General features: G+C 64.8%; 37 protein-coding genes, 1 tRNA gene and 1 pseudogene. 11 read left to right on the top strand and 28 right to left on the bottom strand.

What is annotated here, in order from left to right; translation table 11 throughout:
- Positions 1–156: 156 nt before the first annotated feature.
- The 5 genes from VF992_02110 to VF992_02090 all read right to left on the bottom strand — a co-directional run bounded on the left by VF992_02110 (position 157) and on the right by VF992_02090 (position 5,098).
- Positions 157–1,080: a transcription elongation factor Spt5 gene (locus tag VF992_02110; protein HEX9339952.1), complete on the bottom strand. Its 924-nt coding sequence runs from the start codon at positions 1,078–1,080 to the stop codon at positions 157–159.
- 1 nt (position 1,081) lies between these two features.
- Entirely contained in the window at positions 1,082–1,330 is a 249-nt protein-coding gene (locus VF992_02105; protein ID HEX9339951.1) for a protein translocase SEC61 complex subunit gamma, read from the bottom strand.
- 5 nt (positions 1,331–1,335) lie between these two features.
- Positions 1,336–2,445 carry a cell division protein FtsZ gene (gene ftsZ / locus VF992_02100; protein ID HEX9339950.1) on the bottom strand — a complete coding sequence of 370 codons (1,110 nt, stop codon included), beginning with the start codon at positions 2,443–2,445 and terminating at the stop codon, positions 1,336–1,338.
- A gap of 133 nt (positions 2,446–2,578) precedes the next feature.
- Positions 2,579–3,673, bottom strand: coding sequence for a cell division protein FtsZ (gene ftsZ, locus VF992_02095; protein ID HEX9339949.1), 1,095 nt, complete (start codon positions 3,671–3,673; stop codon positions 2,579–2,581).
- 132 nt (positions 3,674–3,805) lie between these two features.
- Entirely contained in the window at positions 3,806–5,098 is a 1,293-nt protein-coding gene (locus tag VF992_02090) for an HD domain-containing protein (protein HEX9339948.1), read from the bottom strand.
- Between the two features lie 259 nt (positions 5,099–5,357).
- Between VF992_02090 and VF992_02085 the strand changes: the two genes are divergently transcribed.
- From VF992_02085 to VF992_02075, 3 genes are all read left to right on the top strand, one after another.
- A tRNA-Cys gene (locus tag VF992_02085) sits at positions 5,358–5,430 on the top strand.
- Between the two features lie 118 nt (positions 5,431–5,548).
- Positions 5,549–6,919, top strand: coding sequence for a cystathionine beta-synthase (locus VF992_02080; protein ID HEX9339947.1), 1,371 nt, complete (start codon positions 5,549–5,551; stop codon positions 6,917–6,919).
- 44 nt (positions 6,920–6,963) lie between these two features.
- The gene (locus VF992_02075; protein HEX9339946.1) at positions 6,964–8,088 is read left to right on the top strand and encodes a PLP-dependent aspartate aminotransferase family protein; all 1,125 of its coding nucleotides are present in this window, start codon (positions 6,964–6,966) and stop codon (positions 8,086–8,088) included.
- A 6-nt stretch (positions 8,089–8,094) separates the two neighbouring features.
- Here VF992_02075 and VF992_02070 read toward each other — a convergent pair whose 3' ends face one another.
- The gene (locus VF992_02070; GenBank protein ID HEX9339945.1) at positions 8,095–8,817 is read right to left on the bottom strand and encodes a hypothetical protein; all 723 of its coding nucleotides are present in this window, start codon (positions 8,815–8,817) and stop codon (positions 8,095–8,097) included.
- Positions 8,818–8,948: 131 nt separating this feature from the next.
- Here VF992_02070 and cysS point away from each other — a divergent pair, with 131 nt between their 5' ends.
- From cysS to gyrA, 4 genes and pseudogenes are all read left to right on the top strand, one after another.
- Positions 8,949–10,358: a cysteine--tRNA ligase gene (cysS, locus tag VF992_02065; GenBank protein ID HEX9339944.1), complete on the top strand. Its 1,410-nt coding sequence runs from the start codon at positions 8,949–8,951 to the stop codon at positions 10,356–10,358.
- Positions 10,359–10,602: 244 nt separating this feature from the next.
- Complete coding sequence (gene gyrB / locus VF992_02060; protein ID HEX9339943.1) at positions 10,603–12,501, top strand: DNA topoisomerase (ATP-hydrolyzing) subunit B; 1,899 nt, start codon at positions 10,603–10,605, stop codon at positions 12,499–12,501.
- Between the two features lie 7 nt (positions 12,502–12,508).
- Positions 12,509–12,739, top strand: a pseudogene (locus VF992_02055) (DNA gyrase subunit A).
- Entirely contained in the window at positions 12,728–16,426 is a 3,699-nt protein-coding gene (gyrA, locus tag VF992_02050; GenBank protein HEX9339942.1) for a DNA gyrase subunit A, read from the top strand. Before VF992_02055 ends, gyrA begins: the two are co-directional and overlap by 12 nt.
- A 7-nt stretch (positions 16,427–16,433) precedes the next feature.
- Here gyrA and VF992_02045 read toward each other — a convergent pair whose 3' ends face one another.
- The 4 genes from VF992_02045 to VF992_02030 all read right to left on the bottom strand — a co-directional run bounded on the left by VF992_02045 (position 16,434) and on the right by VF992_02030 (position 19,739).
- A complete protein-coding gene (locus VF992_02045) occupies positions 16,434–17,486 on the bottom strand; it encodes a dipeptide epimerase (protein HEX9339941.1) in 1,053 nt (350 codons plus the stop codon).
- Positions 17,487–17,573: 87 nt separating this feature from the next.
- The gene (locus VF992_02040; protein ID HEX9339940.1) at positions 17,574–17,747 is read right to left on the bottom strand and encodes a hypothetical protein; all 174 of its coding nucleotides are present in this window, start codon (positions 17,745–17,747) and stop codon (positions 17,574–17,576) included.
- Positions 17,747–18,478 carry an endonuclease III gene (nth, locus tag VF992_02035; GenBank protein ID HEX9339939.1) on the bottom strand — a complete coding sequence of 244 codons (732 nt, stop codon included), beginning with the start codon at positions 18,476–18,478 and terminating at the stop codon, positions 17,747–17,749. Before nth ends, VF992_02040 begins: the two co-directional genes overlap by 1 nt.
- Complete coding sequence (locus VF992_02030) at positions 18,453–19,739, bottom strand: folylpolyglutamate synthase/dihydrofolate synthase family protein (GenBank protein ID HEX9339938.1); 1,287 nt, start codon at positions 19,737–19,739, stop codon at positions 18,453–18,455. The genes nth and VF992_02030 overlap by 26 nt, the downstream gene beginning before the upstream one ends.
- Positions 19,740–19,857: 118 nt before the next feature.
- Here VF992_02030 and coaBC point away from each other — a divergent pair, with 118 nt between their 5' ends.
- Both coaBC and VF992_02020 read left to right on the top strand, forming a co-directional pair.
- Positions 19,858–21,063: a bifunctional phosphopantothenoylcysteine decarboxylase/phosphopantothenate--cysteine ligase CoaBC gene (gene coaBC / locus VF992_02025; GenBank protein ID HEX9339937.1), complete on the top strand. Its 1,206-nt coding sequence runs from the start codon at positions 19,858–19,860 to the stop codon at positions 21,061–21,063.
- Positions 21,047–21,919, top strand: coding sequence for a hypothetical protein (locus tag VF992_02020; protein ID HEX9339936.1), 873 nt, complete (start codon positions 21,047–21,049; stop codon positions 21,917–21,919). The genes coaBC and VF992_02020 overlap by 17 nt, the downstream gene beginning before the upstream one ends.
- Here the strand turns inward: VF992_02020 and VF992_02015 are convergent, their stop codons facing one another.
- The 6 genes from VF992_02015 to VF992_01990 form a co-directional block, all read right to left on the bottom strand.
- The gene (locus VF992_02015; GenBank protein ID HEX9339935.1) at positions 21,920–22,204 is read right to left on the bottom strand and encodes a DUF357 domain-containing protein; all 285 of its coding nucleotides are present in this window, start codon (positions 22,202–22,204) and stop codon (positions 21,920–21,922) included.
- Positions 22,205–22,303: 99 nt separating this feature from the next.
- Complete coding sequence (locus VF992_02010; GenBank protein HEX9339934.1) at positions 22,304–23,563, bottom strand: hypothetical protein; 1,260 nt, start codon at positions 23,561–23,563, stop codon at positions 22,304–22,306.
- Between the two features lie 633 nt (positions 23,564–24,196).
- Positions 24,197–26,320 carry an ABC transporter ATP-binding protein gene (locus VF992_02005; protein ID HEX9339933.1) on the bottom strand — a complete coding sequence of 708 codons (2,124 nt, stop codon included), beginning with the start codon at positions 26,318–26,320 and terminating at the stop codon, positions 24,197–24,199.
- A gap of 14 nt (positions 26,321–26,334) precedes the next feature.
- Positions 26,335–27,384 (bottom strand): sugar phosphate nucleotidyltransferase, encoded by a 1,050-nt coding sequence (locus VF992_02000; protein ID HEX9339932.1) that lies wholly within the window; start codon positions 27,382–27,384, stop codon positions 26,335–26,337.
- Between the two features lie 93 nt (positions 27,385–27,477).
- Positions 27,478–28,581, bottom strand: a complete 1,104-nt coding sequence (locus VF992_01995; GenBank protein ID HEX9339931.1) for a phosphotransferase — start codon at positions 28,579–28,581, stop codon at positions 27,478–27,480.
- Position 28,582: 1 nt separating this feature from the next.
- Complete coding sequence (locus tag VF992_01990; GenBank protein HEX9339930.1) at positions 28,583–29,500, bottom strand: phosphotransferase; 918 nt, start codon at positions 29,498–29,500, stop codon at positions 28,583–28,585.
- Between VF992_01990 and VF992_01985 the strand changes: the two genes are divergently transcribed.
- Positions 29,420–29,608, top strand: a complete 189-nt coding sequence (locus tag VF992_01985; protein ID HEX9339929.1) for a hypothetical protein — start codon at positions 29,420–29,422, stop codon at positions 29,606–29,608. The two genes, VF992_01990 and VF992_01985, sit on opposite strands and share 81 nt — an antisense overlap.
- 132 nt (positions 29,609–29,740) lie before the next feature.
- Here the strand turns inward: VF992_01985 and VF992_01980 are convergent, their stop codons facing one another.
- The 4 genes from VF992_01980 to VF992_01965 form a co-directional block, all read right to left on the bottom strand.
- The gene (locus tag VF992_01980; protein ID HEX9339928.1) at positions 29,741–32,212 is read right to left on the bottom strand and encodes an aminoglycoside phosphotransferase family protein; all 2,472 of its coding nucleotides are present in this window, start codon (positions 32,210–32,212) and stop codon (positions 29,741–29,743) included.
- Positions 32,209–33,525, bottom strand: coding sequence for a glycosyltransferase (locus VF992_01975; GenBank protein ID HEX9339927.1), 1,317 nt, complete (start codon positions 33,523–33,525; stop codon positions 32,209–32,211). Before VF992_01975 ends, VF992_01980 begins: the two co-directional genes overlap by 4 nt.
- Complete coding sequence (locus tag VF992_01970) at positions 33,522–34,706, bottom strand: glycosyltransferase (GenBank protein HEX9339926.1); 1,185 nt, start codon at positions 34,704–34,706, stop codon at positions 33,522–33,524. The genes VF992_01975 and VF992_01970 overlap by 4 nt, the downstream gene beginning before the upstream one ends.
- Positions 34,707–35,018: 312 nt before the next feature.
- Positions 35,019–36,509, bottom strand: coding sequence for an ATP-binding protein (locus VF992_01965; protein HEX9339925.1), 1,491 nt, complete (start codon positions 36,507–36,509; stop codon positions 35,019–35,021).
- A 620-nt stretch (positions 36,510–37,129) separates the two neighbouring features.
- On the opposite strand from VF992_01965, the gene VF992_01960 reads away from it, so the two are divergent.
- A complete protein-coding gene (locus VF992_01960; protein ID HEX9339924.1) occupies positions 37,130–37,297 on the top strand; it encodes a hypothetical protein in 168 nt (55 codons plus the stop codon).
- On the opposite strand, the gene tmk is transcribed toward VF992_01960, so the two are convergent.
- The 8 genes from tmk to VF992_01920 all read right to left on the bottom strand — a co-directional run bounded on the left by tmk (position 37,260) and on the right by VF992_01920 (position 45,125).
- Entirely contained in the window at positions 37,260–37,889 is a 630-nt protein-coding gene (tmk, locus tag VF992_01955; GenBank protein HEX9339923.1) for a dTMP kinase, read from the bottom strand. The genes VF992_01960 and tmk overlap by 38 nt on opposite strands.
- 292 nt (positions 37,890–38,181) lie before the next feature.
- A complete protein-coding gene (locus VF992_01950) occupies positions 38,182–38,652 on the bottom strand; it encodes a hypothetical protein (GenBank protein HEX9339922.1) in 471 nt (156 codons plus the stop codon).
- A 29-nt stretch (positions 38,653–38,681) separates the two neighbouring features.
- The gene (locus VF992_01945) at positions 38,682–39,332 is read right to left on the bottom strand and encodes a fumarylacetoacetate hydrolase family protein (GenBank protein ID HEX9339921.1); all 651 of its coding nucleotides are present in this window, start codon (positions 39,330–39,332) and stop codon (positions 38,682–38,684) included.
- 16 nt (positions 39,333–39,348) lie between these two features.
- Entirely contained in the window at positions 39,349–40,122 is a 774-nt protein-coding gene (locus VF992_01940) for a PrsW family intramembrane metalloprotease (protein ID HEX9339920.1), read from the bottom strand.
- Between the two features lie 15 nt (positions 40,123–40,137).
- A complete protein-coding gene (locus VF992_01935; protein HEX9339919.1) occupies positions 40,138–43,029 on the bottom strand; it encodes a pyruvate, phosphate dikinase in 2,892 nt (963 codons plus the stop codon).
- Between the two features lie 85 nt (positions 43,030–43,114).
- Positions 43,115–43,774: a hypothetical protein gene (locus VF992_01930; GenBank protein HEX9339918.1), complete on the bottom strand. Its 660-nt coding sequence runs from the start codon at positions 43,772–43,774 to the stop codon at positions 43,115–43,117.
- A 48-nt stretch (positions 43,775–43,822) separates the two neighbouring features.
- A complete protein-coding gene (locus VF992_01925; protein HEX9339917.1) occupies positions 43,823–44,359 on the bottom strand; it encodes a KH domain-containing protein in 537 nt (178 codons plus the stop codon).
- A 1-nt stretch (position 44,360) separates the two neighbouring features.
- Positions 44,361–45,125, bottom strand: a complete 765-nt coding sequence (locus VF992_01920) for a serine protein kinase RIO (protein HEX9339916.1) — start codon at positions 45,123–45,125, stop codon at positions 44,361–44,363.
- Between the last annotated feature and the right edge of the window lie 414 nt (positions 45,126–45,539).

Below are 45,539 nucleotides of genomic sequence, written 5' to 3'. Positions count from 1 at the left end.
TACCTCGCCGGGATCACCGTGGCCGCCGCGGTCGCGTTCCTCGCCACAAGCAACCGGCTGCTCGAGCACGTCGTCGTGTACGCCGCACTCGTGTGGCAGGCATGGACCGCGTGGAGGATCTACCGCTCCGTTCCCCCCGTGGCTTGAGAGGACGAGTCACTTCTCTTGTTCCTTTTGCAACACGCGGACGCTGTCGCCCCGCACGGTCACGGGGATCCGGACCATCGCCTCGAACAGTTCGACCGTGATCTCCTCTTTCGTCTCGTCGATTTTCATCACCCGAGCCTTCTCGCCCTTGAACGGACCGGCGACGAGTTCGACGATGTCGCCCTCCATAATCCCGCTGACGATCGGCTTCGGCGTCAGGTACGCCTCGATCTCCGAGAATCCGATGCCCGTCGATTCGCCTTCGCCCTTTACGACGCCGCGCGCGCGACGGAGGCCGCGGACGATCTCCTCGAGGCGGTCCGGGTTCATCGACTCGACGTAGACGTATCCGCGGAAGTTCGCGGGCACGAGGATCGAAAAGACGCCAAGGTCTTTCGCCTTCGCCCGGGCGTAAATCGCGTCCGCGACGGCCCGTTCATGGCCGATCGACGACTTGACGGCGAGGATCGCTTGGCGGGCGCTGAAGCTCAGCGTCTTTGCATCGAAGACGCCGGGATCCCCTTTCGAGATCGCGTTCACGACGACGTTCAGGCGGTCCCCGTACCGCGCGCCTTTCGGGCACGTGACCGTCAGGGTGATCTCCCGCTGCCCGTCCGCGATGAGCAGGAACTCTTTCTCCGTGATCTTCGTGTACGTGACGTCCCACACCTTCTCCTCGACGCCGAACAGCTTCGCGGTCCACTCGGGTGGGTCGGGCAGCTCCGAATTGTAGACCAAGTCGACCTTGATCCGGATCGTGTCGTCCTCCGTGCCGTTATTCGTCACGAGGACGTCGTACTCCCGCGTCTGACCGGCGGTCAGCGAGACTTTCTCCTCCTTCAGCTCGAGCCTCACGCCGTAGTGGCCCGCGACGGGCTCTGCCTTTGGCTCGGACTTTGGCTCCCGCTTCGAGAGGTCGTCGAGAAGACCCATGTCAGCCCACGATCCCGAAGAGCCGGCGAATCGCGTCCGGCCCGTAGCGCATGACGAGGTAGATCACGAACCCGAGCGCGCCGATCGCGACGATCCCGAGGCCGGTAATCAAGACGACCTTCGAGTACTCGTCCGACGTCGGCTTGCGGGCCATCTTGAGGACGCGGCCGAACCGGCCCTTCCCGAGCCGCTTCACCCGCTCCTCGATCCGCCGCTGGACTTCCCAGCTCCGGTCCACGATGTCCGCCACGGTCCTCACCTCACGATGTCGACGCCCGCGTGGGGCGCCCTCGGGTGTTCCCCGGGTCCGAGGATCTGCTTCGACCTCACTCCGGTCAGGATGAGCATGACGCGGATCTTGTGCTCGAGGCTCGGGTCGATCGCCGCACCCCAGATGATGCGGGCGTTCGGCGCGATGCGGCCCTGCACGATCTCGGAAACCTTCTCGGCCTCGGAGACGCTCATGTCGTTCCCGCCCGTCACGTTCACGAGGGCGCCGGTCGCGTGGCTGATGTCGACGTCGATCAGGGGCGAGTTAATCGCCTCTTCGATCGCCGCCTCCGCGCGGTCGTCGCGGTCATTCTCCCCGAGTCCGATCATCGCTACGCCGCCCCCTTTCATGATCGTCTTGATATCGTTGAAGTCCAGGTTCACGAGTCCGGGCTTCGTGATCACTTCGGTGATCCCCTTGATCGCCCGCATCAGGACGTCGTCGGCGACCTTGAATGCCGCATTCAACGCGAGACGCGGGACGAGTTCAAGCAGTTTGTCATTCGGGATCACGACGACCGTGTCGGCGAAGCTCCGGAGTTTCTCCAGGCCGAACTCCGCGTTCTCCGCGCGAATCGCGCCCTCGGCTCGGAAGGGGAACGTGCAGATCGCGATCGTCAGCGCGCCGGCCTCCTTCGCAAGCTGCGCGACGACCGGGGCACCGCCCGTGCCCGTGCCGCCCCCGAGGCCACACGTGATGAAAATCATGTCGGCGCCCTGCACGACGGAACGGATTTCGTCGGCCGCTTCCCGCGCGGACTCTTCGCCGACTTGCGGCAAAGCGCCCGCGCCGAGTCCACGGGTCACGCGCCGGCCCAACAAGAGCTTGTGCGGCGAGCGGATCGTCAACAGGTGTTGCGCGTCCGTGTTCGCGGCGTACAGCTCCGCGCCCACGATTCCGGCTTCGACGAGTCGGTCGATCGTGTTGCAGCCGCCGCCCCCAATCCCGAGGATCTTGATGTTCGTGCGGAGGCTCGCGAGGATCCGTTCGAGCTCGGCGTCCTCGGCACCGACGCCGAGGAACTGTGTGGGGGACTCGGGCACCCGAGGTTCTCCACCCGACCGGGTGACGACCTCCTTGACGATCGAATCCATGATCCGGGCCTCCGGGAATAGCCTCGCGGCTGGAGGAGTAATTTCGCTTCTCGCGTAAGAGCGTGCCGGTTATAAGGGTTGCGAACGGCGTCTTGGGCCGCACACGGTCGTCAGGGCAATCGGAACCTCGCGGCTAGCGAATCACGTCGATGCCGACCCGGGCCCGCTCTTCCGCCGGATCGCGGCGCCCGACGATCTGCTTCGACTTCACGCCCGTGGCGACGAGCATCACGCGGAGGGTGTGCTCCAGAGACGGGTCCACGGTCGCGCCCCAGATAATCCGCGCAGTCGGAGAGACCTTCGATTGGACGACCTCCGCGACGCGCTCCGCCTCGGAAATCGTCATGTCGTTGCCCCCGGTCACGTTGATCAGGACGCCGTGAGCCGTCGAGACGTCGACCTCGAGGAGGGGCGAGTTGATCGCTTCCTCGATCGCCTCGACCGCACGGTTGTCGCCGACCGCCTGACTCTCGCCCAGGCCGATCATCGCGACGCCGCCGCCCTTCATGATCGTCTTCACGTCGTTGAAGTCCAGGTTCACGAGGCCGGGCTTCGTGATGATCTCCGTGAGACCTTTGATCGAGCGCATCAGGACCTCGTCCGCGAACTTGAACGCGAGGTTCAAGCTCTGTCGCGGCACGAGATCGAGGAGCTTGTCGTTCGGGATCGTGATGACCGTGTCCGCGGCGTCCCGCAGTCGCTCTAATCCCCACTCGGCGCTCTCCATCCGCAACTTGCCTTCGCCTCGGAACGGAAGTGTGACGACCGCGATCGTGAGGGCGCCCATCTCCTTCGCGAGCCGAGCGACGTAGCCGCAACTGCCGGTCCCCGTGCCGCCGCCGAGGCCGCACGTCACGAACACGATGTCCGAGCCCTGGACGATTCCCCGGAGCTCCTCCTCGGCCTCGCGGGCGGCCTCTTCGCCGATCTGCGGCAGAGCGCCGGCCCCGAGCCCCTTGGTGATCCGCCGACCGAGGAGGACCTTCTTCGGGGAGGCGATGTGCAAGAGATGTTGCGCGTCCGTGTTGCAGGCGAACAGCTCCGCGCCGACAATGCCTTCGTTGTACACTCGAGAGATGGTGTTGCAGCCGCCACCGCCGAGTCCAATGATCTTGATGTTCGTCCGCATCTTGCTGAGCATCTCTTCGAGCTCGGCGTCGACGCGACTGTCTTCGAACGCGGGTGCGCTCCCTTCCCGGGCGAGCACGTCCTCTAGCATCGAGTTCATTCCGTCACCTGCAGCGCCTGCGAGTTCATCCCATCCCGCAAGATGGGCTCGTATCCGGGGAGACGCTATTTAAATGTTGTCCGACGAGCGTCTGCCGGATTGACAAACGCGATTGAATCCGCCGTTCGAGCATCACGCGAAGAGCGACGATGCGGCCGCCTTGCGGACGGCGGACGTCGTGGCGGCGGGCGCTGCGACCATCACGACCCAGTCGACGACTTGCCGGACCTGGAGCGCGCGACCGAGGGGACTCACCTTGGAAAACGCCTTGGCCGAGTCCCCGTCCAAGATTGGGACTTCCGTCTTCGCGATACGCGGCTCGCTCAGTAGCAGCTCCGGCAACGGGACGTCGATGATCACGTGACCCGGCTTGATTCCCGCGCGCCTCGCGATCCGATCCTCGACGCGGCGGCGCTCCGACGCATCCTTGAAGGACGACAGCGCGTCCCGCGCGGACTCCGTCAGCTCGTCCCGGTCGTACGAGACGACGCGCTTGTACAACTTCCGGTACTTCAGTCGAAGCGCGATCTCCCGCTGGAGCGGCCCCTGGTGCGTCAGCCAACCCAAGAGTTCGTGGTCGACCATCTTCTGGATCTCCCCGATCGGCGCGTCGGAGCGCTCGACCGCCCGCGCGAGCATCTGCTCCGCGATCCGGACCGTCTTGTGGAAGTACACCGAGGAGTACATGAGGCCGCGAGCGACGAGCATCCCCTCGAGCGCCGGCAGTCCCTTCCGGTCCAGGGCGATCTCGCCGTCGTGGCGACGGAGCGTCTGCAGAAGCCGGGAGAAGTCGATCATCCCGTGGGCGGCGCCGGTGTAGTGGGCATCCCTCATGAGGTAGTCGATCTGGTCCGCGTCCATCGGGCTGTGGATGATCTGCGCGAGGTACCGGGTGGGCTCGCGGCGGCTGCCGGGCACCAGCCGGGCATATCCTCGCTCCGCCGGGCCGCGGATCAAGGCGGCCACCGCGTCCGGATCGACGCCGTGCTTCGTGAGGACCTGATGGATCCGGAGGACATCGGGGAAGGCCTTCCGATCCTCGGGAGCGACGTTGTCGTCCTGGCCGGTGATGATCCGCTGCGTCAGGTGCATATGGTCCACGGCGAGCTCGCGGCTGAGGACATGCTCGAGCGTGTGCGAGAACGGGCCATGGCCGACGTCGTGCAACAGGCCGGCGGCTTGGACGAGCTTGCGCTCGTCGTCCGAGAGCTCGAGAGCCTTCGCCATCTCCCCCGCGACATGGCCAACACCGAGGCAGTGCTCGACGCGGGAGTGGTTCGCCCCGGGGAAGACGAGGTACGTGAGCCCGAGCTGGCGAATCGAGTTGAGACGCTGGAGCTCGAGCGTCTCGAGCAAATCGAGCGTCAGCGGTTCGAGCCGAATCGTGCCGTGCACGGTGTCGGTGATCGTCTTCAGTTCTGCCACTAGCGGTGCGACACCCGGGAGTGGATAAATAGCTTCGTCCCGACTGTATGATGAAACCCCCGTCGGTGCGCTCCGAACGCCTAGGCGCGACCGTTCCCGACGGCGAGGAGATCCCGCGCGCTGCACGGCATCGGTGTCGAAGAGAGGCCCGCCGGACTGAAGACCGTTAACGGTTGCCCGCTTCGATTGTGACCTCGGCCGTCCGCCTCGGGAGGACCGGCAAAGTTTCAATTACGTCACCCCGGATGTGCGGTCCTGCGCCGGGGTGACAGAGCGGCTAATGTGACCGACTGCAGATCGGTTTCCTGGGGGTTCGACTCCCTCCCCCGGCATGTCACGCGCGACCGGCCGCGCGCGGCCTGACCTCGACGGCCCCGATGGGAGGAATCCCGCCCATCCCGCGCGCACGTTCTTATAACGTCCCTCCTTTGGTGCCGGGGGACGCCCACCGTGCGGTACTTCAACACCATCCTCGAGACAATCGGCAACACCCCGCTCGTCAAGCTCCCCCGGATCATGGCCGACGTGCCGTGCCTCGCCCTCGCCAAACTCGAGATGATGAACCCGGGCGGGAGCGTGAAGGACCGGATCGGCGAGGCGATGATCGAGGACGCGGAGAAGAAAGGGCTCCTCAGGCCGGGGGGCACGATCATCGAGCCCACGAGCGGGAACACGGGCCTCGGGCTCGCCATGGTCGCGGCGATCCGGGGCTACCGCGCCGTCTTCACGATGCCGGACAAGATGAGCCGCGAGAAGATCGACCTCCTCAAGTCGCTCGGCGCCCGCGTCGTCGTCACGCCGACCGCGGTGCCGCCGGACCACCCGGAGTCCTACTACCGGGTCGCGGAGCGGATCCACCGCGAGACGCCGAACTCGATCCTGCCAAACCAGTACGCGAACCAGGCGAACCCGCGAGCGCATTATGCGACGACAGGACCCGAAATCTGGCGGGACACGGACGGCAAGGTAACGCACTTCGTGTGCGGCATGGGCACGGGTGGGACGATCAGCGGCGCCGGGAAATACCTCAAGGAGAAGGACCCCCGCGTCCGCGTGATCGGCGTCGACCCGCTCGGTTCGATCCTCAAGGATTATTTCTATAAGAAGGATATAATTAAACCTCATACATATAAAATCGAGGGTATCGGCGAGGACTTCGTCCCCGAGTCCACTTGGTTCGACGTCATCGATGACATCGTGAAGGTCGGCGACAAGGAGGCGTACCTCATGACCCGTCGGCTCGCACGGGAGGAAGGGATCCTCGCGGGCAGCTCGAGCGGTGCCGCCGTCGTCGCGGCACGGCGCATCGCGGAGACGCTCGGGAAAGGAGACGTCCTCGTCGTCCTGTTGCCGGACACCGGAGAGCGGTACCTGTCGAAGGCCCACAACGAGGAGTGGCTCAAGGAGCAGGGGTACCTCGAGGAACCCGTCGCGCCGCTCATGACGATTCTCCGCGCGAAGGAGCGGACGATCCCGGGCGTGATCACGATCGACGTCGCCGCGAAGGTCCGCGAGGCGGCGGACATGATGCGGCAGTACAACGTGTCGCAGCTCCCCGTGGTCGACACAGGGATCATGGTGGGGAGCCTGCGCGAGGAGGTCCTCATGAAGGCGCTCCTCGAGAATCCGAAGTTGTACGACGACTACGTTGCAAAAGTGATGGAGAAACCGTTCCCGATCGTCGGGCCAGGGGCCGACCTGGAGCAGGTGTACAAGCTCCTGATGCGCGGGAGCCCCGCGGTCGTCATCGGAAAGGAAAATCGGTTCGAGGGAATCATCACCCGCATCGACGTGATCGAGTACCTGGCCGGCCGCGCGTAGCAAGGTCTTTACCCTCGGGGTGCGACTCCGCCCACGGCGATCGAATGCGTTTTGCCACGAAAGCAATCCATGCGGGCCAAGAGCCGGATCCGCGGACCGGCGCGGTCACACCGCCAATCTATGCGACGTCGACGTACTCGCGCAAGGGCCAGGACGCGTACGCGTATGGGCGGAGCGCCAACCCGACGCGAGACGCCCTGCAGCAGAGCCTCGCCGCGCTGGAGAACGGGAAGCATGCCCTGGCGTTCTCGAGCGGCATGGGTGCGATTACCAACGTCCTCACGCTCCTGAAGAAGGGCGATCACGTCCTCGTCACCGACGACTGCTATGGCGGGGTGTATCGTATCTTCACGCGGATCATGAGTCAATACGGGATCGAGTCGACCTTCCTCGACCTTCGAGACCTCGTCGACGTGGAGGACGCGTTCCGACCGGAGACTCGGATCCTCTGGATAGAGTCTCCAACGAACCCGCTCATGAAAGTCGTCGACCTGAAGGAGCTTGCCTTCATCGCGAAAGCACACGAGGCCCTGAGCGTGTGCGACAGCACGTTCGCCTCGCCGGCGCTCCAGAATCCGCTCGCCCTGGGCGTCGACCTGGTCGTGCACAGCACGACGAAGTACCTCGGCGGTCACGCGGATCTCCTCGGAGGCGCCCTCGTGATGAACCGGGACGACATCCACGAGAAACTCAAATTCTCACAGAACGCGCTCGGCGCCGTCCCCAGCGCCTTCGACTGTTGGCTCACATTGCGTGGGATCAAGACGCTGCCGGTTCGTATGGAGCGCCACTGCGACAACGCAGAGACCCTCTCCAAATTCCTGAAGGACCACAAAGCGGTCGCGAAGGTCCACTATCCGGGCCTCCCCGACGACCCGGGCCACGGGATCGCGAAGAAGCAGATGCGGCGGTTCGGCGGGATGCTCAGCTTCGAGCTGCGCGACCCGACCCGCCTCGTCGAACGCCTGAAGCGGCTCGAGGTCATCCTCCTCGCGGAGAGCCTCGGCGGGGTCGAGTCCCTGATCGAGCATCCCGCCTCGATGACCCACACGAGCGTGCCCAAGGAGCAGCGGGAGAAGCAAGGCATCACGGACGGACTCGTCCGGTTCTCCGTCGGCCTCGAGGACGTGCAGGACCTGACCGAGGACCTCGGACGGGCACTCGGCTAACGGAGGTCAGCGGACCCGCTGCGGCGTCCACGACCGGATTCGGGGCCAGACCGTCGTCGCGTCGACCGTCAAGCCGATCGCGACGAGGCCGTACCCCGCGAGAGCCGCCGCCGGGAGAATGCCGCGGCCGACGCCCCAGGACCGGACGAACGCCGTGGCCCCGGGATTCTGCAAGATCACCGCCGTCGTCGCGGCCGCGACCGCGAAGAGGACGAGCGCTCCCGCGTCGATCAGGTAGCGGGATCGAGGATCGAGGTAGTTCGCGACGCGCCCGAACAGGATCGCATGGAGGGCGAGGACGGGGACGAAGGTCCATGCGAGGTACGGGAACGCGGTGACGTACACCGCGATGAGCCACGCGTCAGTCGACGCGATCGCGTGATACTGCAGCGGGAGCGCGACGACCGCGGCGAGGACCAATCCTAACGTCAGCAGGAAGGCCCGCCATGCGACGGTCGCGTCGCCTTCCTTCGGGTCGCGGGAGCGGAGGTGTCGCAGCCCGATCCAGAGGTCCGGCCACGCCGACACATGCAACACCACCGCGACCCAGGCGAGGATTAGGTCGACGTACGTCGGGCCGAAGGAGGGCACGACGACGATCCAGCGGCCGACCACGAACGAGATCCAGAATAGCACCGCGCCGGTGCCGAGCAGCAGGGACGCCCGCTGCAACTCTCGGGGCCATCCGGCCGTGCGCGAGGCACGCGGGTGGGGGAACGAGCCCGCCATGTCCGGACCGAGGATGCCGCCGCGCGGACGATAATGGTTCCGCGCCGAATCGTCTCGGGTTGACAAACGGCGGCGTGCCGGCGGCGAAGTCGCGAACCTTAATACGCGGCTTCCCAGATGCGCACCGCGCCATGTCGATCCGAGTGTATAACAGCCTCACGCGAAAGAAGGAGCCTTTCGCCCCGCTCCATGGCAACCGCGTCTCGATGTTCGTCTGCGGCTTGACGCCACAGGACGAGACCCACATGGGCCACGCGAAGACGTACGTCGCGTTCGATGTCGTCGCGCGCTACCTGCGCCACAAGGGGTTCCATGTGTTCTACTTGCAGAACGTCACGGACATCGAGGACCGGATCATCGAGAAGATGAAGTCGACCGGCCGGACGTGGACCGACATCGTCGGGCAGTATTTCGCGGAGTACCTCGGCGTCATGGCGCGACTGCAGTGCACGTCCGTCGACGTGTACGCGTTCGCGACGGACTACATCGACGAGATCGTCGAGCAAATCGAGGGGCTGATCGCGAAAGGGCACGCGTACCGCGCGGAGGACGGGAGCGTGTACTTCGATACGACGACGTTCTCGGGCTGGGGCAAGCTGAGCGGGCAGAAGGTCGAGGAACTCCGCCCGGGGGCGCGTGTCGCGATTGAGGAGCGGAAGCGCCATCCGGCGGACTTCGTCCTTTGGAGAGCGCAGAAGCCCGGGGAACCGGCGTGGGACAGCCCGTGGGGCAAAGGCCGACCCGGATGGCACATCGAGGACACCGCGATCACGATCCGCCACTTCGGGCCGCAGTACGACCTCCATGGCGGCGCGACGGAGCTCCTGTTCCCGCACCACGAGGCGGAGATCGCCCAGGCGGAGTCGTACACGGGCGTCACCCCGTTCGTGAGGTATTGGCTGCACACCGGGATGGTCATGGTGAGCGGCGTGGAGATGCACAAGTCTCTCGGCAACTTCTGGCCGGTCACGGCAGCACTCCGGCAATACGAGCCCGACGTGATCCGCTTCTTCCTCGTGAACATCCAGTATCGAGGCCCGATCGACTTCACCCCGGAGTTGCTCGACGAGGCGAAACGCTCGTACGAGCGGCTCCGCGAGACGGTCCGCACCGTGGACGCGGAGCGCCGACGGGCGCCGGAGTCGAGCAAGGCCGATCGCGAGCTCCGCGCCGCGACGAAGAAGGCCCTCGCGGACTTCGATGCGGCGATGTCGGACGACTTCAATACCCGCGAGGCGATTGCGGCCGTGTTCGAGTACGCGCGCGCCGTGAACAAGGCGGCCGAGACGGGGGCCGGACGAGCGGCGCTCGACGAGACCGCGGCGGCCTTCCGGACCTTCGGCGACATCCTCGGGCTGTTTCCGACGCCCACGGCCGGCGCCGATCTCGTGGAGGGGCTGATGGACCTGATCGTGGCGCTCCGAGAGGATGCTCGGAAACGCAAGGACTTTGCCGCGGCAGACCGGATCCGCGAGGCCCTGGGAGCCCTGGGCCTCGTCCTGGAAGACACGCGCGACGGTGTGCGTTGGAAGAGAAAATAGGGCCCGTCCGGGAGGCCGGTTCTTGCGGCGCCATCCGACGTTCTCAGGGACGAGAACGAGGGTCCAAAAAGACCGTGCTATCCTATATAAATCGACAATCCCAAAAATGACCCGTCGAAGAGGCCCGTTTTCTCCATAGAAACTGGCCTCCGAATGTTTATAAGACCCCGCCGCATACTGAGAGCATCCCCCGGGATGGGCTCCGAGAGGGCATCCGAACGAGCTCTGACAGGTTGCGAAATAGATGGTAGAAGAGGCCGCCTACGACGCCGGGCAAATCCAGGTCCTGGAAGGCCTGCAGGCGATCCGGAAGCGGCCCGCGATGTACATCGGCTCGATCGACAGCCGAGGCCTCCACCACCTCGTCCACGAGGTCGTCGACAACTCGATCGACGAGGCGATGGCGGGCTTCTGCAAGAACATCCAAGTCATCCTCAACGCCGACGGATCCGTGACCGTCGCGGACGACGGACGCGGAATCCCGGTGGACATCCATCCGAAATGGGGGGTGCCCGGCGTCGAGCTCGTCCTGTCGCGGATGCACAGCGGCGGTAAGTTCGAACGAAAGATGTACCGTGTGTCAGGCGGCTTGCACGGCGTCGGCTTGTCCGTCGTGAACGGCCTGAGCGAGTGGCTCGAGGTCCGCGTGCGGCGCGAGGGAAAGGAGAGCCGGATGCGGTTCGAGCGCGGGCAGAAGGCGTCGGGCCTCGAGGTCGTTGGGCCCGCAAAGGGCACGGGCACGACCATCACGTTCCGCCCCGATCCGCTGGTGTTCGAGACGATCGAGTTCGACTACGGGACGCTCGCGACGCGGCTGCGGGAGCTCGCGTTCCTGAACGCAGGCCTGCACATCGTCATCGCCGACGAGGTCCATGGCCGCGGGGACGAATTCCAGTACAACGGCGGAATCGCGGAGTATGTGAAGTGGATCAACCGCGCGAAGGCGCCCCTCCACCCCGACCCCATCACGTTCGCGAAGCAGTCGGACGGGACCCTGGTCGAGGTCGCGATGCAATACCACGACGGCTACAACGAATCGATCTTCACGTTCGTCAACAACATCGACACGATTGAGGGCGGCACGCACTTGATTGGATTCAAGGCAGGCCTCGCACGGGCGTGCATCAAGTACGCGAAGGACAACAAGTACCTCAAACAAGGAGAGAGCTTGGAGGGCGATGACGTCCGAGAAGGCCTCACCGCAATCCTGAGCCTCAAGCTCCCGGAGCCGCAATTCGAAGGCCAGACGAAGATGAAACTCGGGAACTCCGACGTGAAGGGGATCGTTGAGTCGATCGTCTACGAGAAGCTGACGGACTTCTTCAACGAGACGCCGAAGGTCGCGGAGATCTGCATCGGCAAAGCAGTCCTCGCGGCGCAGGCGCGGGAAGCGGCTCGGAAGGCACGGGAGCTGACGCGCCGCAAGGGGTTGCTCGAGGGATTCAACCTTCCAGGGAAACTCGCGGACTGCCAAGAACGGGACCCGGCGAAGTCAGAACTGTTCATCGTCGAGGGCCCGAGCGCGGGAGGGAGCGCGAAGCAAGCCCGAAGGCGGGAGTTCCAAGCCATTCTCCCGCTACGCGGCAAGATCCTGAATGTAGAAAAGGCCCGGCTGGACCAGATGCTCAAGAACGAGGAAATCCGTGTGCTCATCACGGCCATCGGAGCAAGCGTCGGAGACGAATTCAATGTCTCCAAGGTCCGGTATCACAAGTGCATCGGGCTCACGGACGCCGACGTCGACGGCCAGCACATCACGACGCTGCTCTTGACGTTGTTCTTCCGATACATGCGACCGCTCATCGATGCGGGGTTTGTCTACCTGGCCCAGCCTCCGCTCTACAAGATCAAGAAGGGCAAGGAGACCTACTACGCCTACTCGGAACGCCAGCGAGAGGAACTCGGGAGACAGCTCGGGGACAAAGGCGTCGTCTACCAGCGCTACAAAGGGCTCGGCGAGATGAACGCGGAGGAGCTCTGGGAGACGACGATGGACCCCGAACGGCGGGTTCTCAAGCAAGTCACGATCGAGGACGCCGCGACGGCCGACGCTCTGTTCTCCATTCTCATGGGTGAGGCCGTGGAACCTCGGCGCCTGTTCATCCAGGAGCACGCGAAAGAAGTCGTGAACTTGGATATCTAGGTGGACCATGCCGGAGGAAAACCAAGCGCAGCCCGTGCGGCGGATCGTCCCCCAGCCGATCGAGGACGAACTTCAACGCTCCTACATCGATTACGCGATGTCAGTCATCGTCGGACGCGCCCTGCCTGATGCGCGGGATGGATTGAAGCCCGTCCAGCGGCGAATCCTCCACTCGATGAACGAGGCCGGGATGAGTTCAGGGTCCCAGTACAAGAAAGCCGCGCGCGTGGTCGGCGAGTGCTTTGTCCATGGCACCCTCGTCGTGACGGAACGGGGCCTTCTTCCAATCCAAGATATTCGCCGCGGCGACGTCGTCTACACTGAAACCGGACAAGGAGCAGTCACAGAGCTATACACGATGCCGCCGCGCCCTCTCGTTCGAATTACCCTCGACAACGAACTACACAATACGGCGACGGAATCCCAAGAATTCCGGATCGTAAACCCCGACCTCTCCTTTGCCTGGCGGAAGGCAAAGGACCTCCGACCGGGCGAATGGGTAGTGCTTCGTTCCGAATTTCCCACCTTCCTGACTGAGCTAGTGAGACTGCCCGAGTGGGACGGGAAACAGATGCGCCTCGACCGCGATTTCGCCTACCTCCTCGGGGTCCTGATGTCCGACGGCTTTGCCTCCCACGAAGGCAAGCGAGTCCGCGTTGGATTCGTCTCGTCCGACAAAAAGGTTGTGGCGAGAGTCCAAACGGTCCTCGCGCGGGTGTTCGGATATCGCCCATCCGTGGAAACGAAGAAACCGGCGAACTCGGGCTACCGGACATTGTATGTACTGCGTGTGAGCCGGGATGCCGTGAACGCTTATTTGGTCGGGACATTTCGGCTTCACGGACTCAAGGCCTCGACCAAGACGATCCCAGGTGAGATCCTCCGTTCCCCGCGTGCTGTCGCCTTCGGATTCTTGAGCGGACTCGTTGACGGGGACGGTTCCATCGCTGGACGCCGTCGCGTCGTCCATTATGGATCTGTCTCGAGCGAGCTCATTGATCGACTTCAAGTTCTCCTGCACCACCTTGGTTTCCACGCAAAGAGATATTATACGCGTCCCAGCGGGCGAAGGGCGAGCTGGGTCAACGGACGAAAGGTCCGCGCTCGCCAGGGCTTCCATTACCTGGAAATCACCGGAGATGAGGCTGGAGCGTTCGTCGAAGAGCTAGACTTGGCGAAGGAGAGTCGACGCATACGAGCGGCGAAGTTACCGCGTCCTGTTCGTCGCCTGCCACAATCCTCAGACATCCTTCCCTATGGATCCGACGTGCTCTTCGGCGAGCTTAGCCGTGCGCACCTGGGATCTGGGTGGTATCTCGACATTTCTGGGAGAAAATTCCGACAGGGGATCGCCTGGCCAGGCGGGACCAAGATCCGGTACTCGTCGACCCTAGATCTGATGCCGCTGCACCTCCGTCAGGTCACCGAATGGGGGGTGCGTTCGAAACTCTTGAACATCGGCTCACCTCTCGCCGACAAGCTTTTTTTCATTGATGTCGCACAACTTCGGTTCGCAAGAGTTCGGTCCGTGCGACGAGCGCCATCCGAGCCTACTTACGACCTCTCGATCAGCGGAGACCACAACTTCGTGGCAAACGGGATGGTCGTCCACAATTGCCTTGGTAAGTTCCACCCCCACGGCGACCTCGCCGTCTACGACGCGCTCGCCCGGATGGTCCAAGACTTCTCCCTTCACTACCCCCTGATCGACGGCCAAGGAAACTGGGGCAGCACAGAGGACGAGCCCGCCGCGATGCGGTACACGGAGTGCCGTCTCGCGAAGACCGCCGAGGCGATGCTCGAGGACATCGAGAAGGACACCGTCGAGTGGATGGACAACTTTGACGGGACGCTGAAGGAACCGCTCGTCCTGCCGTCGAAGTTCCCGAACCTGCTCGTCAACGGCTCGAGCGGGATTGCGGTCGGGATGGCGACGAACATGCCGCCTCACAACCTGAATGAGGTCGTCGACGCCTTGATCGTCCTGATCGGAAACCCGCAGGCCGACCTCGTGGACCTGTACAATCCCGAGACGGGTCCCATCCGCGGACCCGATTTCCCGACGGGTGGGATCCTCTACGGGGTCGGCGGGGTCACGGACGCATACACCAGCGGCCGCGGGCTCATCTCGATCCGGGCGAAGGCGCACTTCGAGGAAGCGGGCCGCGACAAGGCCCGAATCGTGATTACCGAGATCCCCTACATGGTGGATAAGTCCGCGCTGGTCGAGTCAATCGCCCTGCTCGTCAAGTCGAGAAAGATCGAGGGCGTCACGGACCTGCGGGACGAGAGCGACCGGGATGGGATGCGGATCGTCCTCGAGCTCAAGCGGGACGCGCTCGAGGATGTCGTCCTGAACCAGCTCTACCACCACACCCAGATGGAGTCCACGTTCGGCGTGATCAACCTCGCCCTCGTCGACGGGAAGCCAAAGTACCTCTCCCTGCGGGAGGAACTCCAGGTCTACCTCGACCATCGCATGCTCATGGTCCGTCGGAGGACGGAGTGCGACCTCCGGAAGGCGCGCGAGCGACTACATATCGTCGAGGGGCTGATCACCGCCGTCGACCACCTCGACGAGGTGATCCGACTCATCCGTCACAGCCGCACTGTCGAGGAGGCCCGAGGCGGCCTCATGAGCCGCTACCTCCTGAGCGAGGCTCAAGCGAATGCAATCCTCGCGATGACCTTGCGGCAGCTCACGGGCCTCGAAATCGAGAAGCTGCGGCAGGAGCAGCGGGACCTGAACGCCAAGATCGAGGACCTCGAGGCCATCCTCGCGAGCCGGCAGCGAATCTTGGAGATCATCAAGGCCGAGTTGCTCGAGATGAAGGAGAAGTTCGGCGACGAACGCCGCACGACCGTCGAGGTCCAAGCCGCGGAGATGGAAGTCGAGGACCTGATTCCCGAGGAGGACAACGTCATCGTCATCACGAACAGTCACTATGTCAAGCGGCTTCCGCCGTCCGAATACCGGTTGCAGGGCCGCGCCGGGAAGGGGACGATCGGAATCCAGACCAAAGACGAGGACTTCGTCGTCGACGCGTTTGTCGCGAGCACCCATGACTCCCTGCTGTGCTTCACGACCGCGGGAAAGGTGTTCTGGCTGAAGGCATTCCGAATCCCGAAGGGTTCGAGGTACAGCCGCGGCAAGCCGATCGTGAACATGCTTGAACGGCTCCATCCGGGGGAATCGATCAGCGCGATGATCCCTGTGCGAGACTTTTCGGCGGACGAGTTCCTCGTGTTCGCGACGCGGCAAGGCATCGTGAAGAGGACGGTCCTCTCCAGCTATGGGCGTCCGCTCGTCAGCGGGATCAAGGCAATCCGATTGCGCGAGGGAGACGAGGTCGTCGACGTCCTGAAAGTAAAGGCCCCGGACGAGTTGGTGGTCGTCAAGAGCGGTGGGAGAGCCGTCCGGTTCCCCGTGATGCACGTCCGGGACGTCAGTAGGAATTCCATCGGCGTGAGGGGCGTCAAGCTAAAGGAAGGCGACCGCGTGGTCGCGATGGTCGTCGCGAGGGACGAGGGCCACCTGCTGACGGTGAGCGCGAACGGGTATGCGAAGCGAACCGGGATGAGGTACGATCCGGAGACCAGTAAGGGGTTCCGCACGCGCTCGCGCGCCGGGCTCGGGGTGATCGCGATGAGGGTCACCGGAAAGACCGGGCCGATCGTCGACGCGCTGACGATCTCTTCGGGGGACGAACTTCTCGCGTCCACGAAGAAGGGCATGGCCATCCGCTGCGAGACGGACAGGGTGAGCGAGCAGGGGCGGAATGCGAGCGGGGTACTTCTCATCCGATTGGAGGAGGGCGATGAAGTTGTCGCGGTCGCGCACCTCGCGAAGGAGAGCGCGGCGGAAGCGACGTCCATGAGCCTTCACGCTGTGCCTCCGGGCCGAGATGACACCCCGCATCCTTAGGGCTGCGTCACGAGAGCGTCATGCCCAACCCAGGCCGGACGGGCGCGACGAGATCCCCGTTCTCGAACCGCAGTCCGGACGACGGATCCCCCGCGAGGTTGAAGTGGGAGTCGAGGTCGATCATCCGGACGTTCTTGTTCGCGAGGGCGAACGCCAACCCTGCGGCGATGGACAGCTGCGGCTCCCCCATGCATCCGACCATCGTGGGGTATCCCGCGGACTCGCAGATCGTGTTCACCTCCCCCGTCGGCACGATTCCGCCGTGCTTCATCAGCTTCAGGTTCACCGCACGCGCTGCGTTCGCCCACCGGAGTTTCTTCGCGTCTTCCGCCGTGAGCACCATCTCGTCCGCCATGATTGGGATCGGCGAGGACTCCGTCACTGCGCGCATCCCTTCCCAGTCGCCTACGGGGACCGGCTGCTCCAAGACCACGACCCCCTCCCCCCGGACGTGCCGCGCGAACGCGAGGGCGTCGTTCCAGGAGTACCCTTGGTTGGCGTCGACCCGGAATTCGACTTCCGGCCCGACCGCTTTGCGCATCGCCTTCACTCGTTTCACGTCGTCCTTCCAGTCCCGACCCACCTTGATCTTCAGCGCCTGGAATCCGGCGCCGACCCAGCGTTCCGCGCGCGCGACCGCCGATGCCGTGTCCATGATGCCGATCGTCATGTCGGTCCGCATCCGGTCCCGCTTCGCGCCAAGGTATACGTGGAGCGGCTTCCGGGCTTCCTGGGCCGCGAGATCGTGGAGGGCGATGTCCAGCGCCGCCTTCGCGCTCGGCATCCCCGCGATAGCGCGGTCCGCCCAATCGCGAATCTGGGCAGGGCGGTCGAACTCGAGGCCCATCAGGGAGCGGGCGAACGTCTGCATCGCGTTCAAGGCGGAGTGGATGTTCTCCCGCGTCACGTCCGTCGGCGCGGCACAGCCTTGGCCGACCCGGTTGCCCGAGTGGACGGAGAGGAACACGAGCTCGGAGATCGCGGACGAACCGCGCGCGATTGTGAACGTCTCCTTACGCTGGAGCGTCATCGGGAGGAATTCGATGAGGTCGATTCGCACGCGGCCCCGAACGGACGAGGCGAATATCAAGGTGCTCGCACGATTCGCGTCCCTGAATACGAAGCCCCGTCGAGCGGCAGAGGACGCTCAGAGCGCCAGGATCATGCCGGCCGCTGCTTTCATGGCCCGGCGGGCATCGTCGAGGCGGATGTGCTCGTTCGGCGCATGGGCCAAGCTGCCTTCGTATCCCACGCCCGGGGGATGCGGCGCGGGGGTGCCTTCCCTCGCTCTGCCGCGTCGATCATGGATCGGGAAGCGCATCAGGCGCGATGAACTTGCGGATGCCGACGCGCTCGCTTGACCGCCTTCGCCCATTTCGTCCGCGGATAATGGCGGCAGAATCTCGTGAATGAACACTCGGGACACCGCGGGCCGATTGGCCGGCAGATGTCCTTGCCGAATCGGATGAAGAGCTCGTTGATGTGGAGCCAATATTCTTTCGGCACGGTCCGCATGAGCCGTCGCTCCGTCTGCTCCGGAGCTCGCGTGCGCACGAGCCCGAGTCGGTTGCTGACCCGGTGAACGTGCGTGTCCGTCGGGATGCGGGGCTCGCCGAAACCGTAGACGAGGACGCAGTTCGCCGTCTTCGGGCCGACCTGCGGGAGCTCGATCAGCTCTTCGTACGTCCGCGGCACACGGCCGCCGTGCCGTTCGAGGAGGACGCCGCTGACGTTCCGAATCTGGAGCGCCTTCTGACGGTAGAACCCGACCGGTTTGATGAGGCGTTCCAAGTCCGCGACATCGGCGGCGGCGATCGCTTCGGGCGTCTTGTACTTCGCGAACAGCTGCCGCGACGCGCGCTCGGTCATCTCGTCCCTCGTCCGCTGTGAGAGGATCGTCGAGATCAACACGAGGAACGGATCCTCGGTTTCGGTGACGATCTTCGCGAGGGCCGTTTCGCCGTCGTGAAGGCTCCCTCCGGGCAGGTACCGGCGGGAGAGATCCCGGATGATGAAGTCGATCCGGTCACGGGCGGACGCCGAGGTGGTCAAGGGCCTCTCCCGCCGTGTAGATGGATCCGGTGATCAAGACGATGCCCTCCGGCCCTGCTCCCGCAATCGCGGCATCGATGGCCCCTCGGACGGCGGGAACCTCGACCGCCTCCGCAAACGGCCGGAAGGCGGCCGCCACCTCCGCCGGGTCGAACGCGCGATGGGTCTTCGGTCGGCAGGCGTAGACCCGCTCGGCGATGGGGCCGAGGGCGGCGGCCATCGCTCTCAGATCCTTGTCATTCAAGATGCCGGCGACGAGGATCGCCTTGCGGTCCGGGAAGATTTCCCGCACGGCGGCCGCGAGGGCGACCGCGGCAGGCCCGTTGTGGGCTCCGTCCACGAGGACGGTCGGACGCTCGCGGACCACCTCGAGCCGCGCGGCCCAGCGCACCCCGGCGAAGCCCGTGCGGATCGCCTCATCCGGAATCTGAAAACCGACGGTCCGGAGTTCCGCGAGGGCCGCGATGCCGACCGCGACGTTCTCCGCCTGGAACGGCCCGAGGAGGGGGGTGTGGACCTCTGTCGAGCCGGACGCCGCTCGGACCGCGACCGTTTGTCCCCGCAGGCCCACCGCACGCCGCTCGAACCGCACGTCGCGGCCCACCACGCACAGGGGCGCGTGCACCTCTCGACACCGTGCCTCGATGACGGAGAGCGCCGGCTGGTCCACCGTAACCGCGCGCGAGGACGCCTTGATGATCCCCGCCTTCTCCCGGGCGATCCGCTCGACGCTCTTCCCCAGATGGTCCGTGTGCTCGAGGTCGACCCGCGTTACGACGGAGACGAGCCCGTCGACCACGTTCGTCGCATCCATGCGACCGCCCATGCCGACCTCGATGACCGCGATGTCGACCCGCTGTTCCCGGAAGTACTGGAACGCCATCGCGGTCGTGACCTCGAAGAACGTCGGATGGTCGATCCGCCGCGCCGCCGTCATCGCTTGAATCGCGGGTTGCATCCCGGACCAGAGCCGGAGAACGTCGTCGTCGGAAATCGGCTCGCCGTCGATCCGGATCCGCTCGTTGAAGCGAATCAAGTGGGGCGATGTGTACAGTCCGACTCGGTACCCGGCGGCCCGGAGGGCGGAGGCGGCGTACGCGCAGACCGAGCCTTTGCCGTTCGTACCGGTCACGTGGAGGGCCCTCAGGTCCCGATGGGGATCGCCGAGAAGGGAGAGCAACCGGCGGATGTTGTCCAAGCCCAGTTTGATGCCGAACCGCTCCAAGCGGTACAGATGTTCCAGCGTCGTTTGGTAGTCCATCGGAGGCGGACGGGCTAACGGACGTTGCGGGTTAAACCTTGGCGCGCGGGCCGAGCTTCGTCGCGATTTGCCGAGGGAGGACGACAGATATATACCGCGCACGTCAATCGTCGCGGGGATGCATCCGGCGGAACGCCTGCGCGGCGTGAAGAGCATGAAGCTCCAAGGCAAGACGATCGTCCTCGGGGTCACGGGGAGCATCGCGGCGGTCGAGACCGTCAAGCTCGCTCACGAACTGATCCGCCACGGGGCCGACGTCCATGCGGTCATGACACGATCCGCGACGGCGATCCTCCATCCGAACGCGCTCGAGTACGCGACGGGACACCCGGTCGTCACGGAGATCGCGGGCTCGATGGAGTATCTCGTCCTGTGCGGACGCGACGGGAAGGCCGATCTCCTGCTGATCGCGCCCTCCACCGCGAACACGATCGGCAAGATTGCCCACGGCATCGACGACTCGACCGTGACGACGTACGCGACGAACGCCCTCGGCTCGGGCATCCCGACCCTGGTCGCCCCTGCCGCGCACGAGTCGATGATGGACAACCCCGCCGTCGCGGCAAACTTGCGACGGCTCAAGGAGATCGGGATCGAGCTGATCGAGCCGAAGCGGGAGGAGGAGAAGGCGAAGATGGCGGACGTCGAGACGATCGTGGCCCGCGTTATCCGTCGCCTCGGCCCGAAAGACCTCGCCGGGATGCGCGTCCTAGTCGTCACAGGCGCGACCGTCGAGCCGATCGATGACGTCCGCATCGTGACGAACCGGTCGACCGGCGGCACCGGGATCGAACTCGCGAAAGTCGCCTATGAGCACGGAGCCGACGTGGAGCTCTGGCTCGGGCGACACGAGACGCCGGTCCCGGCATGGCTCCCGTATGCGTCGTTCGCGACGACCGCCGAGCTGGCGGCGATGGCCGAGAAGGTGGACGCGGATATCTGCGTCGTGCCCGCGGCAGTGGCGGATTTCACTCCGGCGAAGAAGCAGAAAGGCAAGATCCCGAGCCGTGAGGGCGGTCTCACGCTGGACCTCCAGCCCACGCCGAAGCTCCTCGAGAAATTCCGCAAAGGGACGCGGAAGGCGCTCGTCGGGTTCAAGGCCGAAGCCGGGGTAACGAACGTCGAACTCAAGGCGCGGGCGATGGCGCTCCTGAAAGAGGCCGACCTCGACCTCGTCGTCGCAAATGACGTCTCGAAGGTGCGGCCCGACACGACCTCCGTCACGATCTTCGACCGCAAAGGGCAGTCCGACACATTCGATGGATCGAAAGCCCTTGCGGCGGAGCGGGTCTGGCGGGCGGTCCTCCATGGTGTCCGAGGGTGAGGCTTTCTGCCCCGGCCACGTGACCGCGTTCTTCGAGGTCGTTGACGACCCGGATCCGCGGAAGAAAGGATCGCGCGGGGCGGGGCTCTGTCTGAGCCTCGGGGTCCACACGGTCGCGCGGGTGCGAGATGCGCCGCGACAGTCAATCGACATCCTCGTGAACGGACGGCGCGGCACGGCAGAAGTCACGCGGCGGGTGACGGAGAAGGTCCTTACGGGCGAGTCGCACGAAGTGAAAATCTTGAGCGAGTTTCCGCTTCCCGTCTCCCAGGGGTTCGGGGTGAGCGCCGCCGCGGCGCTCAGCACCGCCCTCGCGTTGGACGACGCGCTCGGTCGCGGGACGGCCCGTAACGAGCTCGTGGCGATCGCCCACGAGACGGAGATCGAGTGCGGCACCGGGCTCGGCGACGTCGTGCCCGCCTCCCTGGGCGGGATGGACCTGCGACGGAAACCGGGCGCACCCGGTTACGCCGACGTGCGAACGTTCCGCGTTGAGGCGAATCTCCTCCTCGCCGTCCTCGGACCAGAGATCCCAACGCAGTCCGTCATCCGAGATCCGAAGAAGGTCGAAGCGATCAATCGCGTGGGCGGTGCATGCGTCGACGCGTTCGCAGAAGGGCCGACGCTCGACCGGCTTTTCGACCTCGGGGCCCGGTTCGCCGAGGAGTCGGGGCTCGCGAACAAGACCATCCTGGAAGTCATCCGGGCGAGTCGGATGTTCGGGCGGGCGACGATGGCGATGCTCGGCAACTCCGTGTTCGCGACGGGGAACCGGGAGCAGCTCGCGACCCTCTACCTGAAGTTCGGGACACTCCAACGGTGCGAGGTCGACAACGACGGCGCCCGGGTCCTCTAATCACTCGCTCAACGTGAAGAGTTGGTCGTCCTCGCCTACGTCGAAGAGACCCAGCCGGGCGCCCGCGTCCAGCCAGCCGTGAGCGTAGTTGATGTTCGCCAAGGCTTCCTCGAGCTCTCCTTTCTGGCGAAAGTGGACGGCGTCGTGATGGTAAGCCCTGGCCATCGCCACGAAATCCTCCGCGACTTTGCGAAGATGGGACCGTTTTGGCGCGGCGATGGTGGCCTTCGCGAGGGCGCGTTCCGTCAGCACGATGTCATGATCGACGAGGGTTCGTAGCTCCATTGTCCGGACAAAGGAGTGGCTGCCGAAAACCCTTTCCTCCCGTCGGGCCTCTCGGCCAGAGGGATTCCCGAGGCATCCAAACGGTCCGGTCCCTTCTCCTCAACCGAAACCCCAGTGCGCCCATCGAGTGCGGAGGTAGACACCTCTCAAAACCGCATTCACGGCGTCCGCCCGAGGCACATCGATCGCGATTGCGGATCTGGACGTGTCAGGAAATGACCCATCGGGCGGAGGAGCGGCTAAAAGGGACAGCACCGGTGGTAGAGGGGCATCGGAAATGGCAAACCGATCCGTGAACACCGTATCGCGACCCGCGAGGCAATGCCAACCCCCGGCTACGCTGCCGGGGGGACAGAAGTCGGTCTCCGCAGTGATCGAGTGGGCGGTTACGTTGTAGAAGACGGAGCCGAACCCGGGAAGCCGGCCCTCCGTGTTCGCATTTTGGCCCATCACTTCGGTGAAATATCCGATTTCGGGATTGGTGCCGTCGATCGTCACATTCTCGAGAGGGCGTCCGCCGACGCCTTGGACGACCACGACCGTGCCCTCCCCCTTCTCGTAGCGGTCGGGGGAACTCTGCGGTGTAATGCACGACGCGTCGTACGGATTGGTCGCATTGATGGATGGGCACTCGTCCGATTGGTCGAGTTGCTTGGTCCTCTCGTATGCGGTGTCTTGGCCCGCGAGGATGAGGTCGACTTTTGACTCCACGAGTTCGTCGAAGACCGCCTGGCCCATTGAGCAATTGAGTCTTGCGGCCACGGTGAGGCACTGGTGGTGGACGCCCACGATGACCCATGGGAGACCGTGGTCGCGCGCGTCGTCGACGGCGTCTTCAATCCACTCCACGCGCGGAGAATGTTTGCTGTAGTTGTAACCGAACCCCTCCGCGAGGCCCGCGGAAATCATGATGAAACGCGCGAGCGGGCTCGCGCGGGGATAATCGAAGTAGTATTCGAACCCGTAACCCGGAGTCCCGTTGCCGGCTACATACGGAGAAGAGAGGCTGTAGGGACAAGCCTGGGCGAGTCCAGACCTGTTCCCGCGCTGGTACTGCCCCACCTCAAGGTCGCCGGCCACGATGACGAGTTCCGGAATATATCGACCGACGTCCCGGCACGATCCGCCTTCGCCCGAGTACCCGAGGTCCCCGAGGGCGACCAGGAACGACGCTCCCGAGGCCCTAGCCCGTGCGGCGAGGGCGATCGAATCGACATTGCCACGTCCTCCGAAGTCCGCGGAGGCCGCGAAGGTAAAGTGGTCCGCCGATTCATCTTTCCAGCGGGGTCCGATGAAGTCGGACGTCGACCCTGGTCCAGGCCCACGATCGACGAGGGCCCATCCTATAGCGGACGCCAAAAGGACCGCGATGGCGAGAGCCGCGAACGTCTTTCGCGATGGCCTACGCCAGATTGGTGTCCTCGAGGCCCGCTTGCCCACGGTCGGGTCTTCGCCTGCATCGCTGTCCGGGTCCCAAGTCCGCCTCGCGATCGGGCCCAGATCTTCCGGTGACGTTGGAACCCCATTCAATAGGCCCAAGGGATTCTGCAACTCTCCTGCCAATTCGCCCTTGCCGTTCAGGCCCGTTCTACCGGTCCGGCGCGGGAACGGCGAAGCGGGTTGCAACCGGAACGGCCCCAGTCTCGACTGGCGGCGCACCTCCTCGGGAGCTCGGCGCCCTCGATGCACACTCGAGGCGCGTCTACCCGTTCCTGGATGGAACGTTCGCATGCCTAGCTTCTCCACCCTGGTTCGCCCCCCTTCAGGGGCGTCTCGCCGAGCAAGCCACCGGCGCCTTGGAGGGAGCGTCGCCACCGGTGGCGAAACCTGCGCCACTCATAACACTTCCGTGGTCGTGCGCGCATCGAAGGCGTCGCCAACGGATTGCAATGAGCATTCTCGCACCGATTCGAGCCGCATCGTGAGGACACGACCATGGCGAGGGAGGCGCCGCGGGCAAGCGTCCGCGGCGAGTGCCCGGTTCCTTGAACTCTATCGCGTTCGTGCGGAAGCATCCTCCTCGATTTCGTCGTCCTTGGATTCGCTTGGCTCGCCCCGGTCGATCTGGGCTTCATAGAGACGGCTGTACGTCCCTCCTTTACCGATGAGGTCCTCATGGGTACCAACCTCTACGATTCCGCCGTCCTCGAGGACCACAATGCGATCCGCATCCATGACCGAGGAAAGCCTATGGCCGATTACGATCATCGTCCGACGGCGTGCCTGCCGATTCAGGGCTTCTTGGATGAGGGACTCGGATTCGGAGTCGATGTTGGACGTTGCCTCGTCCAAGATGAGGATGCTCGGATCCTTGAGGAGCGCCCGGGCGATCGCGATCCTCTGCCGCTGTCCAACGGAGAGGGTCACGCCGCGCTCGCCGACGACAGTGTCATAGCCCTTCGGCATGGCCGCGATGAAGTCGTGCGCGTTCGCCAGCTTGGCGGCTCGTTCGATGTCCTGCTCCGACGCCTTGGGATCCCCATGACCGATATTCTCCTTGATCGTGCCAGAGAACAGTACCGGCTCCTGCAGGACGAGACCGATCTTGTTCCGGAGGTAACCGAGGTTCAGGTTCTCCAGAGGGTAATCGTCGATGTAGATCGTCCCCGCCGTAGGTCGGTAGAAACCGAGGAGGAGATTGACCACGGTGGACTTGCCCGCGCCGCTCGATCCGACGACCGCCACGGTCTCCCCGGGTTCAATCACGAGGGAGAAATTCTCGAGTACGTTCTTGGTCGGACGATAGCCAAACGACACTCCGTCGAACGTGATGCGGCCCTGGAGGGTGGATGGTGCGAGGCCGATGGACGGGTCGGAGACCTCGGGGTCGATGTCCATGACTTCGAAGACCCGGTCTGCCGCCGCAATCGCCTTCTGGAGCGTGATGTTGACCTTGCTGAGCTGGACGAGAGGCTTGAACATGCGGTCCAACAACCCGAGGAAGGTCACGAGGACACCGACCTGTATGGTGTTTGTAACCGCGGCGGGCGCGGCGAGCCACACGATCACGATGACCGTGGACGCGGTCAGGAGATCCACCGTTGATCCGTAGATGCCGGAAAGCCGCGCCAGGCTCACCTTGGCCCTCGCGATTGCTACCGAGCGATTGTGAAACTCGCGCGCTTCTCGCTCCTCCATCCGAAAGCTCTTCACGATCCGAATCCCCGAAAGGACCTCGACGCCTCTCGCCGTGAGCTCCGCGAAGGCCACACGAATCTTGGCTGCCGAGGCCTTAATCGCGCGCTTGAAGGTGTTCACCACGATCACGATGAGCACCGCGACAGGCGCAACGAAAATCGCGAAGCTGGGTGCGACCAGGAAGAGAAGGAGTGTCGCCCCGGCCACCAGGACCACATTCGCGACCAGATTTGCGAGGTCCTCGGTCAGGACCTTCTCCATCTCATTCGTGTCGTTGACCACGCGGGAGATCAGCTCCCCCGTACGGGCCGAGTCGAAGAAGGCCACGGGGAGGTGTTCGATGTCCCTGTACACATCCGACCGGAGCGCGTGAATCGTCTTCTGGCCGAGTACCGCGCTGAGGTAATCTTTCGCGTACGAGGCGATCCCCTTGGCGACGACGACCGAAGCCATGAGAACCACCACCCATGGTAGGAGCCCCAATTCTGCGTTCTTGATCACCCTGTCGATGACGAGGATACCCAAGATCCACGGAGGGGCGAGCTCGAGAGACGACGAGGTGACGATTGCGGCCCCTACTGCGACCGCGTAGCGCCAGTGGGGCTTCACGTAAGACATGATCCGGGAGAGCGTGGACCGCTGTTGCGGCTCCAGCCCGCGCTGCCAACGCCTCGATATCAGGATCCGGGAAAGGACGACGATAAGGGAGCTTGCAATCAAGGAGTAGAATGCCACAGGATCGACCAAGTAGGGCAAGATCGGTTCCGAGTACGGAATTCCCTGCGCGAGGAGCATGACGATGGACGGAACCAAACGCGTCTGAAGGAAAATCCAGTGCTCGATGGCAAGGGCAATGAGGAGCTCCTTCAACGTGCGTCCAATCATCTTCTTGTTTTCCCGAAGACGTCGAAGGACCTCGGCGTAGAAAGGCGGCCGCTCGTTGCCGCCGAGAATTCCGGGTGACTCATAGGTGCTCATGCGGTCACCGCCATTTACGGGCGATCGGCTCGCCCCCTTGCCCTCTTCGGAGACGGAAGTTGGGCCACGGAGCGTCCGGGCTTGCGCGGCAGATCCGCGAGACCAGACTCTGGTTCGTGCGGCGGGGCGGCTATCCATGGCGTTCCCGCACCCTCCGGCTCCATGCTTGCTTCCCCAACCGCGTCGGCGAGGGACGCCTTCAAGGCTTCGACCATCGTCTCGACGGTGCCGAGATCCAAGCGGCGCTCGTCCTCTCTCAGACCGACCCCGATGACCGACTTCCCTTGGGCCACGAGCCTCTGGATTGCGTCGGTAAGTTGCAACTCGCCATCCAAACCCGGCTTGATTCCGGAGAGGGCGTCGAAGACCACGTCCGTGAAGAGGTAGATTGGAATGATCGCGTAGTTGCTCCGCGGCTCCCGCGGTTTTTCCACCGCCGACGCGATCCGGAGGACTCCTTCCTCGAGGAAATCGCCCTCAACGACGCCGTACTGCCTCGGATCCGGGACCTCATGGAACAGGAGGGTCGCCGCCGCGTTGTACTTCTGGTGCATCGTCGCCAGGCGGTCGATCCAATCGTCGTGGTCGGAAAGGATGAAGGTGTCCGCGGCTTGGACTAGGAATGGACCCCGGACGACGCCTCGTCCGAGGAGCACCGCATTGCCGAATCCGAGTGGCTCGATCTGATTTAGGAACACGAGATCGGACGACCCGATCTTCTCGTAGAATGCGGACAGGCTCTCGGAAACCTTCCCTCTCTTGCTCAGATACTCCAAGAACCGGAAATCGGTGGAGAAGTGATCTTCGATGGCCCGTTTGCCCTTCCCGACAACGAAGTAGTAGGTCCGGATGCCCGCCGTGTACAGCTGTTCGAAGATTGCCTGAATCACGGGTTTGAGCTGGAGGGAACCGTCGCCATTCCGTGCGATGATCGGAAAGACCTCTTTGGGAATCTCCTTGGAGAAGGGCAGGAGTCTCGTCCCAATGCCGCCGGCCGTGATGAGCGCCTTGTACTGGGCAAGTCGGGCCGGGGGACTCGGATCCTCTCGGGGAAGGGCCGTCACCTTACCACACCAGCCCGCCTTGATTGGCGAAGGCATTGGCGGTACACAGCCCGACATTGCCTGCCCCGAGCGAAACGCGAAGTCGTCGTGCGGTCACTTAATCCTCTCCGTCGACGGTTCCGCTTCGTCCTTGAATGTTTCGAACCGCGCCTGTGGACGCGCCTCCAAGGTCGGAAAGCGGGTGCGAATCCGTCCTGGGACTCTCTCGAGGTCGCGGAACACCGGTTCCGCAACAAGGGCTGCTTCGTCCAAGAGCGTCCGGGCACGCGATATCGCCGCAGCCCGCGGGTCCAGCTCACCACGGGCCCGGAGCCGCTCGCCTCCGGCACGGCTGACCGGCTTCGAAGCGAGCCGGAGGAACGCCGCCGCCTGGTGCCAGACGAGAGCCCTCTCGTCCAACACGCCTGCAGTTCCTCTTCGGAACGCCTCCTCGGCCTGCGCGACCTCCCCCGCCAAATGCCCGTGCATCAACGCGATCCGCGCAGTCGTGGCCAAGAACATTCCCGCATCCATCTCCAGGGGTCCGCGCCCGAAGCGTTGCCAGTCGATCACGCCGGTGCAGTCGCCGAGGTCGAGCACGTGGCGGTCGTACAGCGTGCCGTGCACGAGACGCGGCGGGCCATCCCGCGGCCGCGTCCGAACCAGCTTTCTTGATAGCGCCCTGGCGATGGTTCCGAGTCCGGAATCGGCGGCGCCGAGGACCGCAAACCCTCGGTTCGCCATGCGCAGAGCGTGAGCGGCGCCACGTCGCGGCCCGAACCGCAGGTCGAGCGAGGCGGCCTGCCTGAACCATCGGGCCGCCACATATCCCGCGCGCTCGCCTCGTCCATCCCTGATCAGCCGGGGAACACTCGGCCCTTCGAGCCATCCGATGACGAGCAGTCGCAGTTTGCGATTCCGGGCCAGTAGGGGCGGGACGCGAATCCGGGAGCCGGGTGCCGACCCCGCCGCACCGAGCGCTTCGTACAGCGCACCTTCCCGGACGGGATTCTTCGCGTAAGCCTTGACCGCGAAGTGACGATCCCCTGCCCGCGCCTCGATCGTTGCCCGCGCGCCCGGCGTGTAGCCGCACAACCGGAGTTCTACAGGCCCTCCATCGAGCCCCATTTCCGGAAGCGCGGCGGCAAGCCCGGCCGATCGGATTGCCCCGAGCGCGGGGAGCGCGGGGTCGTCGGGAATGTCAGTCCTGGTTTTCATGCTATTCCTTCCGGTCGGACCTTTGGGCGTCCGGGGAGTTCGGTCGCATATGATCGACGGGGCCGCTCTGGGCGAGGGCCGGGGCGGGGGATCGGGAGCGGAAGGCCAGTCGAAACCGCGCGAGGAGGGTCGGCATCTCCCGGGCCTCATCCGGAAAGCCCTCCGTGGCGAACCGGGCATGCCGCCCCGCTTCCTCGAGAATCGCGGGGGCTTCTCCCGGAACTTCTCGAGTCTGGGCGGTCTTCAAGCCGGTCGCGGCAAGGTGCAACAGTCCTGCCGCCCAGTACCACTCCAAGGTTCGAAGGTCCAAGAGCCCTCGCGCGCGGTCCAAGAACGACTGCTTCGTCCGTTCGGCTTCGCGGGCGAACGACTCGTGGCGCAGCGCGAGTCGAGAGATCGTTGCGAGGAACATCCCGGCATCGATTTCGATCGGACCGACTCCGAACTGATTCCAGTCAATCACTCCAGGGACGTCGCCCAAATCCAAGATGTGGCGGGCGTAGAACGTCCCGTGGACCAGAGTCGGGGGGCCCTCCGTGAGCGGCGCGCGCACAAGCATCTTGGCCACCCGCTTGGCGTCAGCCCCAAGCGCGGGTTGGACGACACCGAGAGCCCCCGCCGAGACGCCCGCTTGGTATAGCATGTGTCCCCGGCCGCGCGGCGGCCCGAACCTCACGCGTCGCCGGGAGGCATGCCAGAGCCAGGAGGCGGCGAGCTGTCCGGCGCGGACCCCTTTTCCCTCTCGAACGAGATGATGGACGGTCGGCCCCTCCAACCAGCTGAGGACCAAGACCCGGAGACGGGCGTCCGAGGCCAGCAAGCGCGGCGCCCGGGGCCCATGTTCCCGGGCAAGACCGACGCGAGCGAGCCTTCGGTACAGATCCGCTTCGAGAGACGGATCGTCCGCGTAAAGCTTGATGGCGAAACGGCGGTCCCCAGCCCGAGCCTCGAACGTCGCCCGGGACCCAACGACGTAGTTGCAGAGCCGAAGCTCGACGGGGCTATCGGAAAGCGCGAGCTCGGGTAGGGCTCCCGAGAGTCCCGTGGCTCGAAAGGCCCCCAGGGCGGGCAACGCGGGATCTTGGGGAAGTTCCGTGGACAACTGCCAAGGCCCCAAGGGCGGGCCGTTATTGGGGACGTCAAGGTTTGGCAGCATTCTTCACCAGAACCCATCCGAAAGTGCGTGATGTGCCGCCTCGACGGCCTCCGCGACTTGATCGCGCCATCCCGATTCGTGCCGGCTGAAAAACCCGCTGGCGAGCTCGATGAGAGCGCCCGCACAGTGCAGGGGAAACCGCTCCCGCCACGACGACGGGACCCGGCGGAAGTACTCCTCTACGAACGCGGCCGCGGCTGCGCGGGTCAGCTCGCGAGGCATCGCGTCCAAGCCGAGCCTGCCTAGGAGATATGCGACGAGATGGGCGGGATCCCGGACGGGATCGCCCAAGGCCGCGCGGTCGAGGTCGATGAAGATCACACGGTCTTCGGAGAGGAAGATGTGATCCGGCTTCAGGTCCCCGTGTATCGGCCCGGGCGGCACCTCGTCCAGTCCTTGGACGACCGCATCCGTGATCGACTGGACGGTAGCCCCCGTCTCGGGACACGCCCACTGGACCAGGCTGGACGCCCTGCGGACCACCTCCAGATGGTCGGAACGCGACTCCTGCCGCGGAATCGGCAGGTCATCTTGGTTGAACGCGGCGATGGCCTGCGCTACCGGGCGCATGGCGTCCGCCGGATCCATGCCCTGAAGGAGGAGCTGGCTCAGGGGATGGCCCGGGGCTTCCTCGAGGGCAAGGGTCCGGAACTCGCTCAGATAGTCGATCGGCTTGATCACGGAATACGGCCTTTGTCCGTCGTCCGGCGCCTTTGACAGGGACCGCAGGAGCTGCAACGTTTCGGCCCCATGCTCGTGGTTGTAGACCTTCAGGAAGCAACGGGTCGTCTCGACTCGTCCCGTCCGCGCATCCCGCGCGCGGATCGTGTACCGGAGGGCGGCCCCCAACTCGGTCCGGTATCGAATCGGCTCGATCGTCCGCTCCTCGACCTGCCAGGCGCCCGGCCCCAAACGCGCCAGGAGCGGGGGCTCGAGGCTGCGTCGCGCGCCGCCCATCACGAGGCTCAGATTCCGAAGCCTCCGGTCGAACGGGAAGACCTCCACGAGCATCTGCATCTCCGGGACGAGGACCACGGGTTCGAAGGTGATCCAGCCCTCGGGAATCTCACGGCCGGGATGGTCCGTGGACTCCATCTGCTTCCAGTGCCGTTCCGCCTTGCCCTCATCCGCATACAGGAGGCCCGTCACCCACTGGTCCCAGCGGCGACCCGTGGAGGGCTCCGTGACGTGAAGCGTGTACTGGAGGACGCAGCGCTTCGCAGACGGGTGGCACCGGAAACGGAAGGGGACGCAGTCCTCGATACGGTAGACCCTCCCTCCGACCGGCTTCAGATGGGTCCGGAAAACCTCGAGCATGATCTTCGGGTCGCTGGCCAGCGCGAGCTGCGGGAACCTGGGAGCGAAGGGAAACCCTTCAGGGCGGACCATAACGGGTCGCGCTCTCTCCGACTCACGAAGAAATCCCGTCCCCGTCACAGGTTCTATCCTCGCGGTAGGGAATCGGTCCGGCGTCCTGTGCGATGGGCCCGCTGAGATGAGATCGACGAGCTGGGTCGCTTCGGCCGCCCGCTTTCGCCTCACCTCCGGGTTCCGGTTCTGGCTGTCGCTGAAAAGCAGCTTGTGAATCTTGCGCAGGAGGATCGCTCGCTCATACCAAGCGACCCGCCCATCCAGGCCAGGATCTTTTGGAGAAGAGCTCTGATACGCGTCGAGGACGATCGCCCTCGCGGAAGGAAAGTCGTGCAACTTCTCGGGCTTGCGGACGGTCATGCGGAGCAGCTGCGTCAGCAAATTGCCCAGGTCCAAGGCTGGATCGCCTTGGGCACACTTGTCGAAATCCAGGGCGACGATGTGCCCGCTTCTCCAGAGGAGGTTGGCGGGCCCGAAGTCTCCGTGCACGAACGAGGCCACGGCGGGGAGCGGCGGCGCCTCCTGTTCGAGCCGGAGGAATTCGTTCCGCAAGACACCCGCCGCGGCGGGGAACCGCTTGCAGAGATCCTCGACCCTTGACCGCAAATCGTCCAGGAGGACACCGGGGGATGTGACTCGGGGAGGGGTTACCGGCAGCGCATGCAACGTTGCGAGGGCCCGTCCGAGAGCCGCCAGAATCGCTTGGGCGTCCCGCGCGATGGCCGTGCCGACCGACTCGCCCGATTCGTATGTCATCAGGAGAAGTCGGCGGGGTGCGTGATAGGTGATGACGTTCGGGACCGCGAGGCCCTCCCGGCCGCTGCTCCCGTTCGTCGCTAGGTCCCGGAGCACCGCCATGACCCGTCTCGCGTCCTCGTCGGAGTCATAGAACTTCCCTAGCCATCGAAAGCGCTGGACGCGGTGACTCCCTGGCAGTCGTGCCTCGAGATCGTACCGAACGACCTTCCGCTTGCCGTGCTCCGTGAATCGATCGTCCGCGGTCCACCTCTCGAGGCGAGTTCCCGTCCCTTGCAGATCCTGCAGCGCCGCAACTAAGACAGCCTCCGTTTCGTCCGGTTGCAGGGTGGAGGAGATGGGGATCATGCGGGTTGCACCAGCGGGGATGGTTCTTTGCCGGAATGTCCTCCGCCCGCGGGAGCGCGACCGAGCCACGAGCCGAGATATGCCGTGAGGTTAGCGGCCCCGTCGAATGAAGGGATAACTTCGCGAACCAGTCGCGCGTGCGCTGCTCGATCGCGGGTCAGGGCCCACTCCAGGTCTTCTGCGAGGCGACCCTTGTTCAGATTCTCCGGATGGATCCATCGGGCCAGGTCGTGTGCGGCGAGCGTCTCCGCACGGATCCGCTGTTCGACCTTGTGGGTGCACCTCGGAACGATCACCAGCGGTCGGCCGACGACCAAGGCTTCGTACACGCTGTTGTATCCGCCCATGCTCACGATCGCATCCGCACATGCCATGAGCTGGAAGTTGTCGGCCCGCGGGACGACCCGGACGGCCGCCGTCGCGTGCTCCTGAAGTTTCGCCTGTTGTTCGGACGGCATGAACGGTCCCGTCACGAGGACGGCGCGGAGGTCGGGAAACTTCGCGCGGAGCCGCTCGACGGCCGCTTCGGTGGCTTCGAGAACTGGAGCGCCGTCGATGCCGCTGCCCACCGTTGCAACCACGAGAGGCCCCTTTGAGGGAAGCCCGTAACGGAGTCGTACGGCGACGGGATCGACATCCGGCGGTTCGCGGACGACAAATCCACAGTAGTGCAACTTGGACATCACCGGAGGTGGAATGCCGTAGGCGTCCGCGACGTCGTAGAGGGAACGCGAGCCGTACACCGCGATTCCATCGTATAGGTCCTTGAGAGCATCGTACACCCCCTTCTCCCGCCACTTCGCCCGGATCCGCCCCGGGTCGTCCATGATGTCGCGTAGCCCGAGGACGAGCTTCGTGTCGGGATACCGGTCCTTGAGAGCGAAGAGTCCTTCGCGAAATTCCCCCCGATACCCGAAGGGCTCGTGATCCACGAGGACAAGGTCCGGGGCCAGTCCCAAGGCGGCCTCGCGTAGCATCCTCCCTCGGATGTCCCGAAAATGGTCCTTACCGTCCGATGCTTCGGCTTGCGTTTCGCGAATCCCATCGGGGATCAGACGCCTGGGCAGTTTGATGTAGTCGCAGCGTCTCGGCAGCGAGAAGTCGTCCACGACGGGCGACTCCGTCGCGATGAAGGCCACGGCGTTCGGGTACGCGGCGAGGAGATGGCGCGCGATCGTCAGGTTCCGCGTGACATGACCCATTCCTTTGCTGTCCTGCGCGTACAACAGGATGATCAGGATGTCCTGGTTTCGGCCTTCGGTCATGGCTCGAGCGGGACTTTCCGACATCGAGGCGTTAGAGGGGGCGATCATGCGGCTTCCTCCACCGACAGAGAATCCTTAGGAGGCGAGCGGTGAACGTCACCATTTCCGAGCCATTGGGCGACGTAGGCTGCGAGCCTCGGGGCGCCGTCGAACGAGGGAATCACCTCGCGGAGCCGTCGCGCATACGCGTCCCGATTGCGCCGCAACGCCCAGTCGATCGCTTCGGCGAGGTTCTTCCCGTTTAGATCCCTTGGATGGACCCAACGGGCCAAGCCCTTAGCCGCCATGGTCGCCGCGCGGATCTGCTGTTCGAGTTTGGGGACGATGCGCGGGACGATGACCAAGGGTTTGCCGGCACACAGGGCTTCGCACACGCTGTTGTAGCCTCCCATGCTCACGACGGCGTCTGCGACGCTCACGAGTCGGTAGTTGTCAGCATGGAAAAGGATCCGGCGCCTTGCCGCGGCTCGTCCTCGTAGCGCCAGTTGCTCGTCGGCCGGCATGAGCGGTCCCGTTACGAGGATCGCGTTGAGGCCCGGGTGGGCGGCCTGCAAACAGTCCAGGGCATCCAAGGTCGCCGCGAGCAGCGGGTAGCCATCGCTTCCCCCGCCTACCGTGGCAACCAAGAGGGGTCCCTCCGGAGACAAACCGTACTGTCCACGCACCTCGCGACCGGCGACCCGGGGCGGCTCTCGGACGACATATCCGCAATAGAGCAGCTTCGACCGGACGGATGCGGGGAGGGCGCACGCATCTGCGATATCGTACACGCCGCGTTCGCCGAACACGGCGATGACGTCGTACACGGTCTCGAGGGCCTCGTAGACTCCCAATTCCTGCCACTGTGCCTGGATCCGGCCCGCATCGTCCATGACGTCGCGCAGCCCGAAGACGAATTTGGTCGACGGACGTTCGGCCTTAAGCGCGAAGAGGCCGGCCCGGAACTCGCCCTTATGGCCGACCGGCTCGTGATCCACGATGACCAGGTCCGGAGCCAGTTGCAGCGCGATCTCGCGCAGGAGCTTTGCGCGCTCGTCGCGCAAGTGTTGGGTAACTTTCTCATGATCCGCCCAAGAGAGCCAATGAGTGGGCAGTCTGACGTAGTCGCATCGGCTCGGGAGGGGGAGTTCGCTCGTCACGGGAGACTCCGTCGCGATGTAAGCGACGGTGTTCGGATAGGCGGCGAGGAGGTGGCGAGCGATCGTCAGGGTCCGGGCGACATGACCCATTCCTTTGCTGTCCTGAGCGTACAGAAGCACGGTCCGAACACTGGAAGGTCTAAGGTCGTCCCGACCACCGATGGCACGTCGTGTCCCCGACACCCTTCCCGTGGGTCGAAACTGGCCAGTCGTCCAAGACTTGGTAGACTCGCCGACGACGGTGTCGTTCATGCCCCCCCTGCCTCGCTCCTGCGGGGGCACCAAATCCGGCGCGGTGAAGATAGACGGACACGTTTGCGTTGTGAGGCTTTTGCATCATGTGTAATCACACCGCGCACAACGCCCCGTGACCCTTGTCGAGGGAGACTTCATCGGACTGTCTCAGTCCTCGATGACCTTCACGCTCTCGCCCCCGTGGCGCGTCTCCCGCGGCCGGACCTCGACCATCAGCGGCATCTGGAGGCCCCCGCCCGTCATGATCGCGACGCCGATCGGAAGGCGGGAGATTTCTTCCGCCATCGCCGTCGTCAAGCCCTCGACGCTCGCGATGATCGCCTTCAAGTCGTTCGGGTTCGTGACCTTCAGGATGATCTGCGTGTTGCACTGGCTGAGGACGTTCTTGTCGACCTTCGCGGCGCGCTGCGTGATGACGACGAGTCCGAGGCCGAATTTCCGTCCCTCCGAAGCGAGCGTTCGAAAGACTTTCGACGACGCGACCTGCCCGACCTGGGGACAGAAATTGTGTGCTTCCTCCACGACGAGCATCATGGGCGGGATCCGGCCGACCTTGCGGAGTTCGAACATCGCGGTCGCGAGCCGGTTCACGACGAGCTCCTGGATGTCGGGGGGCACTCCTTTCAGGTTGATGATCGTTGTCTTGCCCTTGATCACGAGTTCGTCGATCCGCGTGCCCTCCTTCGCGAAAATCTCGACCTCGCTGAGGTATTCGAGTTCGTCGATCAAGGAGGCGTTCTGTGGGTCGTCCTCACGCTCGAGAACGCGGATGATGTCGCGGATCGTGTAGTCTTTCGTCGCCTGCCGCAGGAGGTCCAGCGCCTTCCGCAGCCCCGTGAGGTGCGTGCGGACCTTCGCGGAGCCCGTGAGCGACAGGATGTCCCTTGCGTCGAGATTGCTGAGCGTGAATTTCAGCGGCCGGCTCCCCGGGTTGATCTTCGTGTCCGGGGAGAATACCTGGATGACGTCCGCGTAGGCCCGCGGTTCGACGCGGAAGCGGGCCGCTCCTTCCGGGTGTTTCCCCTTGTCCCGGAGGGCGGCGTATTCCCCGTGCGGGTCGACGATGACGCAAGTCACGTGGTGTTTCATGAGCTCCTCGATGAGGACGCCCGCGATGTACGACTTCCCGCCGCCCGTCTTCGCGAGGATCGAGACGTGTTTCTGGACCATCGCGTTGATGTCGAGGAAGACGGGGACGTCATGGCCCGCCAGCAGCCCGACATAGGCGCCGTGCTTTCGGTCTTCCTCGAGGCCGATGACCTCTTGAATCGTGGCGGTCTCCGCCTTACGCACGGGCTCGCCGGCGCGGAACGGGGTGCGCGGGACCTGGAGCAATCGGCGGTCGTCCCGATACCCGATCACGCTGACCTGGGCGGACACCCGCTCCTCCACGTCGACCGGGTCGCCGTCGTTCAGCTGCTGAGCGCGGTCCAGCGACAGGTCCGTCTTCCGCTCAATCTGGTCGACACGGCCGAGGACGACGCCACACGTCTCGTGTTCGACTTGGACGAACTCATTCCGCTCGATCCGATCGACGACGGAACAGCGGAAAGATGTCGTGCCGATGTCGCCGTAGATGACGCCGACAAATCCGTCGCCATGATGGGAAGAAGACCTAGAATGAGCGGCGGACTCCATGCGTGCATCCCATGCGCGGCGCGATAACCCGGAGTCGAGTTAAATAGATTTGTCCAGGTCGGGGCGGTCACCCGAACTCGTTCACAGATTGGCGCGCTCGCACACCGGAGATTCGTTGATAACAGCTCCGTTCGCATTTTCACTTTCACCGATGTCCTCCCAAAACGTCGATGGGAATCGCCCACGTTAGGATAGACCACCGAGACCTCCGGTGGAAGACCACCGTCGAGTGGCCCAATCCGGCATGACGCGCCCTGCGCAGAACACGGGCGGGCCCGGGGTGTGACGATGGCGTCGCATCTCGGAGGAGCGACGGCCCAATCGTGGGCCCACTGAATGAACCCGGCCTCCGACGAGGAGGCCAAGGGGTGTACGGTTCCATCCCGGTGCCCTCCGCGATTATGCGATGAGTCCCCTCTACGTCCTCCTGGCGAGGCCAGAGGCGCACGGGAGGAGCGGAAGCGGAGCGGAGCGACGTTGCGGTGGCGGTCCGCTAGGGCCATCACCCGCAAACGTTACAGAACCGTCCACGAAGCGTAGACCTGCTGGATGGCCAAACGATAATCATGTCTGATATTCTTGAGCGCCGCGTTCAAGTCGTTCTCGGAGGACGCCATCCGATGATGGCGCTCGCCGTCGTAGAAGATTCCCTTCAAATGGTGTTCGGCAAGGCGTTCCTCGTCGAATTGCAGCGGGGCGACCTGGAGACGGCCAAGATCTTTGCGCGGGCGTTCCTAACCCGCGCCGTGCTTACGTCGAAACGCCCGCTCTCGGTCGCTGCCGCCTGACGCGCTTCTCGATCGCCGATACCGCTTCCGCGGCGACTGCCTCGGCATCGCGCGCCCCATCAAGCACGACGAATCTTCGGGACCGAGCGAGCCGGTCGTAGTTTGCAGCGACCTTCTTCAGGAATGCGAGGTCCTCGAATCGGATGAGATTCGGCCGCGCTTGGATTCGTTTCAGTCCGAGTTCCACGGGCACGCGGAGCAGGAGCGTCAGATCCGGACGGACGATCCACGCGTCGCTCGCACGCTGGAGGAACCGCAGGGGATCGCTCATCTTGCCCTCGAGCCGCGCCCCCTGGTACGCGTAAGTCGAGTCGGCGTACCGGTCGCACAGGACCAACTCGCCTTTCTCAAGGTGAGCACGAATCTCGTCGACGTGCGTCGCGCGGTCCGCCAAGAACAGGAACGACTCGGCGATCGGACCGACATCGTCGTCGTAGGCGCGCCGCACCGCGTCCCCGAGCCACGTCGTGGTGGGCTCCGTCGTCAGGAAGACGCGATGGTCCGCCGCACGGAAGGATTCGGCGACGAGCCGACTCACCGTTGTCTTCCCCGCGCCGTCGATTCCTTCGAATGTGACGAAGCCTGTGAGCACGCGCGACGACAACGAGGGAACGGCAGATTAAGCCGTCGCACACCGGTCCATCGCGCGTCCGCACAACGTTTTTATAGACTTCGGCGGCTCCGTGCTTCGGCGGGGTTCGCCTCGGGGCGGGTATGATCGCATGGAAGATTCATCCGGACATGCGCAGGCTTTCGGATGGCGGCGACCGGGAGGGGCGGTGTCGCCGATGCCACGCACGGATCGTGCTGCTGCCGGATGACCGCCGGCAAGGCTATTGCTTCGACTGCTTCGATACCCTCGAGGTCCGGTCGAAAGACAGCCTCTAGTCCGTGGCTTTCCCCATGAGCTCGCGCCGCCGCTCTTGACGGCGCTGCTTCCAGCGTCGCACGTCGGCCTCGATCCACTCTTTGGGCCGGCCTTGCGACTTCAGCCAGTCGACGTTCGGCTTCCAGACGAGGTCCCACGAGCGCAGCGCCGCCTCGACCTCGTCGGTCACCTGGTCCGCGGACGGCGCGGCGTCCTCAACCGCCCTCCCCCCGATCTGCCACGCCCAGGTCTTTAGATCCTCCAGGAGAGGGGATTTCTTCGCGCTCTCCCAGACCAGGGTCGCGCTCCGCAAGGCGTCCTTTTCCGGATCGCGATCGAAGACCGCGGTCACCCGCTCGATCCCGCTCGCCCAGAACGGCCGCTCCAACGTCCCTCGCCATCGCAAGCCATGCCTGGCCAGGAGTCTCTTGAACGACTCCTTGTTCTTCGAATAGGTCTCCCCATCCAACTCGAAGCGAAAACGCATGGCCCAGCCTCGCAGGCCGTCGGGGATAGTTAACGATTTCGCGCCGCGACCGTGCATCGCAGGCGGCCAACCTCCGCGATCTCCGCCTCCAGGACATCGCCCGGCACGATGGGCCAGACCCCTGCGGGCGTCCCCGTGGCGATCACGTCGCCGCGCTCGAGCGTCATGATCCGCGACGCGGCCTCGATGAGCTGGGGGATGCGGAAGACCATCTCCCCGGTGTTCGAGTCCTGACGGACCGTATCGTTCACCCGGAGCCGGATCGAGAGGCCGTGCGGCTCGCGGACGCGGTTCGCGGGAACTCCCTCCGAAATCGGGGCGAATGTGTCGAACCCCTTCGACGCGGTCCACGGGGAGCCGTCCTTCCGCGCCTTCGTTTGTAGGTCCCGCGCGGTGATGTCGAAGAACACCGCGTATCCGGCGACCAGGGGCATCGCGTCGCCGGCGGCGACATCCCTCCCTCCCGCCTCCAAGATGGCGGCGAGTTCCGTTTCGACTTCGACCCGCTTCGACTCCCTCGGAAGCAGGATTGTCCCCCCTCCCGGCAAGAGCGAGGTCTCCGGCTTGAGGAAGAAAATCGGCTCGTCGGGGACCGGTGTCCCCATCTCTTTCGCGTGGTCCGCGTAGTTCCGCGCGACGCACAGGATCTTCGAAGCCGGAATCGACGTGCCGCCGATCACGAGCTGCGGCGTGGGATCACCTCGCCACCCCCCGGCGCGCTCCGGCCAGTTTGAGTCGCACAATTGTAATCGCGAGGAGGGCGAATGCCACCGCGGCGGCGAAGCCAATCGTCTCGCCGACCTCCCCGTACTGCGTCGCGTACAGCTGCCCGAGGCTCGTCAGCAGGTTGAACGTCGCGTGCATGATCACGGCGACGATGTAGAAGGGAAGGAACGCCCACGCGCGACGGGTGAGCCAGCTCTTCGCGAGCCCGTATCCCATCACGGCCGTCGAGCTGGCATGTAGAAACGACGACGAGAACGAGCGGACCGCGATGACCACGAGGGACGCGGACGGCCCACCGTTGGGATTCACCAGCGCTTCGACGCCGTACAACAGGTTCTCGGTCGCGGAGAACCCCAGGCCGGCGGCCGCGCCATATACCAGCCCGTCCACGAGGGCTTGGGTCTGGGGTCGGCCCGGCCGGACGCCGAGGCCCTTCGCCGCTTCCTCGGCGAGCGGGGCGACGACCAGGGCGCCGATGGCAATCGTCGGGTCCGTGAACCGCCGCGCGAAAAAGTCGTTCACCGACCCGACCTGTCCGAGCGTCACGAGGAGGACGACGCTGGCCACGATTGCGACGAGCACGCTAAGGACGGCGCCCCCGACGAACGCCTTTAGCACGGTCCACCAGGGCTCCTTCCCATACCGGGCGGTGTTCCGGATCCACGCCATGAAGACGAGAGGCGGGACGAACGCCGAGACGACGAGGACCAAGACGAAGGACGGAGAGTCTACGAGGCCCGCCATGAGACCGCCTGCGATTCAGCGATCCTCGGGCCGCTCGACGTCCTTCCGCAGCTTCGCGTGCGCCGCCGCCAACCGGGCGACGGGCACGCGGAACGGGGAACAGGAAACGTAATCGAGGCCGATTTCGTGACACAATTCGATGCTCGAGGGATCGCCGCCGTGCTCGCCGCAAATCCCGACCTCGAGGTCCTTCCGGACTTTGCGGCCCTTCTGGACGCACATCCGCATGAGCGCGCCGACACCCTCTCGGTCGAGGGTCTGGAACGGGTTGTGGGGAAGGATCCCCCGTTCGACGTAGTCGAGCAGGAACTTCCCCTCCGCGTCGTCGCGGCTATAGCCGAGCGTCGTCTGCGTGAGGTCGTTCGTCCCGAACGAGAAGAACTCCGCGTACTTCGCGATTTCGTCCGCCGTGAGGGCGGCTCGAGGGATCTCGATCATCGTCCCGAATTTGTAGTCCACCCGGACGCCCTCCCGCTCCATCACCTTCTGCGCTTCCGTCTCGAGGGCCTCCCGTTCCACTTTGAGTTCGTTCACGTGTCCCGCGAGGGGGATCATGACCTCGGGCTTGACGTCGAGTCCCTCCTTCGCAAGCTGACACGCCGCCTCGAAGATCGCGCGGACCTGCATCTCGGTGATCTCGGGGAACGTGATCCCGAGGCGGCAACCGCGGAGCCCGAGCATCGGGTTCGTCTCGCGGCTGGCGGCGACGGCGTCCAGGAGCAACTGCTTCCTCGGAAGGAGCGTCTCGATCCCCCGGCCGATCTCCCCTTCGCCCGCCCGCTTGACCTCCTCGACGAACGCATGGTCGTCGTCGGACCGCGCGGCTCGCACCAGGACGTCGGGACTCGCGGACGCGAGCATGAGCTTCGTCACCTGGACGAGCAGCGTCTCGTACTTCGGCAGGAACTCGTGTAGCGGTGGGTCGATGAGACGGATGATGACGGGGAGCCCGGCCATCGCCCGCAGGATGCCGACGAAATCCCCTTTCTGAAGGCGCTCGAGTTTCTCGAGAGATCCGAGGTAGCGGCGGGAGAGGTCTTGGAGGCTCGGCTCGAGGTGCACGAGGCGGTCCTCGAGGGCACGACGCCGGTCCTCCCGCGCCGTCTCCATCTCGGCCTTCAGCGTCCGGACCTCCGCCGAAACCCGTCGGTAGTCCGGGGCGGCGAGGATCATCTCGTGCATGATGTCGAGTCGGTCCGTCTCCATGAACATGTGTTCCGTCCGGTCGAGGCCGATTCCCTGTGCGCCGAACTCCCGCGCGCGCTGGGCGTCCCGGGGGTAGTCGGCGTTCGCCCAGACCTGGAGGCGCCGCTCCTCATCCGCCCACCCGAGGAGCGTTTGGAGATCGGCTTCCTTCGTGAAGTCGGGATCGATCGTCGGGATCTGGCCTTCGTACACCTCGCCCGTGCCGCCGTCGATCGACACGAAGTCGCCCCGGTGCACGATTTTCTCGCCCACGCGGAACTCCCCTTCGTCGTAGTCGACCGCGATCGACTCGCAGCCCGCGACGCAGGGGATCCCGAGCCCTCGCGTGACGACGGCCGCGTGGCTTGTCGCGCCGCCGCGGGCCGTGAGCACCCCCTTCGCATGGAGGATTCCATGGACATCGTCCGGCGACGTCTCGATCCGGATCAAGACGACCGCCTTCTTCTCGTCGCGACCGAGCGACTCGGCTTCGTCGGGATCGAAGACCGCGTAGCCGGCGGCGGCCCCAGGGGAGGCGTTCAGTCCCCTCGCGAGATATCGGCCCTCGCGCCTTGCCGCGAGCTTCGCCTTTTCGTCGAACTGTGGAAGCAAGAGCTGAACCACATGGACCGGCTCGACGCGGAGGATCGCCTCCGGCCTCGAGATGAGTCCCTCGCCCGCCATATCGACCGCGATCTTGACCGCGGCCCGTGCGGACCGTTTCCCGGACCGGGTCTGGAGGATCCAGAGACGGCCTCGCTCCACCGTGAATTCGATGTCCTGAACATCGCGATAATGCCTCTCGAGGAGCTCTGCAGCTCGTGCGAACTCTTCGTAGAGATCCGGGAACTTCTCCCGGAGCTGGGCGATCCTCATGGGGGTGCGGATCCCCGCGACGACGTCCTCCCCCTGGGCGTCCGGCAGGAACTCGCCGAATAGTTCCTTGGCCCCGGTGGACGGGTTCCGCGTGAACGCGACGCCCGTCCCCGAGTCGGGGCCCATGTTGCCGAACACCATCGTCTGCACGTTCGCCGCGGTGCCCAACGTGTGCGGGATCTTGCTGAAGTTCCGGTAGTCGACGGCGCGCTTCCCGTTCCAGGAGCGGAACACGGCACCGATCGCCTCGCGGAGTTGGGTCTCCGGGTCCTGGGGGAACGACTCGCCGACTTCGGTCCGGTAGAGGCCCTTGAATTCCTCGACGACGGATCGGAGCATGTCCGCCGTGAGGTCCGTATCCCTCTTGCCTTCCGTCCGCCCTTTGAACCCATCTAGGATGGCCTCGAACTTGCGCCCATCGACCTCCTTGACGATCCGGCCGAAGAGCGCGATCAGCCGACGGTACGCGTCCCACGCGAACCGATCGTTCGCCGTCTGCCGGGCAAGGGCGCCGACGGTCGCGTCGTTCAACCCGACGTTCAGGATCGTGTCCATCATCCCGGGCATGGAGAACTTCGCCCCGGACCGGACGGACACGAGGAGTGGATTCTCCGGATCCCCAAATTTTCGGCCGACCTTCGCCTCGATCGTCGCGAGTTCGTGGAAGACCTCCTTGAGGAGGCCGGGCGGGAAACGGCCGCTCTTGGAGTAAGCGTTGCATGCTTTCGTCGTAATCGTGAAGCCGGGTGGCACGGGGAGCCCCAGCCGCGTCATCTCGGCGAGGCCCGCGCCCTTGCCGCCGAGCAGGTCTCGCAGGGAGGCGTCGCCCTCCTCGAACAGGTACACGTACTTCGGCAGGACGCCACCTCGGCCGCTGTAGTCCCGCTTGTCATATTAGTCCCGAGTGTTATATAACCGTTTTCGGACCCAATCACCGGAAGGCGTCGAGAGCATCGAGGAGGCTCGCGCAGCGGATGACCGCGACCAGCGCGGCGAGCCGGAGGAGCGCGCCGAGGCGCGTCCCCACCGGGACGCCGGGCCCGTCGATCTTCGCGAACACGGCGTCGATCGCCCCACGGGCCTCGCGAATCGAGGGGAGATCGCTCGGATTCCGGAACTCCGTGGCGAGAGACCAGAGGGCATCGTGCACCGCGAGCGAGCGCGTCCGGTACGCGGCCTGCAGGACCGCCTCGCTGCCGGCGACGTACTGCCGGCTTCCGAGGAACGTGAGCCCCTCCGCGAGTCCGCTCATCAAGAACCGCATGAGGCTCTTCCTCTCCGCGGTCAGGACGTTCTCGGTCGCGAGGATGCCGATGGACGCGAGGTCGTAGAAACTCGCCGACTCCGCGGCTTTTGTCGAGGCCGAGAACCCGCCGATCTCGAGGCCGAACTGGTAGAAATCGGTCACGGCATCGAGGGCGGACGCCGCCGTCCGACGGAGGTCGTCCCGGCGCTCGACGCCGAGCCAGCGGGAGACGATCTGCAGTTCCCCCCGGAGCCGCACGAGGGCGGCCGGATCGGGGCTCGTCAACGCCCCCCGGAGCGCGACCCGGTAACCGTCGCGGACGGCTTCCGCATCCCCCTTGCCCATCGCTACGAGGAAGGAATCCAGGGCCCTAAAAGGCTACGGCGGCACACCCTAGAACCCCATCTGGTAGGCCTTGATGTCCGCGCGCTTCCGCTCGAGGAACCGGTAGACCGTCTTGTGCTCGCTCCCGCGGAGCAGCATGACGACGGCCTCGCGGGCAATCGCCATCTCGAAGAATCCTCCGATCAAGGAAACCGTGTGCCCGAAGACGCTCACGTCGACGCCCGCGAGTTCTTCGATTAGGCGCCGGGTCTTGCCCTTGGTCCCGATCAGGCGTGCGCGAATCTGCCCGACTCGGTTCTTCGAGTGGGCGAAGTCCTTGATGTCGAGCACCTCGAGGTACGCGTCGTCGTCGAGGAGGCGAAAGGCACGGTCCTCCGAGAACCCGCGCGCCATCGCATGGACGATGTCGCGGGCCTTCAGCGCGAGCACGGGATCCTTCGCCGACGACTCGTCGATCGTCACCTCGCCCGTGGACGAGTCGACGGCGATCCGCGTGCCGGTCGCGTCTTGGAGCCGCTCCTTCGTCACACCCTCCGCCCCGATCAGGACCCCGATCCGCTCCGAGGAGATACGCGCGTAAAGCATGTCAGTCCTCGACGACCGCTGCCTCGAGTTGGGCGGGCGTCACGTCCACGCCTCGTCGGTGGAAGAACCGCGCGATGTTCGAGATGTCCCGCTTGAACCAGTCCTCCGCCCGTGGATGGTCGAGCGTCACGGCTTGGCCGACATCGATGACGATGACGCGTCCCTCCCAATAGAGCAGATTGTACTCGCTGAGATCCGCGTGCACGAGTTCGGATTTCCGGATCGCCCGTAGGTTCCCCACCACGTCCGCGTACGTCGATTGGGGATCGTCCAGGGCCACCTCGCGCAGCGTTGGCGCCGGCTGCGACTCGTCCCCGATGTATTCCATCACGAGGACGTTATCGAGCACCCGCTCCGGCTTCGGCACTCGCGTGCCGGCATCGTCCATCCGCACGAGGTTCTTGTACTCCTTCTGGGCCCAGGCGAAGATCGTCGGCCGGATCGCCTTCTTCACTTTCTTGAAACGCGGGTCGCCTTCGATGTAAACGGCGATGTTCCGGAACGTCGCATTGGCGATTCGGTAGATCTTGACCGCCTTCGCCCGCCCCGCGGCGTCCGTGGCGTGGAACACGCTCGCCTCCTTCCCGGTGCTGACGGGATAGTCCAGCGTCGCAATCACGCCATCGCCGATCAGCGATGCGATCGTCAGGAGGGCCGCGCGATCGAACACCTGCTCGTACGTCTTCCGCGTGTCCGAGTCCTTCTCTTTCGTCCGGAGTGCGTCCACCTGGCTCTCGAGGGCCCGCATCCGGCGATCGTCGATCATCGTCACCAAAACGAACGGTCCGCCCGACTAAGAGCTTTGTGCACTCTGGCAGAGTCCCAAGTCGGCCGGCGCGCAAGGATTTCCCCGGCGCGAATTGGCGACGGATCTCGTTCCCGCGCGCCATCGCGCGTGCACCGAGAAGTCGCATCGATGGCCGGTCCGTCCGGATTTTCACTTTCACCGACCTCCCTCCGTCTCAATGATGGCGCGGCATCCATTAGGTGGATTACACACCTCCGGTGGAAGACCACCGTCCGAGTGGTCTGTCCGGCATGACGCGCTCTGCGCAGAACACGGACGGGCCCGGGGTGCGACGATGGTGTTGCATCTCGGAGGAGCGACGGCCCATTCGCGTGGGCCGACCAACAGGCCAACAGGCCAACCCGGCCTCCCATGAGGAGGCCAAGGGGTGTA

It is taken from the genome of Thermoplasmata archaeon, assembly GCA_036395115.1.
Taxonomy (GTDB): Archaea; Thermoplasmatota; Thermoplasmata; order RBG-16-68-12; family RBG-16-68-12; genus RBG-16-68-12.
This window is presented reverse-complemented; position numbering and strand designations above follow the sequence as displayed.

Excerpts from the sequence above, each read along its gene's own strand:
- VF992_02110 (HEX9339952.1), bottom strand. The coding sequence starts at position 1,080 with ATGGGTCTTCTCGACGACCTCTCGAAGCGGGAGCCAAAGTCCGAGCCA.
- ftsZ (HEX9339950.1), bottom strand. The coding sequence starts at position 2,445 with ATGGATTCGATCGTCAAGGAGGTCGTCACCCGGTCGGGTGGAGAACCT.
- ftsZ (HEX9339949.1), bottom strand. The coding sequence starts at position 3,673 with ATGAACTCGATGCTAGAGGACGTGCTCGCCCGGGAAGGGAGCGCACCC.
- VF992_02075 (HEX9339946.1), top strand. The coding sequence starts at position 6,964 with ATGCGTTTTGCCACGAAAGCAATCCATGCGGGCCAAGAGCCGGATCCG.
- VF992_02070 (HEX9339945.1), bottom strand. The coding sequence starts at position 8,817 with ATGGCGGGCTCGTTCCCCCACCCGCGTGCCTCGCGCACGGCCGGATGG.
- cysS (HEX9339944.1), top strand. The coding sequence starts at position 8,949 with ATGTCGATCCGAGTGTATAACAGCCTCACGCGAAAGAAGGAGCCTTTC.
- gyrB (HEX9339943.1), top strand. The coding sequence starts at position 10,603 with ATGGTAGAAGAGGCCGCCTACGACGCCGGGCAAATCCAGGTCCTGGAA.
- VF992_02040 (HEX9339940.1), bottom strand. The coding sequence starts at position 17,747 with ATGCGCTTCCCGATCCATGATCGACGCGGCAGAGCGAGGGAAGGCACC.
- VF992_02030 (HEX9339938.1), bottom strand. The coding sequence starts at position 19,739 with ATGGACTACCAAACGACGCTGGAACATCTGTACCGCTTGGAGCGGTTC.
- coaBC (HEX9339937.1), top strand. The coding sequence starts at position 19,858 with ATGCATCCGGCGGAACGCCTGCGCGGCGTGAAGAGCATGAAGCTCCAA.
- VF992_02020 (HEX9339936.1), top strand. The coding sequence starts at position 21,047 with ATGGTGTCCGAGGGTGAGGCTTTCTGCCCCGGCCACGTGACCGCGTTC.
- VF992_02015 (HEX9339935.1), bottom strand. The coding sequence starts at position 22,204 with ATGGAGCTACGAACCCTCGTCGATCATGACATCGTGCTGACGGAACGC.
- VF992_02005 (HEX9339933.1), bottom strand. The coding sequence starts at position 26,320 with ATGAGCACCTATGAGTCACCCGGAATTCTCGGCGGCAACGAGCGGCCG.
- VF992_01995 (HEX9339931.1), bottom strand. The coding sequence starts at position 28,581 with ATGAAAACCAGGACTGACATTCCCGACGACCCCGCGCTCCCCGCGCTC.
- VF992_01985 (HEX9339929.1), top strand. The coding sequence starts at position 29,420 with ATGTTCCCGGGCAAGACCGACGCGAGCGAGCCTTCGGTACAGATCCGC.
- VF992_01980 (HEX9339928.1), bottom strand. The coding sequence starts at position 32,212 with ATGATCCCCATCTCCTCCACCCTGCAACCGGACGAAACGGAGGCTGTC.
- VF992_01975 (HEX9339927.1), bottom strand. The coding sequence starts at position 33,525 with ATGATCGCCCCCTCTAACGCCTCGATGTCGGAAAGTCCCGCTCGAGCC.
- VF992_01970 (HEX9339926.1), bottom strand. The coding sequence starts at position 34,706 with ATGGGTCATGTCGCCCGGACCCTGACGATCGCTCGCCACCTCCTCGCC.
- VF992_01965 (HEX9339925.1), bottom strand. The coding sequence starts at position 36,509 with ATGGAGTCCGCCGCTCATTCTAGGTCTTCTTCCCATCATGGCGACGGA.
- VF992_01960 (HEX9339924.1), top strand. The coding sequence starts at position 37,130 with ATGATGGCGCTCGCCGTCGTAGAAGATTCCCTTCAAATGGTGTTCGGC.
- VF992_01950 (HEX9339922.1), bottom strand. The coding sequence starts at position 38,652 with ATGCGTTTTCGCTTCGAGTTGGATGGGGAGACCTATTCGAAGAACAAG.
- VF992_01940 (HEX9339920.1), bottom strand. The coding sequence starts at position 40,122 with ATGGCGGGCCTCGTAGACTCTCCGTCCTTCGTCTTGGTCCTCGTCGTC.
- VF992_01930 (HEX9339918.1), bottom strand. The coding sequence starts at position 43,774 with ATGGGCAAGGGGGATGCGGAAGCCGTCCGCGACGGTTACCGGGTCGCG.
- VF992_01925 (HEX9339917.1), bottom strand. The coding sequence starts at position 44,359 with ATGCTTTACGCGCGTATCTCCTCGGAGCGGATCGGGGTCCTGATCGGG.
- VF992_01920 (HEX9339916.1), bottom strand. The coding sequence starts at position 45,125 with ATGATCGACGATCGCCGGATGCGGGCCCTCGAGAGCCAGGTGGACGCA.